Raw genomic sequence first — 57,671 nt, forward strand, 5'->3', positions numbered from 1 at the left:
ATCGAGGACATTCAGAAATTTGCAGACCAGGCTTTATATGAAGCGAAAAAACGGGGGAGGAGCCAGCATATTTTCTATTCATCCCTGCAGTCTGAGAACCAGCATAGCTATTAGCTATGCTGGTTCTTACATCAGGCTGCCTTCTTCTTCACAGATATAAGATTTTTCTGTTTTATAAAAGATTTAACATAGCGGTCAAGTCCTATGCGTCCGGCGTTTGTTCCACCTAATATAATCAAGCTGCCTATTATTAGCATTTCCGGATTTGAACTGATCGTACCGCTAAGTAAGAAAGCCATATTCATTAACATTCCGAAAAATGCACCCGTTTTAGTTAGTAACCCAATGAGCAGTGCCAGCCCTACCAGCAGTTCTCCCCACATCACAAGGAAAGTGAACAGCCCACTGTTTGGAAGAGCGAAAGTCTCTAAAAAAGCACCCCACCATGGTTGAACTATGGCATCTTCGCCTTGAGCCTTCCCGATTGCTCCCTGTAAATAACCACTCGTATCAAAACCACCAGTTATTTTTCCAAGACCTGAGGTAAACCAGGAATAACCTAAATAAATCCGTAACCCGAGTAAGATGATAGCGGCACTTACGTGTTCAGTAAACCATTGTTTGATCATTTTTTTTCCTCCTTATTATGTTCAATGTTTCACAATCTCTTTACATGTATATAATACCTTTAATCATGCATTTTGAATATCGATTGTTCAATGCTTCACAAACTGTTCGAAACTTTTTGTCTGTTTTATGAACAAGTTGAAATAAGGTTATGGTGTGATGCAGTGACTTTCCATAAAGGAACGTGCATGAGGTTTTAAAAAAATGTTATGATAAAATTATTAAAAGCTCAGGCTAACGATTGAAAGTTTTGGTAAAATTAATAAAGATATAAAGGGGGGCGGAATTATGGCGGAAATTATCATGTTTCTTGTATGTCTTGTTGTATTGTTTGCGTTAATCGGGTTTTGCATTTTTGACCGCGGGTAAGCGCTGTCGACATAAATTGATAGTATATATACACAGAAGATAAGAAGTGAGAGCTGTATAAAGCTTTCACTTTTTTTATGCTTATTGACACCTCTTCTTTACCTTTTTCGATTATAAAAGTGAAAGGAGGTGATAAACATGGCAGTAACATCCGACTTGATGAATTCGCAATTGCAACTCGTATTTGAAAACGGCGCTGATGATAAGGGAAACGTGAAGTTTCGCAGAAAGTCCTTCAATAACGTAAAAATGGAGGCGACTAAGGAGCAGCTTTACAATGTGGCTATCGCGTTAGCCGATCTTCAACAAAGCACCCTTTCTACAGTGGAGAGAAATGATAGTTCACTACTAGTAGATCTTTAAAATGAAAACAAATATAGAAAGGAGGCGTTATTATGAAGAAACTGGAGTTAAAGTTCTTGAATGAGGAAGGTAAAATCGTAACCATTTCTGTAGATCACCCAATTGAACCAGTGGTAGAACAAGAAATTGATGACGCAATGGATACAATTATCAACGAAAATTGCTTTTACTCAAGTGGAGGAGATTTAGTGGAGAAGAAAGAAGCCCGAATCGTAGAAAGAAATGTTACAAACATTGAATTATAGAATGCGGCCGCTGAGATAGCGGCCTTTTATTAGCAAGCTCCTCACTACACTATTTATAGGAGGAAGTGATGTTACGTGGAGAATTGGATGACTTTGATAACAGAACTTGGTTTTCCGATTGCGGTGACCTTTTATCTGCTTCACCGCATTGAAGGAAAATTGGATCTGCTCATAGAAACTCTTCACCAACTCCCGAATAAGGTGCATTAAAAGAGCGCTTTAACCTTTTTAAGGTTAAAGCGCATTTTAATTGGTCAGACTAATTTCATTAAAAGGATATATTATAAGTTCTGTACGACCAATGATCTCATCTTCGCTGACAAACCCTAACCCATTTCTACTATCTTTACTAATAGATCTGTTATCACCCATTACGAAATATCTTTCTTCAGGAACTTTGATCGGGCCAAAATCACGGGTGCCTGAAAGAGACTGATGGTCAAGATAATTTTGGTCTTGTACTTGGTCGTTGATATAAAGCTGGTTACTTCTGAATTCGATTGTGTCCCCAGGTTTTCCGATCACTCTTTTGACATAATTCTTTGCGGGCTTTTCAATAATGACGATGTCCCCATGAGTCGGTTCATCTAAGTAGTAAATGATTTTATTGAACATCACTCTTTCTCCACTTTCAAGGGTAGGATCCATACTAGCCCCTTCGACGATTGAGGTGGCAAAGAAAAAAGTTCTTAGTATAAAAGCGAGTGCAATGGCTATAGCTATCGCTTTTATCCATTCCATCCATTCATTTTTAGTTTCTTCGGACAATCTTAATCTTCCTCTCTAGCTGAGCCGTGTTAATCACTATACTCTATTTCATTTTACCACAGCATTTAAAAATACATGGATGGAAATGGTCAATGTCATAAAAATTTAATGATTCAATAACTCAAAGTGGATCAAGCTGTCTAAGTAACTGTTAAATATCTCTCCATCCTATCCATTCCCTTTTCCAAAGTTTGTTGACTATAAGCATAAGAAAGTCGCATATACCCTTCACCATATTCTGAGAAAGCACTACCCGGCACCAGGGCAACTCCAGCTTTTTCGACTAATTCTATAGCAGTATCAAACGTTGAGTTCTTACTTTCAGGAAATTTGACAAACATATAAAAAGCACCGTCAGGCTGAGCATACTCTAACCCCATTTTATCCAGTCTGCCCTTTACATATTCACGTCTGTTTTTATATTCTTTTTTCATAACGGCAGGGTCTTGAGTGCCATTTTCGAGAGCTTCCAGAGCTGCATATTGACTGACTGAGGATGCGCAGGAAACGTTATATTGGTGAACTTTGAGGATGTGCTTGGACAGCCAATCAGGAGCAAGAAGATAACCTAACCTGAAGCCAGTCATAGAAAACGATTTTGATACTCCATTCACAACGATGACCTGGTCTCTCATCCCTGGCATAGAAGCGATTGAAGTGTGGACTTGTTCATAAACGAGTTCACTGTAAATTTCATCAGATATCATAAAGATTTTATTTTCTTGAATGACTTCTGAGATTTCTCTTAGTTCCTGTTCGGACAAAGTTACTCCGGTAGGGTTTGATGGATAAGGAGTAATAACGCATTTAGTTTTTTCTGTTATGGCTTCTTTTAAATTTTCAGCTGTCAGCTTGAAATTCGATTGTTTAGTGTCCACATATTTTACAGTTGCACCAGCCAGCTTGACCAAAGGTTCATATCCAGGATAAATAGGGCCGGGTAGAATGACCTCATCCCCAGGTTCAATGATGGTGCGGAGTGTGATATCAATAGCTTGAGATGCTCCTACAGTCACAATCACTTCCTTCATCGGATCGTAGTCCAATTGATAGCGGTCTTTGGTGTATCGAGTGATTGCTTTCCTCAATTCAACGATACCTGCATTATGTGTATATGTAGTTTTGTCATCTTTAATCGCTTGAACAGCCGCTTCTTTAACGTGATCAGGTGTAGGAAAGTCAGGCTGGCCGATCGTCAGCGATACTACATCTTCATATTCTTCAATTAAATTAAAGAACTTCCGGATACCGGAAATTTCAATAGTGGATAAATTTTTATTTATTTCTGGCTTCATACAAAGAACCTCCATTTACAAGATGTTAACAAAATGTTCAAACAATTTTGATTTATCACTTATTTTTTCTGATACAATGAAAACGTATTAACTAGAGAGAAAGGAGTTTGATCATGAGACCAAACCGAATCTCATTTGAAGAGCTCGTAGATCAGAATAAAAAGCAGTTACTAGCTGATCAACAGGCATTAGACAAGATTGATGCCCAGGTTGATGAAAAAATGCTGAAAAATACGGATAAAAACAAAACGTTAAACTGATCATATCATACAGAAAAGGCAACCGCATTCGTGGTTGCTTTCTTTGTGGTTATGCTAAAAAATGGAATAGTAAGGAGGTGTGTCTTTTGAAAAATATTGGATTGGTATTAGAAGGCGGTGGCATGATGGGCAGCTATACTGCGGGCGTATTAGGTTTTTATTAGATGAAAACATTCATTTCCAATATGTAGTGGGAACATCTGCCGGTGCGTGAAATGGCAGTTCCTATGTAACAAGGCAAAGGGGATGGAATTAGACAGTCATGGTTGAATATGGTGATTACTCTGAATACATATCTAATAAAAAAATATTAACTCACAAACAATTATTCGGGATGGGTTTCATCTTTGATACATTGCCTAACCGACTTGTACCTGAGAGCCGCAAGTTCGCTTCCATTGATTGCTCCGAGCATACGCTACTTAGGTAAAGATTTAATGGATGGCGGAATTCCAAATCCCATCCCTCTTCAGCGATCCATAAATGAAGGGAATAAAAAACATGTAATCGTACTGCCCCGAAATGAGTATGTTAAACCTTCTATGAAATGGAATTGGATTTTTTGAAGAAAATTTAAGGATTATCCCTGGTTCACCCACGCTCTTAAATTTCGTCATTTTGTTTATAATGAAACACTTAAAGTGATTCGAGAATTGGAAAGAACAGACCAGGCATTCGTTTTTCGGCCGATAAGCAAGCTTCATGTCAGTAGAATTGAAAGAAACAGAGAGAAACTTCACAATCTCTATCAAAAAGGATATGAAGATTCACAACTAAAACGTGAAGAGCTGCTAAGGTTTCTAAGCAGCTGAAGGGAGCGTTCACGCATTGAGCGATCAAACGATTAGCAGTGAAATATACTATTCGCTTAAAGATCATCAGAACGAAGACCAAAAGAATCCGATGCAGAAATATATGAAAAACCAGTTCTGTTTTTTTGGAATCAAAACTCCAGAAAGGAATAAAATTTTCAAGGAGGTGTATAACCGTTACCCCAAGCTGACTTATGAAGAAATTGTAGAAGCTGCCTATCTGCTTTTTGAAAAAGATGAAAGGGAGTGTCAGTACGCTGCACTGTCTCTTCTAAGTAAAGCTTCCTTATCCCCTCCTGTTTCAAGTATTGCGGTATACAAAGATTTATTGTCTATAAAACCATGGTGGGACACAGTTGATATGATTTCTTCAAATCTTTGTGGAGATTATTTTCTGTATCATCGTGAAAATCTATGGCCAATCATCGAGAAATGGTCATTTTCTGAGAATATGTGGGTCAGAAGAGCATCTATCATTTCGCAACTACGTTTTAAACAACGAACTGATTATGAATTGCTTTTTCAAACGATAGATCAGTTGAAAGAAGAGAAAGAATTTTTTATTGAAAAAGCAATAGGTTGGGCTTTAAGGGAATACAGTAAAACAAATCCCAAGCTCGTAATTAACTTTATTCAAACTCAAAATTTAAGCTCCTTAAGTAAGAGAGAAGCTTTGAAATGGCTTAAGAATCAAGGAAGTTCAATAACCGTATAAAATGGAAGATGATTGTCTAGAATGAGGAAAAGTGACCAAAGGGGCGTGCTCTTATGATTAGTTTTTCCATTTTAGATTCTATTTTCCAATGGTTTGACAATGATTTATTACAGATATTCGGAATTGAAGCATGGCATGTTCTCTTTGGACTTGTTTTTTTACTTGTTATGAGCAGTATGTGGGTGATAAAGCCAGTTCTTGAGTGGGGGATCAGTAGAAATTGGATCACTTTCATGAGCTATGTATGCAGTTTACTCGTAGTTTTTTTGTTTCTTCAATTAGTTGATCGATATGCTATAGATGTAGATGGATCGCTGCTGCCTTCATATTTTTGGTCGATCAGTCTGCTTGCTATGAGTGCATTTGGAACTTTACTAGTTCTTGGCAGAAGCTTATCCAAACTTGCCAAAAAGTTTATGAAAAAATCTAAGAAAGCTGCTTAGTGCAGATTAAAATCAGACACAATGAGGGGGTAAATCAATAATTTGATCTAACAGGCTTAAAAAAAGGTAGAGGTTCACTTACTATACTTAAGTGAACCTCTACCTTTTTTGCTGATATTTAAATATTGAATGGCATATTATTAAGAAAGAATTAACTTTTAAATACCCGGACCAAACCGTGGAGGCTGTCCCAATAGTTTTAGAAGATTACCATAATTCTACTACTGTTTTATAAAGTTATATCTCAATTAAGGAGTCTTTGGTCAGTCTTTTTTTATAAAAGCTAAGCATAATTTCCTCTTTCACAAGTACTAAGAATGTGTAAATTATGGTAGAGTCTATATTGAGACTCACCTTGCAAAGGAGAAGGAATTATACATATGATTAAAAACGAAGGCATTTTACTTGAAAGTGGCACTAACGAACTAGAAGTTGTGGAATTTAGTGTTGGGGACAATCGATTTGGCATCAATGTCATTAAAGTTAAGGAAATTCTAAATCCAGCCCCAGTGACTCAGATCCCTCATTCTCACTCATCTGTTGAAGGGATTATAGAAATCAGAGGGGATGTAGTACCTGTAGTGGATATGGCCAGCGCTTTAGGTTTTGCCCCATCCGATCACCCTCATCAAGATAAATTCATACTTGCTGAATTCAATCAGACTAAAATCGTATTCCATGTTCATACTGTCACTCAAATACACAGAATATCCTGGGAAGACATTGAAAAGCCAGGAAGGATGTACCATGGGCTGGAAAAGCAAATTACCGGTATTATCAAAAAAGATGATGAAATGCTGCTTTTATTGGACTTTGAGAAAGTTGTAGCGGATATTACACCAGAAACGAGTATCCACAAAGAGCAAATGAAAGTTCTTGAGAAGAGGGAGCGGTCACATAAAAAAATATTGATTGCTGAGGATTCTGCATTATTAAGAGGTCTCTTACAAGAAACACTGAAAGAAGCGGGATACGTACATACCTTTCTATTTGAAAATGGAAAAGAAGCGTATGCCCATTTACTGAAGCAAGTAGAAAACGGAAAAAATATTTTAGATGAATATCAGCTTATTATTACGGATATTGAAATGCCGAGAATGGACGGCCACCATTTTACTAAACTGATCAAACAGCATGAAGAGCTGCAAGTATTGCCTGTAGTGATATTTTCTTCTCTGATTACAGCTGACCTCAAGCATAAAGGGGAGAAAGTCGGGGCAGATGCCCAGATATCAAAACCTGAAATTGTAGGGTTAATACGCACGATCGATAATGTTATTCAATAGGATATTAAATGGAATTACGTAGAAGCTTCAGGGTAGTATCTGAGGGAAATAACTTAATTGTTTATAATGTAAACTCCTTTCAATGTTCTGCAAAAGCAAGTTGTTTCTAAAGCAGCACTTACTCTTTTGTAATTTTCGTACATGGTTTGATATTCAAAATAACCTTTGCAAATATCTTTTAAGTAAAAAAGGCCTTGTTAAAGGCCTTTTTTATTCCTGATCTTTTCCCATTCTTTTAAATAAGTTATCGTGCCATTGGTACACTTGTTTCGAGATAACCTCAGGGCTGTTTCCATCTGGATGGGACTCTACAATCTTTTCTTTCTCTTGAGCTGTGAGGTGTTCATAGGAAGACCTCATTTCAGTAGTATATTCCATGTAACGCTTAAGATGATATAGAAAATCATCCATTGGATTCATAGTCATTTAATCAACCTCCTATACCTCTACTAACCTTTTTCCAATAATATGAAACATTTGAATAAATAAAAACAGCCAGTAAATCTGACTGCTTCACCTGCGTTTATGACGTTGGTTCCAAGGGGTGATGTTCTGTTGTCCTAACATAGTTGGAGACGTTTGATAAGAAGTAGGGGAAGGTGAGTGGTTCTTAGCATTCCAACCTAAGTAACTGTATAGAATTTTCTTTGCTCTGGAAAGGGAAAGTTTAGGTTTAGGGTTTCTGTAAGCTTGATCAATGTTACCTAAGTGTTCCAGCTGATCAAAATCTTTTTTCTCAGCGGGTACATGAAAATAATACCCGCCCACCTCAATAAGGAGAGTGGAATGTTGTTTACTGTATTTAGGGCGTTCTGAAAAATGTAAGCCGATTTTTTTTGCTTTATTTTCTTTCAGCAATTTTGAAATCGCTTCTTTTTTTATATCGTATAAATGTTTAGGCTGAGGTGCAGTTTTTGCGTGTCGATTTACAATGAATAATGATTCGGCAAGCTCTCGGTTAGAAAGTTGTACTCTATCCATAAATGTCCTCCTTTCTTGAATTATCTTCCATTTTAGTTGAGAATGTAAAATTTAGCAAAAAAAAGCTATTGAACTTTTTTTATATCTTCTACGATATTTTCCATTTCTCCTGCTTCCGTACCATTATACCGCTTAATTACATTTCCACTTGGATCAACTAAGAAGAAGCTGGTACCATGGGAGACTTGGTCTGTATTATCTAACTGGCTAAGGGGAGATTGGAACGATTTTATCGACAATTCTTTGACTTCTTGAAAAGAATATCCTGTGAGAAAGTGCCAGCTGTTTAAATCGGCATTGAACTGCTGAGCAAATTTTGTTAGCTTTTTCTGGCTATCATATTCAGGGTCTACTGAAAAGGAAACTAATTGGTTATCTAAAGACTCTTCCTTCAATTGCTGCTGTAACCTTGACATGTTGCTCGTCATTGGGGGACAAACTGTATCACATCTAGTGAAGATGAAATTAGCTACCCAGTATTGCCCTTCTAGATCATGCGGGAGCTTTATAGTGGAGCCATTTTGGTTATCCCCTTCGAATTCTTCGACACTTCGAGACATATTCTCATCGATAGGAGAACCGCAAGCAGTTAATAGTAGTATCAAAATGATTGAGTTAAAAAGTTTCATGGTAATCCCCCGTAGGCCTGGATATTTCTATTTTATCACTCATTTGCTTAAATAGAGCAGACTGTCCAAGACTGTCACACAAATGTTAAGTCTTTGATATTAAAGTAAATACCGAATATTCAGGTTTGCATAGAAACCTGTATGGCATTCGGGTTGTACCGATTCCACGGCTGATGTAAAGCGTCAAACGCTCGCTTATGCTATGTTTGCCATCTACGTACTTGTCGGCGTAAGGGGGAGTGACCATCGAGCCTAATAGAGGAATACGTATTTGTCCCCCATGGCTGTGGCCGGACAGCTGAATGTCTACAGGGTAATTTTTCACTGAGTCGGCTATATCTGGCTCATGCACTAATAAGATCGTATAGGCGTCAGCATCTAAGTCCCCGAGGGTACCTTCAAGATTTGGTGAACCTAGAATCACGTCGTCCAATCCAGCCAGATTAATTGTTCTGCCCTCACGCTCTATTTGCTTCACTTCATTTTTTAATAACGTAAACCCGCCCTTAGACATTACTGATTCTAGTTTTTCCGTGCCATAGCCCCCATGATCGTGGTTTCCATAAATCCAGTATTTACCGAGAGGAGCTTTCAATTGATTAAGTAAGGTGGGGATATCTGCACTGAAATCAAAACGCTGGGGTTCATCTATTAAGTCTCCGGTGAATAATATTACATCAGGTTTTTCGTTATTTATTTCTTGAATAAGCTTACGGAATTGGTCCAGAGAATAATGGAACCCTAAATGAATATCAGAAAATTGCACAATTTTTATTCGATGAAATGATGATGGTATTGCAGAATGCTCGAGCAGGTGAGACTGTTTCGTAAGCATAGCTGGTTCAATATAACGTGCATAGTAATATCCGCCGCCTGTTAAGCCAAGTACTCCTAGCCCGCCCGCCATCATTTTCTTTAAGAAACTTCTCCTTGTCAAAAGCACAGAGTTTCCCTCCATTTCTATATTTCGCAATTATACCACTTTTATATTTTATGAAATATAAAAATAAATTTTTAAAAATATTAAAAAATGAACAGGAATTCAGTTTTTTATCTGGAATTTAATATAGACGGAGGGATGTTAATGAATGGTCAAGTAATCATAGTTACCGGTGGAACGAGCGGAATGGGAATGTATATGGCTAAACGATTTTTAGAAGAAGGGGCAAAAGTAGCTATTACAGGAAGAAATATGGAGCGCCTTCAGCAAGCTAGAGAACAAATCACAAGCGGGGCCAAAGACGAGTTGTTGTTAATTGAAATGGATGTGAGAAATGTTGAAGATGTAGAGCGGATGGTGGAACAGACGGTTGAAACATTTGGTCGAATCGATCACCTTGTTAATAATGCCGCAGGAAATTTTATCTCGCCAGCTGAAAAGCTCTCACCGAATGGATGGAATTCTGTTATTGACATTGTATTAAATGGAACTTTCTATTGCAGCCAAGCGGTAGGAAAGTATTGGATTGAAAACAAGATTAAGGGATCCATATTAAATATGGTGGCTACATATGCTTGGAACGCAGGAGCTGGCGTCATTCATTCTGCTTCTGCAAAGGCGGGTGTTCTTGCGATGACAAGAACATTAGCTGTCGAGTGGGGTAAGCAATATGGTATAAGAGCAAACGCAATCGCCCCTGGGCCAATTGAACGGACTGGCGGAGCGGACAAATTGTTCGAATCTGAAAAAGCTGCACAGAGAACGTTAAACTCAGTACCGCTGGGCAGGCTTGGAACACCTGAAGAGATTGCAGGATTAGCCCGTTTTATTTTGTCAGATGAGGCTTCATACATGAACGGAGAAGTCGTCACATTAGATGGCGGACAATGGTTGAATCAATTTCCTTTTTAATCAAAAGAGGCCGCGCTTAAATTGCGCGGCCTCTTTTGATTTGCAGTTCCGGCGGTGCCGGATGCCTCCCCGCATAAATCGCTAGGGCTAAACTCATATATAATAGAGCTTACTATTAGATAATGTAAAAAAAGATGGTAAAGAAATGAAAGATAGAGCCTCCGAGGACAAATAAATGCCAAACCATATGGTGATACGTAAAGCTTCTCCATACATAGAAAATCGATCCGATAGAATAAAGTACTCCGCCTACAACCAGGTAGGTAATTCCGGCAGCTGGCACCTCCGCTGTCAAAGGTCCCCAAGCCAGGATAATCATCCACCCCATTAATACATAAAAAATGGTAGAAAGAAGTACGAAACGCTTTACAAAAAATACTTTGAACAATATTCCTAATATGGCCATACCCCAAATAATCGCGAACAAAGTCCATCCTAAAGTACCTCTTAGAGGAATCAGCAGCATTGGTGTATACGTGCCTGCGATAAATAGATAGATGGCTGAATGGTCGAAGATCTCGAACAAATCTTTGGCCTTACCTGGTGGAAAGCTGTGTACAAGAGTCGAGGACACAAATAGTAAAAGCATGGTCCCTCCATAAATACTAACAGAAACAATATGCCAAGCTGTGCCGTGCAAGCTAGCGAATACAATTAAGAGAACAAGCATAGCAAGACTTAATACTGCGCCAATGCCGTGAGTGATTGCATTTGCTATCTCTTCTCTTTTGGAGAAGGTGTGTGTCATCATTTTTTAAATCAGCCCCAAACTTCATTTGTTCTATTATAAGCCTTTTTTGTTACTTTATAAAGAAAGGATAGAAAACTGGTTTATCTTATGGATAATTATGGGTAATAAAAGGTGGAGTAAGTTTTTTGAAAGAGAGATAGAGGTGGAAGCCATTCGTTATAATTCTTAAAGTATGTTAGGATAACTATGTATGAGATTGATCGTTTCGAATTGCTCCTTCAGCGAAGAAGTAAAAGGAGTGTTAATGGACTATGATAAGTGTACAAAGCAATGACCTGAATTTCCCTCTAGTTGAAGAATTAATGATTCCGTCGGAGAAAGTGGCTCATGTTCAAGTAGGCAACCCCCTGGATCACGCACTCTTAGTTCTATTGAAAACTGGCTATTCTGCAGTACCTGTATTGGATGCTACCTTTAAATTTCAGGGAGTCGTCAGCAAGACGATGATTTTGGAAGAAACATTGGGTATCGAGCAGTTTGAGTTAGACAAATTGAATGATTTGACAGTTATAGAGGTTATGAAAAAAGATGTACCTTGCTTAAAAAAAGATCACTCAATGATTGATGCGTTATATAAGTTGATTGATCATCCGTTCATTTGTGTAACCAACGAGGATGGAGAGTTTGACGGAATTGTAACTCGAAGAACAATATTGAAGCAGTTCAGTAAACATTATCATGAAACATTGAAGAGAGCATAAATTGAAACGATATAAAATGAATATTATCTTAGAAATGGCGCCTATTGAAGGCGTCCTTTCTTTTGTGGTTGATTGAGGTGATGAATTTGAGGCGTGGTCTAGTGTTGGCGTCGATTATGCTGGCGATGTTTTTAGCAGCTATTGAGGCCACTATAGTTTCTACTGCAATGCCCAGTATAGTAGCCGAGCTTGGAGGATTCAGCCTGTACAGTTGGGTATTTTCTGCTTACTTGCTTACTAATGCTTCTACCGTGCTGCTGTTTGGGAGATTAGCCGATGTTTTTGGCCGTAAGCCCATTTTTATGGCGGGAATCAGTTTATTCTTAATTGGATCAACTATGGCTGCTCTCTCAGGTCATATGGTGACCTTGATTATAGCCAGGTTCGTTCAAGGGCTGGGAGCAGGTGCCCTGATGCCTATAGCCACAACCATCGTAGGAGACATCTATACAAAGGAAGAACGAGCAAAGATCCAGGGGTATCTCTCAAGTGTGTGGGGGATTTCCGCTGTAACCGGACCTTTGCTGGGGGGATTCTTTGTAGATATCTTAAGTTGGCATTATGTGTTTTGGATGAATATTCCTTTAGGCATTTTTTCGCTGTTAGGGATACTGGTTTTCTTTAAAGAGGATGCTGAAAAGGAAAGACATTCTGTGGATGTGAAAGGGCCACTATTAATTATGATATCTATCAGCGCCCTCATGGTAGTATTGGTAGAAGGAGGCGTAGGGTTATCTTGGATTTCTATTGAGATCATAGGATTGGTCATTCTCTTCATCGCTGGGTTCTTAGGCTTTTGGTATCTTGAAAAAAAAGCGAAGTCACCGATGCTGCCTTTGTCTTTGTGGAAAAACCCTTCAATAAGATACGCTAATTTAACATCGTTAGTCACAGGGATGGTTCTTATCGGCGTTTCTAGTTACCTTCCAGCCTTCGTGCAAGGAGTTATGGAGAAGTCTGCTACGGTGGCTGGTTTTACCTTGACGACGATGTCGATTGGCTGGCCGATCGCTGCAACGGTTGCAGGGCGGCTGATTTTAACAATTGGTTTTAGAGTTACATCTATATGTGGGGGGATTTCCCTCATTATAGGAGCTGTGATTTTTTCTCTCCTATCTCCTGAAAAGGGGCCATTATTTGCTGCTGCTGGTTCTCTGTTCATCGGAATTGGTATGGGGTTATCCACTACATCTTTTATAGTTTCGATTCAAAATTCTGTAGATTGGAAAACCAGAGGGATTGCAACTGCTTCAAACATGTTCATGAGAACGCTAGGGAGCGCAATTGGTGCTGCAGTATTAGGTGGTGTTCTCAATTCAAGAATACAGACTACCCTTGAAAGAGAAGGAATAGATAGGGAGTTCACGATAGATTCCACGAACCTGCTTTTAAATGAAACTTCCAGATCGGAACTTAGTGAACCAGTGCTGCAAGTGTTAAGAGAGGGGCTGACAAGTGGATTGCATCTTGTTTACTTAAGCTTATTGGTGTTAACTATAGTTAGTTTGCTGCTCATTTTATGTCTTCCTAAGGAAACGAAAACTTAAAATTCTTGTCACGTATTCAGTGCTTTGATAAAGTAAAGAATGAAATAGTAAACAAATAGAGGAGGATACATATGAAACAAATGGATGCACATGAGATTATCTCATTTATTTCAAATAGCGAAAAATCTACACCCGTAAAAGTTTATATCAAAGGAAAAGGTCTTTCTGATATAGATTTTGGCAGTGAGGTACAAGATTTTATTACTGGAGAATCCGGAGTGATTTTCGGAGAATGGAAAGCTGTACAGCCGCTGCTCGAAAAACACAGCGATCAAATCGATGATTATGTCCTGGAAAATGACCGTAGAAATTCAGCCATTCCACTTTTAGATTTGAAAAAAGTAAATGCACGCATTGAGCCTGGAGCCATTATTCGCGACCAAGTTGAAATTGGTGATGGAGCAGTCATTATGCTTGGAGCGAGTATTAATATCGGATCAGTCATCGGTGAAGGTACTATGATTGATATGAATGTTGTGCTTGGAGGTAGAGCTACAGTCGGTAAGAACTGTCATATCGGTGCCGGAGCTGTTCTCGCAGGGGTTATTGAGCCGCCATCTGCCAATCCGGTTGTTATTGAGGATGGCGTGGTCGTTGGAGCCAATGCAGTAATTTTAGAAGGTGTTAACGTTGGAGAAGGTGCAGTAGTTGCAGCTGGAGCAATTGTAACTGAAGATGTTCCTGCTAACACGCTCGTAGCTGGTACTCCTGCCAGGGTCATTAAAGAAATCGATGATCAGACGAAGTCTAAGACTGAGATCATGCAAGCTTTACGAAAATTGAATGATTAATAATCCTAAAGACCTTGCTTAATTCGCAAGGTCTTTATTTAAAGTGAGGGTGAATAATGAGAGAGGATCAACTAATCAAGATACGCAGAGAGCTTCATCAAATTCCGGAGTTAGGATTTAAGGAATTTGAAACTCAAAAATATTTACTTAATATCATCGATAATTTTCCGCAGGATTATTTGACAGTCGAAAAATGGGAAACAGGAATTTTTGTCAAAGTTAAGGGAAATGATCCTGAAAAAACAGTCGGCTATCGTGCAGACATCGATGGGTTACCGTTAGAGGAATCTACAGGGCTGACATTCTCATCTAAACATAAAGGCAGGATGCATGCGTGCGGACACGATTTCCATATGACCGTAGCATTAGCTGCTCTTGAAAATTTAGCGCAGGACCCACCCAAAAACAATATAGTTTTTATGTTCCAGCCAGCTGAAGAAGGGCCGGGAGGGGCCGAACCTATGCTGCAATCGAATGCAATGCAGCGATTTAAGCCTGATGTTATTTTCGCCCTTCACATTGCGCCTGATTTACCTGTCGGAACAGTTTCCACTAGAGCCGGTTTATTGTTTGCGAATACTAGTGAGCTGTTTATCGACCTCAAAGGTAAAGGTGGACATGCAGCTTATCCTCATCAAACAAGAGATATGGTAGTAGCTGCCAGCTTTCTTGTCAGTAATCTTCAGCAGATTGTAGCAAGAAGAGTAGATCCTCTCGATAGCGCAGTTATTACAATAGGCAAAATCACAGGTGGTACTGTGCAAAATATTATCGCTGAGGAAGCCAGACTTGAAGGTACCATCCGCACGATGTCTCCTCAAGCAATGATTGAAGTTAAAAAGGAAATTGAGAAGATGGTAAAGGGTGCTGAAATTTCGAATGACTGCAGCATCTCTATCGACTACGGTTCAAACTATTATCAAGTAGAAAATGATGCTGACTATGTACAGGCTTTTACTGAAATCGTCAGTCAAACCGGGTATATTTATGAAGAAGCAGCTCCAGCAATGACCGGAGAAGATTTTGGGTATATGCTAAAAGAGATTCCAGGATTTATGTTCTGGCTCGGAGTGAACTCAGAAGCAGGCCTCCACCATTCTAAATTAACTCCTGATGAAAAGGCGCTCGAGGTCGGAAAAACGATTGTAGTTGAAGGGTTAAGAAAATTATAAGCAATCAATATTAATCAGACGTTCAACTGACAGGCCTTTTCAGAATGATTTCATTAATCAATAAAAAGGAGTTAGTGACTCACGTTATAGTAATGGGGTCCTGGAAATGGTGATACTCCTGTGGGAATGGATAAACTGAATAGACAGCTTAGAGCCGTCATTCCCTTAAAAAAGCAAGCCATTTCCAAGCCCGCATTTCCCCAAGCAAAAAATGAAACCGTACTTCAAGCTAAGTGAGTTTAGTGGTATGTGAGAGTTATTCATGTACTACACGTGTGGTTCATTTTTCTCATTACAGTGATATAATCATTTTCCCCTCGCACTCTAGTATGAATTTTAAAAACTATACAACCATACTCAAACATCATTTTTAAACGCCTACAACAGGTTTAAGGAAATTTTATTATTATGTACTATGTTTTAAGTGTACTTGGTACATAATAGTAAATATCCCATTAAACACTTAAGAACAGAAAGGGAGTTTTTAATATGAATAACCTGACGAAAATGAATATATTAAAGCCAGCTGAAGAGATATTTGAAGCAATCGTTGACCCAGTAAAGATTGGGAATTTCTGGTTCAGTTCAAGTTCTGAAAGGTGGGAAGAAGGAAAAACCATTACATTAACTTACGAGGAGTATAATGCCGCGGGAGATATTACCGTAAAAGAACTCGAAAAAAATAAAAGAATTGTATTTGAGTGGGCTGGAGATCATATCGTAACCATAACTTTTGTGGAATCAGAGAATAACAGTACAATCATAGAAATTAACGAAGAAGGGTTTAAGGAAGAAAGTGAGAATTTGATAGGTGACTTAGTAGATAACAAAGAGGGTTGGGTTTATATGCTGACTTGTTTAAAAGGATATATGGAGCATGGTGTCAATTTGAGAGCTTCCTTAGTTAAGTAACTTTTACTGTAGTAAATATAATATATAAAGGGTCTGCCCAGATGCTGGACAGACCCTTTTCTCAGCTTTCTTTTTTTTCAATATAAACTTGATGAGGAAATGGTATTTCGATTCCAGCTTCATCTAAGGCCTCTTTCATCGCTTTCCTAAGATCCCGCTCTACTCCCCACTGCTCCATATTTTCAGTTTTGCCTAAAATACGGATTACAATGTCTGAACTGCCAAGACTTTGTACACCAAGTACATCTGGCCCTTCTTTAAAACGTGGATCCATTGCAAATTCATCTGCAACTTTCTTAAGAACGTCTAATGCATGATCGATATTCTCATCATAAGAGATGCCGATATCCACGAGAGCCCGCATGTTTCCTCGAGAATGATTACTTACACCTGCAATATTCCTGTTTGGAATGAAATTAAGAGTACCATCAAAACTTCTGATTTTTGTTGTTCGGATGCCTACTTCTTCTACAATTCCATCATAACCACCTGCTGTTACATAATCATCTACTTCGATTTGTCTTTCTAAAAGCAGGAAGAAACCTGTCACTATATCGGATACGAGCCCTTGAGCACCAAAACCTATAGCTAAACCAATGATACCAGCTCCGGCAAGAAGTGGACCGATGTCGATATTTACAGCGCCTAACAGCATAATAATTAAAATAAAAAGAAGGATATAAGAAAATACATTCACAGATAATTTTTCTAATGTTTTCGTACGGCTCTCAGTCAGTTTTCTCTGTTTCCCCATTTTATATATTGCTGCACTGATGGCCTTTTTTCCTACAGGGCCTAGAATAGCGAAAGCAATAAGGATGACAAGGATTTTCAAGCCTCCAGTAATTAACCATTCAACAAGTATCGTCGGGTTAAAATCAAACCCTTCTTCAAATAAATTCATAGACAAGCTCCTCTCCGGCAAAATGTTTCATGATTATCATAGCGGAAATAGGAGGGTATTTTCAATAAATACCTTGTATTATGTCTGTTTATGTCGCAATTACGTGCATATAAATTTACATTCTAAATAGAATCATGTTTAATGGATAATAGTGTTGTGTATATTAAGTAGTGGGTTCGAAAGATTGTAAATAACTCTAGATTAAATTAATTTTTATTAAACATTGACTACAATCTCATATCTCGTTATACTATGGCTTGAGATTGATAATCATTGTTGAATAATGTAGTAAAACATATGGAGGGATTCTAAATGGCAGAACGTATGGTAGCAAAACAAGCACCACGCTTCGAGATGGACGCAGTACTTTCTAACAAAGAATTTGGTAAGGTTTCACTCGAAGAAAATATGAAAAATGACAAGTGGACAGTACTATTTTTCTATCCAATGGATTTCACATTCGTATGTCCGACTGAAATCACTTCCCTTTCAGATCGTTTCGACGAGTTCGAAGATCTTGACGCTGAAGTGATCGGGGTATCAACAGATACGATTCATACGCACTTGGCTTGGATTAACACTGGCCGCGATGAAAATGGCCTTGGAGATCTTGAATACGCTCTTGCAGCAGATACAAATCACCAGGTAGCAAAAGACTACGGTGTTCTTGTAGAAGATGAAGGTGTAGCTCTTCGTGGTTTATTCATCATCAGCCCAGAAGGCGAACTGCAATATCAGGTCGTTAACCACAACAATATCGGCCGTGACGTTGATGAAACACTTCGTGTTCTTCAAGCACTACAAACTGGCGGACTTTGCCCGGCAAACTGGAAGCCAGGTCAAGAAACTCTTTAATTCAATATTTTAACTGGTCTAACCGCTGTGTTAGACCTTTTTTTCCATTACTTCTCATGAATAAGGAGGAATTACTGTGAAATTAAGAACACCAATGCCAGAACTTCCTGAAGCTACTAAGTGGTATAATAGTGACGCTCTCACAAAAGAAGATCTTGTAGGTTCTAAACCGACGCTGATCCATTTCTGGTCCGTCAGCTGCGGTCTATGCAAGGAAGCTATGCCGAACGTAAACGAGTTCAGAGATGAATACAGTGACGACTTGAATGTGATTGCTGTCCATATGCCTCGTTCAGAGAAGGATTTGGATTTAAATCAAATCAAAGAAGTTGCTGATGAGCATGGGATTACTCAACCTATTTATGTAGATAATGATCACGCTTTGACTGATGCTTTTGAAAATCAATATGTACCTGCTTACTATGTGTTTGATGAAGAAGGCAATCTGCGTCATTTCCAAGCAGGCGGCGGTGGCATGAAAATGCTTCGTAAACGTGTGAACCGCGTTTTAGGCGTAAATCAAAAATAAATACGAAACAGCCTCATTTTGAGGCTGTTTTTTTTTGTAAATTAACTTTGTAAAAATTATTTTTTCCTGAATTTTAAAAATATTGGTCAAATAGGTGGAAAAATATTTCGATACCCGATATATTAATACATACGGAAAAGTTAAGGGAGGGACAAAAATGGATGTATTTAAGAAATTGAAACCGTTTTATTGGCCGTTTAAGTCATTCTTCATCTGGTCTTTGTTTTCATTAATATTCGTGACTGCGATCACGTTAGTTTACCCGATCATTTTGAAAGTTACGATAGATGATGTGGTTATGAAGGAAAGGTATAATTTGATCCCTTATATTTGCTCTGTTTTTATCTTATTAATGATCGTAAAGGGATTCGCTACATATTTTCATCAGTATCTAGGGGAATATTTCGGTATCAAATCAGTATATGTATTGCGGGATGAGCTTTACAAGAAGCTGCAGAGACTGCCGTTCCGTTATTACGATAACGCAAAAACTGGCGATATCATGTCCCGACTTACTGCAGATGTAGAGGGGTTCCGTTTCTTCTTATCGATGGGATTCTCAGAGTTGATAAGAATTGTTTTGTTGATCGTCATCAGTTTAAGTGTGATGTTTTATTTTTCAGTACCTCTGGCTCTCGTCACAATGGCAGCGATGCCTTTCTTAGGTATTGTAGTGTACAAATTCGATCGTAAAGTACACCCTGCTTTTCGTAAGATTAGAAAATCGTTTGGTAAGCTGAACACGAGAGTTCAGGAAAATATAAGCGGCATGAACACGGTAAAATCTCTCTCCAGAGAAGACTTTGAAGTAGGACGTTTTCTTGATAGAAGCACTCATTATCGTGATAATTACGTAAATACTTCAAATATATGGGCGAAGTATTTTCCTTTAATGGAGTTTATAGGTAACGTTTGTGTAGTAGCTCTTCTTGCTTTTGGTGGGTATTTAGTTATAAATGGTTCTCTTCTTCTTGGTGAGCTTGTCGCGTTCTTTAGCCTCGTATGGTATATTCTCGGCCCGTTGATGAATTTAGGGTTTATCATTAATTTATTTTCCCAATCCAAAGCTTCTGGTGAACGCCTCCTGGAAATTTTAGAAGCACATGAAGATATTCAGGAAAAAGAAGGTGCGGTCATTCAGGACCGTCTAAAAGGTCATGTTACTTTCGAAAATGTTACACTGACTTATTCACAAGATGATGATTCTGCATTGAAAGAAATCAATTTCGATGCCCCTCCTGGTAAAACTATCGGACTGATAGGCTCAACGGGTTCAGGTAAAACGAGTATCACTCAATTGATCACCAGATTCTATGAGCCGGAAAAAGGAAAGGTTCTTATTGATCACAGGCCGGTAGGTGACTATGGACTGAAAACTTTGCGCAAAAATATTGGATTTGTTTTGCAGGAGTCGTTTCTTTTTTCTACGACGATTCAAGAGAACATTTCATACGGGAACCCTGATGCTACTCTCGAAGATGTGAAGGCAGCGGCTAAGAGGGCCCAGGCTCATGAGTTTATCATGGATATGCCTGACGGATATAACACACTTTTAGGTGAGCGCGGTATGGGCTTATCCGGTGGTCAGAAACAGAGGATTGCCATTGCAAGAGCTATATTAATCGATCCGGCGATCTTAGTCCTCGATGATGCTACTTCAGCAGTAGATATGGAAACTGAATTTAAAATACAAAAGGCATTAAAAGAAGTAATGGAAGGAAGAACAACATTTATTATCGCTCATCGTATATCATCTTTAAAACATGCTGATGAAATATTGGTACTTGAAGATGGAGAGGTAGTAGAACGAGGTGTTCACGATGAATTATTAGTAAATGGCGGACCCTATCAAAGAATTTACGATATACAGTATCAAGACAAAGAAGCTATCTTAAATTCAACAAACATGTTATGAATAGGAGGGATGATCGATGGCTAGGAAACCGAAGCACGTCCCTGAAACGACTAAACACTTGGACCGTTTTAAATATACACAGGATCAGGCCATAGAGAAGCCTTTCAACTGGGCTCAAATGACTAGGTTATTGCGTTACGTGAAACCTTATTGGAAAAAGCTTCTTCCTATTTCTATTATCGCAATGCTCATAGCGACCATCGTTCGATTGATAGTACCTATTCTTATAGGGAGAGTAGCGATCGATGTCGCTATTGCTGACGGAAATACAAATTTATTAATCCAGCTTGTGGTAGGAATCGCGATTATGTATTTATTGAGTTATATAGCTAATATGCTGAGGATCAAATATGTCAATATCCTCGGACAGAATGTCATTTACGATTTAAGAGAACATTTATTTTCTCATGTGCAGAAACTTTCCCATAAGTTTTTTGACAATCGATCAGCCGGATCGATTTTAGTCCGGATCATGAACGATATTAATTCTCTCCAAGAGCTTTTTACAAATGGTATCATCAACTTGCTCATGGATATCGTTATGCTTACGGGAATTATTGTCATCCTATTTGCTCTTAGTCCTAAGCTTGCTTTGGCCATTCTAGTCATCATGCCGTTGATGTTTTATATTTCTACCAAGCTTCGCAGAAATATAAGACGCTCTTGGCAGGATGTGAGAATCCAGCAATCTAAGTTGAATTCTCATTTGAATGAAAGCCTGCAGGGAGTAAGAATCACTCAATCTTTTTCTCAGGAACGTGAAAACAGCGAGTATTTTGACGGGGTTAATTCGGAAAATTTTGAAGCGTGGAACGTAGCTACGCGAAAAAGTGCTATGTTTCGTCCGTTTGTAGAAATGAGTAATGCAGTAGGTACCGTAATATTAGTGGCTTACGGAGCATTTCTTATCCTGCAGGGTGATATTACGAGTGGTACATTTGTTACGTTTGCTTTCTTCATAGGTATGTTCTGGGAGCCGATTTCAAGACTTGGACAAATGTATAATCAATTGTTAATGGCGATGGCTGCTTCTGAGCGGATTTTTGAGTTCCTGGATGAGAAACCGAATGTGAAAGAATTGGAAAATGCAAAGGAAATCAAGGATATGAAAGGGAACATTAATTTTAACAATGTACAGTTCGCTTATGATGAAAAACGTATAGCACTTCATGATATCAACCTTGAAATGAAACAAGGTGAAACCGTTGCGTTGGTAGGACATACAGGTTCGGGTAAATCAACAATCGCAAATTTAATCAGTCGCTTTTACGACCCCACAAAAGGCAGTGTGAAAATTGACGGAGTGGATTTGAAAGAAGCAACGCTTGCCAGTGTAAGGCAGCAAATCAGCGTTGTCCTTCAGGATACATTCATTTTCTCAGGGACAATTATGGAAAACATTAGGTTTGGACGGCCAGACGCTTCAGATGAAGAAGTGATAGAAGCAGCAAAAGTGGTAGGCGCAGATGAGTTTATACAACGCTTAAACTCTGGTTATGAAACGGAAGTAGAGGAGAGAGGGAGTATTCTATCTGCAGGAGAACGTCAGCTGCTCTCCTTCGCAAGGGCTTTACTAGCTGATCCTCGTATTTTGATTCTGGATGAAGCAACGGCTAGTATTGATACGGAAACGGAAATGAAAATCCAGGAGGCTTTAGGGCTTTTATTGGAGGGAAGGACTGCTATTATCATTGCCCACCGGCTTTCAACGATCAGGGAAGCTGATACAATATACGTACTAGAGAATGGGCGAATTTTAGAATATGGATCTCATAGTGAATTAATGGAGAAAAAAGGAGAATATTTCGAATTAGTAAAAGCCCAATTTCAAATGTTAGATGCTATTTAATAAAAAATGCCGCTCTTTGCGGCATTTTTTTTTCTTTTTGTGGTATGGACTTATATTAGTATGTCATCTGAACAAAATTGTGGACTCCGTTTGAAGGGCATTGTACAATGAATCATATAAGTAGATTGTGAAGTTTGTCACAAAATCGTCATTCATAGCTGCAATATAGAAGGTTGTGACGTTTTATAATAGTAAAGTGGTTTTCTTTATACAGAAAGGTCTGTTACATCTAAATTTTGATTTATTCAAAATATTATTGTCTGATCTGGGAGAACGGTTTAGTTGCCATAGTTAAGAGGTAATAGGGGGGCGGGTTATTCCTGCGACCTGTTCATACTTACTAAATCGTTATGACTGTTATTCGTTACAACTGTAATATTATAGAAAAACTCTCGTATGAGAAAACTCAACCACGTTTAACATAGCTAATCGTAAAAGGGGGATATTATTATGTTTTTTGAAGATAGCGTCATGATGAGCCGATTACTCACCTCTTTGACTTTAATATTTCATGTTATATTTGCCACAGTAGGTGTCGGTATACCTATAATGATATCAATTGCTGAGTTCATAGGAATTAAAAAAAATGACCGTCATTTGCAATTACTTGCTCGCAGGTGGACGAGGGGGATGACTGTCACCATTGCGGTCGGTGTTGTTACAGGAACAGCGATTGGACTTCAGCTTTCATTATTATGGCCGAATTTTATGCGGCTGGCTGGAAATGTCATTGCCCTGCCATTATTTATGGAAGTCTTTGCTTTCTTTTTTGAAGCCATCTTTCTAGGTATCTATCTTTATACGTGGGATCGTTTCAAAAAGCCTATTTATCACTGGCTTCTATCTATACCGATTATTATTGGATCGACTCTATCAGCGTTTTTTATTACGACAGTGAATTCATTTATGAACACACCTCGAGGTTTTGAAATGGATGGGGGTAATGTAACAAATATTAACCCTTTAGAAGCGATGTTCAACCCTGCTACACCTACAAAAGTGTTCCATGTTGTTGCTTCCGCGTATTTAACGTCTGCAGCTATACTTGCAACAATTGCAGCGATAATCATACTTTTCCGAAAAGGGTCTGAGTACCATACTAAAGCTTTGAAACTGACTGTTACAGCGACATTCATATTTGCGATAATGACTGCAATTGCAGGTGATTTATCTGCCAAGTTTTTAGCTGAACATCAGCCGGAAAAGTTAGCGGCAGGTGAGTGGCATTTTGAGACTGAGGCAGGCGCTGATCTCATATTATTCGGCTCATTGAATGAAGAAAATGAAGTGGAGAATGCGATTAGAATACCAAAAGCCTTAAGCTTTCTTGCCTATGGTGATTTTAATGCAGAGGTTGAAGGGCTTAATGAAACACCAGCCGACGAACAGCCTCCGTTATGGATACACTATATGTTTGATTTAATGGTGTCTATCGGGTTTTATATGCTTGGCATTTCTGCATTGTACCTTCTTTTCTGGAAGGTTAAGAAATGGAATGAGGAAAATAAATGGCTGTTATGGGCCATAGCAGCTGGCGGCCCGCTCTCTATGCTCGCTATAGAGTTTGGCTGGATCTTTGCAGAAGAAGGACGGCAGCCATGGATACTAAGAGGTATCATGACGGTGGCAGAAGGCGCGACTACTTCGGATCATGTCGGCCTTATGTTCATACTGTTTATTGGACTCTACACGGTTCTTGGTGCCGGCTGTTTAGTAGTATTACGTAAAATGTTCAAAGATCACCCAGCTGAAGCAGAATTTGAATCACGCTATCCGGAGGCAGCAGCTACAAAGGAGGTTGACGAGTAATGGGCTATGAGTATATCGGAATTACGGTCCTTTGGCTTTTCCTTTATGGATATTTAATCGTCGCCTCTATTGATTTTGGTGCAGGGTTCTTCGCTTATTATGCTAAAATCACGAAAAAAGATCATATTATAAATCAATTAATTTCAAGATATCTTTCTCCTGTATGGGAAGTAACGAACGTATTTTTTGTTTTTTTCTTTGTGGGGATTGTTGGGTTCTTTCCAGATTCAGCTTATTATTATGGACAAGCACTCCTAATCCCGGGGAGTATAGCAATTGTATTGATAGCTATTCGTGGTTCGTTCTACGCGTTTGAAAACTATGGATTTAAGAACAATCACCTCTACATGTTTCTCTATGGTGCAACCGGATTATTAATTCCTGCCTCATTATCGACGACACTTACGATTTCTGAAGGTGGGTTTATAGAAGAAACAGCAAATGGAGTTACCTTGTTATATGGGGAACTGTTTACGAGCCCCTATTCCTGGAGTGTAGTTTTCCTTGCAATTGTCTCCGTTTTATATATAAGCTCGATGTTTTTAACGTATTACGCTAATAGAGCTAATGACCATTCAGCGCTTGCCCTGGTAAGGAAGTACGCTCTTTTTTGGAGTTCACCAACAATTATTGCAAGTATGACTACATTCATCGCGTTAAGTCAGCATAATCCCGAACACTATCAAAAAGCTATTGATTTATGGTGGATGTTCGGACTATCGGTTGCATTTTTTATGATCGCTTTGTTCCTTGTCTATATCGGTAAATATTACGGTTGGGCATTTATAGCAGTCATGTTCCAATTCTTCTTTGCTTTCTTTGGATATGGCGCTTCTCATTTGCCTTATATTCTGCAGCCATATATAACAATCTCAAGTGGAGTGACGAATGAAACAATGGCAATTACCTTAATTACTGTGTTCATCGCAGGGTTACTGCTGCTTGTTCCATCATTAATCTTGTTAATGAGATTGTTTCTATTTGATGCTGAATACGTGAAAGGTAAAAAGTAGAGAGAAGAGTAAAATCTTTTCTCTGCTTTTTTTGTGTTACATTCATGAAACTGTGATAAAATATCTTTAGATTTTATTGATTTTTTTGGAGGCTATATTAATGAAGAGAGAGTTTGCAGTAATTGGACTTGGCCGCTTTGGGGGAAGTATCTGCAGAGAGTTAAGTCGTGAAGGCATGGAAGTCCTTGCTATAGATTTAGATGAAGACAAAGTCAACGAATATAGAGATATCGCAGCGCACGCCGTAATCGCTGATTCTACAGATGAAAACGTATTGAAAGAACTGGGGATTCGAAACATCGACCATGTTATTGTCGCTATTGGTGATAACATACAAGCTAGCATGCTTACAACGCTGATGCTTAAGGAACTAGGAATCAAAACAATTACAGTGAAAGCCCAAAATGATTATCATGAAAAAATCTTAAATAAAATAGGTGCAGACCACGTAGTACACCCTGAACGTGATATGGGGAAAAGAATTGCGCATAGCATCATTTCAAATAATATTCTTGATTATATTGAACTGTCTGATGATCACAGTGTCGTGGAAGTCAAAGCGGGAAGTAAAATGAGCGGACGCTCTTTAGTAGACTTGGATATCCGAGCTGAATATGGTTGCAACGTTGTAGCGATTAAACGTAAAAAAGAAGTGATCGTATCACCGATGGCTACTGAAGAGATATTAGAAAATGACATCTTGATCGTCATCGGAGCGGATAAAGACATCAGCCGTTTTGAAAAAAACCTGGTTATAGAAGATTGAGTAAAACTCTTTTCATAATAACTGGTTCCGTTCCTCATCGCAAAACACAATTTTCTGTCGAACTGTATAGGAAATTACTTCATAATTTGTAGAGGTTCTCATTCAAATAACAAAAGGCTCAGTCGTTTTTCGACTGAGCCTTTTAAAGTGGTGAAATTTAATTGTTCAACTAACGCTCCCTTTAGTGGAAAACTCAGTTTCGAGATGTTAGAGGTGTTTTCCGTTACGTTTGACAGCGTTTGGAGGTCCGGGAAATCACTCGCTTTCCGTGGGAGCGCGGTGAGCCTCCTCGAGCTTCGCTCTCCGGGGTCTCACCAAGCACTCTCTTCCCACAGGAGTCTCGTAATTTCCCGGAGCTCTTTGCGATGATTAGGGGGTACGGAAACACCGATTTCAGGATGTCAGATGCTGCGCTACAGTTATGATAAAAAATTGATATTGAGCGGTTTATCCCTATAAACAACCGCTCACCAAAAAACGAACATGGATAAAGAAGACGCACCTTCTTGCAAAAAGGGTTCATTTCTAGCTTACTTTCACGGAAATGAAAAGCCTATTGGATAGTTGGTTTTTCTAATACAAATGGTTGAATGAATCTGCATACGTTGGTACAAGAGAGTTTCTGCTTCTCATTTCTTAGTTCCGTCCCGTAATATAAGTTTGGGGTTTTAGGAATGTGCGAGGCTCCTACCTTTGAAAGCGGAAGCACTTCGTTCAGCGGCGTATGGACTGGACTGAGCTGGCGAAGATAAAAATAATTCAAAGAACGGTATAAGAGGGTTCGTTCATCTCCTATCGCTTGGGGTGGTTGGGAAGCTGCGAGACTCCCGTGGGAGAAGGATGTAGGCGAGATCCCACAGGGCTGCAAGCCCGAGGAAGCTCGCCACTTCCCCCACAGGAAAGCGAGTAGCTTCCCAACCACCCCTGACTCCCAATACGGCAACGAGCCCAGACTACCTCGAATTCAAGTCTTCCGCTATCCTGCCAGTTTGTTTAAGAACAATCTTACACAGTTTCTATAGTAATTTAACTATAAACTTTCATGTGCCTTTTCTGATTTCAAAAATTATTAAGTCGCTGTATGTTCATTTGTAGGTGGTCATGTACAACAAAAAAATATGTACAAGGAGTTATGTATCCTAAAATACACAATTTACTAAGCAACTTCAGTAGTAAGTCTTAACACTAACAGCCGTTAGAAATCTTTATACCAAGAGAAAATGATTAACAAATTAGCAAACAAATTGATAAACATTTAAGACTACATTTTCTAAGTGTGCGATTGGAAGCGGTACCATAGATTTTATAAGGGGTTCATTGTTTGCATACATATGAACAAAGAAAGAAAAATAGTAATTAGAAAGTTTACTTTCCTCATTTTAAGGATAGAAAAGGATATAGGTTCATAATAGAAAGGTTGATGAAGATGGCTGACAAAAGAACGGGACAAGTTCTCGTGGATTTATTAATAGATTGGGGAGTAGACCACGTATATGGTCTTCCAGGAGACTCCATAAATGAATTGATTGATGATCTTAGAAAAAGACAAGAAGAAATTAAATTCTTCCAGGTCAGACATGAAGAAACCGGTGCGCTTTCAGCTGCCTCCTATGCAAAGCTGACAGGCAAACTTGGCGTCTGCTTATCGATCGCAGGGCCTGGAGGGATCCACTTGCTGAATGGCTTATATGATGCCAAAAGCGACAGTGCACCGGTGCTGGCAATCGTCGGGCAGGTGAACAGTGAACAAGTCGGGACGGGAGCATTTCAGGAAATTGATTTGGTGAAAATGTTTGACGATGTAGCTGTTTATTGTGAACGGGCGCAAACGGAAAGTCAATTACCAGATTTACTGAATCAGGCTATAAGAGAAGCCTATACACATAAAGGTGTATCAGTTCTTGTTGTTCCAGATGATCTGTTCAGTAAAAAGCACCAGCAAGATGTATATTTAACTTCATCGGATTATTATCGACCGCAAATCAGCCCGAAAAGCAATCATATAGAAGAAGCTGTTAATCTTCTGGAAAAATCAGAAAAACCATTGATACTTGCTGGTCAGGGTGCTGCCAATGCGAAAGCCGAGCTGGTCACATTTGCTGAGAAACTCAAATCACCAATTATCTTAAGTTTATTAGGTAAAGGTGTGCTGCCCGACCATCACCCTTACTGTTTAGGGCAACACGGCCAGATAGGAACTAAACCTGCTTATCATGCCATGAAAGAATGTGATGCTTTAATATTGATCGGAACCCAGTTTCCGTACAGAGATTTCCTACCCGATAACGTACCTGCAGTTCAAATCGATAATCAGCCTGATCACTTAGGAAAGTATTATCCAATATCGGTTGGGTTGGCAGGAGATGCTAGAGAAACGTTAGAGCTTCTTACAGACCAAATAAAGGAAAATCAAAATGATGAATATCTTTTGAAATACCAAGAAAAAATGAAACGGTGGAGCATCGCTATGCAAGAAGAGAAAAGATCTAAAGAAGAACCTCTTCACGCTCCCCAGGTTATGTATCATTTAGAGGACGTCATGCAACCAAGTGCTATAGTTTCAGCTGATGTAGGCAACGTAACAGTATGGGTTTCACGTTATTTGCCGTTTGTTGATCAAAGCTTTCTTATTTCAGGCTGGCTTGCTACAATGGGGAGCGGTCTCCCGGGCGCCATTGCTGCCCAAATTGCTTACCCTGACCGTCAAGTTATCGGAATTAGTGGAGATGGCGGTTTTTCTATGGTTATGCAGGATTTTTCAACGGCCGTCAAATATCAATTGCCAATTAAAATGATCATTCTTAATAATAGTAAAATTGGAATGATAAAATATGAACAAGAACAAATGGGACACCTCAATTATAAAACAGATCTTGGGGAAATGGATTTTGCGAAGTTTGCTGAGTCCTGTGGAGGAGAAGGTTATCGTATAGATTCTTACGATGATTTATCTATAAAATTGAAACAAGCTTTTCTATCCGACAAACCAGCGATCATCGACGTTGTTATAGAGGATAAAGCTCCTTTACCTGGACACATCGATTATCAGTCAGCTGTTAACTTCTCGAAGTATATCGTCAAGAATTTCTTCGAAAGTGGGGACTTGGATATTCCAGATGTAAAAGAGTCCATTAAACGTTTGACATGATAATAATAAAGCAGAGTTAGACATGGAAAGATGTCTGATCACACTAATTCCACTTAGTCATTATTTCATCATGAGACTAAAATTATGGGTTATTTAACAACTTCTGATATCGTTTAAAAAACCAATAAAAATTTAATCAAACAAAAAATCTCGCTCATGTAAAATGAGCGAGATTTTTTATATTATACTTCCATTATGATTGGAAGAATCATTGGACGACGTTTTGTCTTTTCAAATAAGAAGGGAGCAATCGTATCTGTAATTTCATTCTTTATTTCAGACCACTGGGTCGTTTTACGCTGCATTACCTTGTTGACGTGCGTATTTACAAGCTTTTGAGCTTCTTTTATTAAGTCTTCCGATTCTCTCATGTACACAAACCCGCGAGAGATTATATCCGGACCGGAAGCGATTTTGAATTCCTTCATATTAATACTGACAACTACGATGACGAGACCTTCTTCAGAAAGTATGCGTCTGTCTCTCAGTACAATATTACCGATATCTCCAATACCGCTACCATCAACGTAAACAGATCCTGATGGTACCTTACCAGCAATCATAGCTTCATCTTTGCCCAAGGCAAGAACATCACCGTTATCCATCACGAAACAATTCTCTGGATCAAGACCACAATCTTCGCTTAGCTTAACGTGTTCTTTCAACATACGGTATTCTCCGTGAATCGGCATGAAATATTTAGGTTGAATCAAACGCAGCATTAATTTCATTTCTTCTTGGCTGCCGTGACCGGAAGTGTGAATATCGTTTAAAGGCCCGTGAATAACATCAGCCCCCGCACGGTAAAGCTTATTAATTGTACGACTTACACTGATCGTGTTACCAGGGATTGGGGAAGAGGAGAACACGACAGTATCTTTAGGCTGGATCTGAATTTGACGGTGAGTGCCGTTAGCAATTCTTGAAAGAGCCGCCATCGGTTCACCTTGTGAGCCTGTACATAAAATTGTTACTTCATGTGCAGGAAACTTATTGATTTGATTGGCTTCGATAAAAGTATCCTTAGGTGCATGGATATACCCTAGTTCTTGACCAATACGGATCGAATTCTCCATGCTTCTTCCGAATACAGCAACTTTACGGTTGTATTTAACCGCAGATTCTATTACTTGCTGAAGACGGTATATATTCGACGCGAATGTTGCGAATATAAGACGCCCATCAACTCTTGTGAAGATATCGGCTATATTTTGTCCGACCACTCGTTCTGACTTGGTAAATCCAGGAACTTCACTATTCGTGCTATCAGATAATAGTGCAAGTACTCCTTCTTTACCTATCTCTGCCATGCGAGCAAGGTCAGCTGGTTCTCCAACAGGGGTGAAATCGAATTTAAAATCTCCTGTATGAACAATGTTGCCAGGAGGTGTTTTTACAACGATTCCAAAAGAATCAGGGATACTGTGTGTAGTACGGAAGAAAGAAACCGATGTTTTACGGAATTTAATTACATCGTCTTCTTGGATTGTATGCATCTTCGTACTGCGGAGTAATCCGTGCTCATCCAACTTGTTTCTTAAAAGACCCGCAGCTAGTTTACCTGCATAAATGGGAATGTTAATTTCTCGAAGAAGATAAGGTATTCCACCTATATGATCTTCGTGACCATGCGTAATAAACAAACCCTTGATTTTATCTTCATTCTGAATAAGATACGTGTAATCAGGAATGACATAATCGATTCCGAGAAGTTCGTCTTCAGGGAATTTAATACCAGCATCAATGAGGATGATTTCGTCCTGGAATTGCACAGCGTATGTGTTTTTACCGATCTCACCTAAGCCGCCTAGTGCAAAGACAGCGGTTTGATCATTTTTTACAAACTTCATTCTTTATACATTCTCCAATTGGAAATCTTCGTTTTGTTTTTCATAATCCAAATGTTCCTCATTTAACACTTGAATAAATTCAATATTAAGCTCTTTTTCAATTAATTTCTGACGTACATCTCTCTCTGATTCCGCTTCAACGTACATAGCGTTCGTACGTTCGCGTACAGGAACTTCTTTCGACAGCTCCTGATATAAAACTTTAAATACCATTCATCAATCTCTCCTTACTAGATATAATTTCCATAAATTTTTCTAAATGTAATGATAGCACGTTTTAATTTAGTTAGTCATTAAAAAATAAAGGTGAAATTGTCATACTCCGCTATATGACAGTACTTTTTAAGCATAGCTCTTACGTTCCATGATTTTTTTCCAACGTTTTCGAAGCCTTCTTCTTAGACGCTTCATCATGTGCATCCATCTCCTTTCACCGATGAAGAAAGACACTAAAAACGCTAAACCGCCCAATCCCTGTTATCTATAGTATAATACGGATTGCGTAAGAAAGAAACATTTTGGTTCAATCAATTTGTTTTATCATTCGTAAAACTTCTCAAATATATCCTCTCATGCTAAAGTATAGCCAGCACATGTATACTTTATAAAATGGATGAGTAAACAGAGTTTGGAGGAAAAAATATTGGCTGAAAAAATTGCATTTTTTGATATTGATGGAACTCTACTTAATCATGATAAAGAGCTTCCGGTTTCTACGATTCAAGCGGTAAAAGACCTGCAGAACAATGGGGTGTTTTGTGCTATAGCTACTGGAAGAGCGCCATTTATGTATGAACAAATCAGGGAAACCCTTGGAATCGATTCCTACGTTAGTTTTAATGGACAATATGTAGTATTTGAAGGCGAACCGATTTATAAAAATCCGCTTTCCTACGAACATTTAGAAGAGCTTCATCAGGATGCCCACAAAAATAATCACCCGATGGTTTTTATGAATGAAAAGGGTATGAGAGCGACCACCGAGGAAGATCATTTTATTAAAGAAAGCTTAAGCTCCCTTCATTTTCAGTATCCTGCGGTCGATCACAAATTTTATCACCAAACTGAAATTTATCAATCCTTACTTTTTTGTGAGGGGAATGAAATAGACTATTACAGGGATCGCCATCAAAAATTCGATTATATACGCTGGCATGAACTTTCCTGCGACGTTTTACCTTCAGGAGGCTCTAAAGCGGAGGGTATTAAACAAATGATCAGAGCTGCGAACTTAGACCTGAAAGATACGTATGCGTTCGGTGATGGTTTAAATGATATAGAAATGTTAAGCGAAGTAGGTACAGGTGTGGCCATGGGTAATGCTGTAGACGCTGCTAAGCAAGTGAGCGATTATGTGACGGGCGACGTAGCAGAAGATGGTCTTGCCAAAGCAATTTATGAATTAAAATTGCTGTGATAACTGGAGGTTTCATTCTTCAGGCTAATCCTTATGAGAATAGATTGACTGGTAAGCTTCTAGAAGACAATAGCTTTAGGAGGTTCACCACCCTCTCGCATAAAGTGTGTTATTCTCAAAATTACAATTTTCCACATATCCAGTTGACAGCACAGCCGAAAGTCTTAAAGATGACTATTTAACAATTTTGACATTTCAACTAATGCTTAATTATAAAAAACAACTTAAATTACTCATAAAAAATCGCTCCACCCGTTGAAATGTTAGTGACTATACTTAACAAACAACGAATGGAGCGATTTTTATAAGTAACTCTCAGCAGCCTTAATATTCTTGGTAGTTTTTTCGCTTTAAAAGCTTTACGTACAGATTATTTTCATATCTTACCGATCAACTGGTTTTGCACCCTCAGGTTCCTTGAAAGGATTATCGGGATCGATGTGGTCGTAAAACATCACGCCATTTAAATGATCGATTTCATGTTGGAATACAATAGAGGCATAGTCCTTCAATCTCAGTTTCAGGTCGTTACCTTCCAAGTCAGTGCCTTTAACAGTGATGCGACGGTATCTTCCTACATAACCAGGTACTTCACGATCAACAGAAAGGCAGCCTTCTCCTGTCGATAGATATGTACGTTCTACGGAATGACTGACTATTTTAGGGTTGAAAATACCGTAACTGTATAATTTGTCATTGAGGTCAATAAAGTGTACAGCAAGCATCCGTTTATTCACATTGATCTGAGGAGCGGCAAGCCCTACACCAGGGCGTAAGCCATATCTGTCACAAACTTGTTCATCCTGGCTGTTTTTCAAGTATTCAAGCATCGCTTCTAACGTTTTAACATCTTGTTCAGAAGGTGGTAATTCTACTTCGTCCGTTACTTTTCTTAGGGCGGGGTGACCTTCACGAACGATATCTTCCATCGTAATCATCCTATGACATCCTTTCTATATATAAGCACACATTACACATTATTCTAACACATAAATGACTTCAAGTGATTTGTTGAACAAAAATTGCGTATGCTTAAACCGAGCCTTTTAATTTTTGTCAACTTACTTTAATATTAAAATAGCAATTTAATATATACATATAATTCTTACGCAAAAAAGGGGGAAAAGAAGTGGGGTATTTAAAAATTGTGACGTCTCTGTCTGCTGCGGCTTTTTTGATGGTAGGATGCTCTAACCAAACACCTGAAGAACAGATCCATGAACATTTAGAAGAAGCCGTTTCGCTTGAAGAGACTTTCCAGGAACAGCAGCAGCCTTTGCAAGAACTAGAAGCCGAAGAAAAAGAAATTTATAACGAGATTATTGAGATGGACGCAGAGCAGCTTGATGAGATTCAAGAACAATCCAACGAAGCTGCGGAAATTGTGCAAGAACGCAAGGAACTTATTGATACTGAAAAAGAGAGTATTGATGAAGCAAAAGAAGAATTTGACGAGATTGAATCTCCTGTAGAAGATTTAGAATCAGATGAAGCCCAGAAAGAAGCTAATCAATTGATTGAAACGATGGATAAGCGCTATGAAGCATATAACAGTTTAAACGAAGCTTATCAGGCAGCGCTTAGTTTGGACTCAGAGTTATATGAGATGATGCAGGACGAAGACCTTGCAAAAGATGATTTACAAGCAAAAGTTGATGAAATCAATGAAAGTTATAATGAAGTAATCGAAGCAAATGACGAATTTAATGAATTTACAAAAGAGTACAATGAACAAAAGAAATCTTTTTACGAATCAACTGATCTAGAGATTAATTATGATGAATCGTAAAAAAGCTCCTTTTGTTTCTTATTTCAGATTGAAGGTATGATGAGCCCTATAAAAGAGCCGACTTACTCATAGTCGGCTCTTTTATTTGCATCTGAGATTGAAAAAACGTAAAATTAATACAGGCTAATAATTTCATTAGTACAGAATTGGGAAATGACCTTTTAATTATAAGAGGCCCTTTACCGCTATAGGAACTAATCAATACAAAGTTTATTTAAATATGAGAGATTGACGACTCCTATAGATTAAGCTAAACTACAGTAGGGAAATGTATTGTACTAATTAAGAATTTACTGAAATTGTAACAGTTACACTTACAAATACTTCAATGATTAATAAATAACAGTTGAGGGTAAATTCTTAAGAGGTAATCGGTACAGTTTTTTTACAATTTTGGGAAGGCTAGAACTAGCATCCAATTTTAAAAGAAGAAAGGAAGAGGTGGATTACTTTGAAACGAGTTCTCGAGAATATCGAAAATCAGTTTGAAATGTTTCAAATCCTTAATGAAGAAGGCAAAATCGTCAATGAAGATGCTATGCCTGATCTTTCAGATGAAGAGCTTAAAGAAATAATGAAGCGTATGGTCTACACAAGAATTTTGGATCAACGTTCAATTGCACTAAATAGACAAGGACGCTTAGGGTTCTATGCTCCAACAGCAGGGCAGGAGGCTTCCCAGCTAGGTAGTCAGTTCGCTTTAGAAAAAGCTGACTTCATTTTGCCGGGATATCGTGATGTACCACAATTGATTTGGCACGGGCTTCCGTTGTATCAGGCGTTTCTTTTCTCGCGTGGTCACTTTAAAGGGAATCAAATGCCGGAGGGTGTTAATGCAGTAAGCCCTCAAATCATCATTGGTGCTCAAATTACACAAGCTGCCGGCGTCGGACTAGGTTTTAAAAAGCGTAAAGAAGACGCTGTAGCGATTACTTATACAGGTGATGGCGGTGCCTCTCAAGGTGACTTCTATGAAGGAATTAACTTTGCAGGTGCATTTGGCGCCCAATCCATTTTTGTCGTTCAAAATAACCGTTTTGCTATTTCTGTTCCAGTAGAGAAGCAGTCTGCTGCTCAAACAATTGCTCAAAAAGCAGTTGCTGCTGGTATCGAAGGCATCCAAGTAGATGGTATGGACGTGCTTGCAGTATATGCAGCGACTAAGGAAGCTCGTCAACGCGCTGTAGACGGTGAAGGACCTACATTGATTGAAACACTCACTTATCGTTATGGACCTCACACTATGGCTGGTGATGACCCTACACGTTATCGTACGGAAGATATGGATAATGAATGGGAAAAGCAGGACCCAATTGTTCGCTTCCGCACATTCCTTGAATCTAAAGATCTCTGGTCTGAAGAGGAAGAAAACGAATTGATTGAAAAAGCTAAAGAAGAAATAAAAGCTGCAGTTAAAGAAGCAGATAATACACCAAAACAAAAAGTAACTGATCTTATAGAGAACATGTACGAAGAACTTCCTTCCAACCTTCAAGAGCAAATGGAAGAATATAAGGAAAAGGAGTCGAAGTAAATCATGGCACAAATGACAATGATTCAAGCCATCACAGACGCGATGCGCACTGAACTTAAGAATGACGAAAACGTGCTCGTATTTGGTGAAGATGTTGGCCAGAACGGCGGCGTATTCCGTGCAACAGAAGGTCTTCAAGATGAATTCGGAGAAGAGCGTGTATTTGACACCCCTCTTGCTGAATCCGGAATCGGTGGTTTGTCCATCGGGCTTGCACTAACTGATTTCCGTCCTGTACCTGAAATCCAATTCTTTGGGTTTGTATACGAAACTATGGACGCAATCAGCGGACAGATGGCTCGCTATCGTTACCGTACAGGTAACACTCGCAGCATGCCTATTACAATCCGTTCTCCTTTTGGCGGCGGTGTTCACACTCCTGAACTTCACGCGGACAGCCTGGAAGGTCTTATGGCACAGCAGCCAGGACTTAAAGTCGTTATTCCTTCCAATCCTTATGATGCTAAAGGACTTCTTATCCAGTCGATTCGTGACAATGACCCGGTCATTTTCTTAGAACACATGAAGCTTTACCGTTCATTCCGTGAAGAGGTCCCTGAAGAGGAATATACTATTGAACTAGGGAAAGCAGAAGTGAAGCGTGAAGGATCAGACGTGACTTTAATTGCTTATGGTGCTATGGTGCACTCTTGCCTGAAAGCGGCTGAAGAACTTGAACAGGACGGAATAAGTGCAGAAGTAATCGACTTGCGCACAGTAAGCCCGGTCGATTATGAAACAATTCTCGCTTCTGTTGAAAAAACTAATCGTGCGGTTATGGTTCAAGAAGCACAGAAGCAAGCGGGTATCGCGGCTAGTGTCGTTTCTGAGATCCAGGAGAAAGCGATCCTTCATCTTGAAGCGCCAGTACTACGTGTAGCAGCACCGGACACAGTATATGCGTTCACACAAGCTGAAGAAATATGGCTTCCTAACCATAAAGATATTGTTGAAAAAGCTAATAAAGTAATGAATTTTTAAATCCTAATTACAGGAGGTAATTATCGTGGCGTTCGAATTCAAACTCCCTGATATCGGTGAAGGTATCCATGAAGGTGAAATCGCAAAGTGGTTTGTTAAACCTGGTGATGAAGTAAAAGAAGATGATGTACTTTGTGAAGTACAAAATGATAAAGCAGTCGTAGAAATTCCTTCTCAAGTGGATGGTACTGTCAAAGACATTCACGTTGATGAAGGTGAAACGACAACAGTGGGTACAGTAATTATCACTATTGATGATGGTTCTGAAGATGCCCCGGAAGAATCAGCTGAAGATTCCAAAGAAGAGCCGAAAGAAGAAAAGCAGGAAGAAGCAAAAAGTGAGTCTAAAGATGAAAAACCTGCAGCAGACTCTGAGGAAGATGCAGAGGATGATGATAAGCGTGTCATCGCTATGCCTTCAGTTAGGAAGTATGCCCGTGATAACGAAATTGACATCCGAAAAGTTCAAGGCTCAGGCAAAAACGGCCGTGTCCTAAAAGAAGATGTCGATCAATTCTTGAGCGGAGATCAAGCTTCAGCAACTTCCGAGCAAACTACTGAGGACGCTGGTGAAGAAAAAGCAACTGAAGAAACTTCTTCACAATCTGCACCTGCAGCAGGAGAAGCATATCCAGAAACTCGCGAGAAAATGAGCGGAATCCGCAAAGCAATTGCTAAAGCGATGGTTAATTCCAAGCACACTGCTCCTCATGTTACGCTTATGGATGAAGTGGATGTTTCTGAATTGGTTTCCCACCGTAAGAAATTTAAAGCAGTTGCGGCTGAGCAAGATATCAAATTGACTTATCTTCCTTATGTAGTGAAAGCACTTGTTTCGACTCTGAAGAAATATCCAGTATTAAATACATCTTTAGATGACAATACGGATGAAATTATTCAGAAACACTACTATAATATTGGTATTGCGGCTGATACAGATAAAGGCTTACTTGTACCGGTAGTAAAAGATGCTGATCGTAAATCCATCTTCTCTATCTCAAGTGAAGTAAATGAACTAGCTGTAAAAGCTCGCGATGGTAAATTAGGGTCTGATGATATGAAAGGCGCTTCTACAACAATAACTAACATTGGGTCTGCTGGCGGACAGTGGTTCACTCCAGTAATCAATCACCCAGAAGTTGCGATTCTTGGTATCGGCCGTATCGCTGAAAAACCAGTAGTTCGTGATGGTGAAATAGTTGTAGCTCCAGTTCTTGCAATTTCATTAAGCTTTGACCACCGTATGATTGACGGTGCAACAGCTCAACATGCAATGAATAACATCAAGCGTTTACTGAACGATCCACAACTAATTATGATGGAGGCGTAAAGTATGGTAGTAGGAGATTTTCCAATTGAGTTAGACACATTAGTAGTAGGTGCAGGACCCGGCGGCTATGTAGCTGCTATCCGTGCTGCACAAACTGGTCAAAAGGTTACAATTGTTGATAAAGGAAATCTTGGAGGAGTATGTCTTAACGTAGGCTGTGTACCTTCCAAAGCCCTTATTCAAGCAGGTCACCGTTTTGAGCATGCAAAAGGTTCTGAAGACATGGGAATCAAGTCTGAAAAAACGACTGTTGATTTTTCCAAGGTACAAGAGTGGAAAGGATCAGTTGTAGATAAACTTACTGGCGGTGTTGAAGGACTTCTTAAAGGAAATAAAGTTGACATTGTTAAGGGTGAAGTTTATTTCGTAGATAAAAACACTGTTCGTGTAATGGATGACAAAAATTCTCAAACTTACACGTTCAATAACTGTATTATTGCGACAGGTTCCCGCCCTATCGAAATTCCTGATTTCAAATTCTCTGACCGTGTCATCGATTCTACGGGTGCTTTAGCTTTACAAGAAGTACCTAAGAAGATGGTTGTCATTGGAGGAGGCTATATCGGTACAGAGCTTGGTACTGCGTATGCTAACTTCGATACAGAGGTTACCATCCTTGAAGGAATGAAGGATATCCTAGGAGGATTTGAAAAACAAATGTCTTCTCTAGTCAAACGCCGATTGAAGAAGAAAGGTGTGGACGTCGTTACAAACGCGATGGCCAAAGGAGTAGAGGAAACAAAAGATGGTGTTACAGTTAAGTATGAAGTTAAAGGCGAAGAGAAAACAATTGACGCTGACTACGTATTAGTAACTGTAGGGCGCCGTCCGAACACGGATGAAATCGGTCTTGAAGAGTTAGGCATCGAGATGAGTGATAAAGGTGTTATTAAAACGGACAAACAGTGTCGTACAAGCGTAGATAACATCTTTGCGATTGGTGACATCGTCGATGGCCCTCCATTGGCTCACAAAGCTTCTTATGAAGGAAAGATCGCTGCTGAAGTTATTTCAGGCGAGAAATCTGAAGTCGATTATCTCGGTATCCCTGCGGTAGTCTTCTCAGATCCAGAGCTTGCTACAGTCGGGTATACTGAACAGGAAGCTAAAGATGCAGGATACGAAGTGAATGCTTCAAAATTCCCATTCGGAGCTAACGGTCGTGCCCTATCTCTTAACGATAGTGACGGTTTCTTGAAATTGATCACTCGTAAAGATGATGGTCTTGTTATCGGTGCGCAAATTGCTGGACCGAATGCTAGTGATATGATTGCTGAACTTGGTTTAGCTATTGAATCTGGAATGACAGCAGAAGATCTAGCTTTAACAATCCACGCACACCCAACATTAGGTGAGATTACGATGGAAGCTGCTGAAGTAGCTATGGGACAGCCTATTCATATCGTAAAATAATCATGAATTTCATTAAAAACTCCTAAGCCGGAAAGGGCTTAGGAGTTTTTGTTATTGGATAGAGCGACTGTATTATCTAAAGTGCTTTTTATTTCGCTAGGATCACTATTGTTTCCACTAATTGATTGAATGAGTTCCCCATCCTTATAAATAACAAGAGCTGGCAGTTGGTCTGCAGAAATGTTAATATCTTCAGAACTTAGTGTAGTTTCTTTAAATGACAGGAACCCATCATCTTCTTGAGCAGTTTTCCAGTTTAAAAGGGCAGACATGTAATCATTAGCCTGCTCCTGATCATCAGGGTGGCTGTATAAGTTAATTTTATATCCGGAAGGCTCAGCGCTTATTAGTTTAATTGTTTCATCATTTGCTTCGCAGCTTGAGAGCGTACATGCTAATAAGCCAGTTATAAGTATAGTCATGAAAGTTTTCAGCATACTTTTCACTCCTTCTTCACAATTAAGAGTGTATCAGACAGAAGTTCAAAAACATCTGTTGTTATATAACTGTCATGAAGATGATAAATCTATGTTTTGTGTTTAATAAGATTGTTATAAAGACTTTTTTATGTAAAAAAAGAGGTTCTAAGCCAATTGTTGGGGAGGATCAAATCTCCTACTCCTTATCCTACTTGAAATCCTTTACAATTTTTAAAATGAAGATGTAGTAATACTTCCAATTGAAGGTGGTCGTACCTTAGCTTATCGCTTAATTCCAGTCCTTCTGTGAGGTTGGTAGCGTTGTAAGATGGAATTTCTCTGTAAGAATCGTTTATCTCAACCGCAAACATAGCGGCGCTTCTTATATTAATGGTAAGACGCGCGCTCAAATAGCTTGAGGTGCTGCACCCTTTGAAGGCGGTAATCGTACACTCACATCATCTTCAAACCGGGCATGTCTGGTTTTGTTTGGGAACCTTGACTAAAATGCGGAAAAAACCCTCCACTTGTTCCAATTGAGTGGCCGCTGCATCTTCTAATCACGGTAATGACATGTTAAAATGCCCATTCACACAGCTTCCTCACACACTTTGTTCTAGACAATCCAAGTGTGGTAGAAAGAGGAGCTTGTGTGTATTTTATATTTAAATTTTCTAAGACCCTAACAAACATTTTAGAGCCAAAAAAAGAGGACTTCCGTATAGGAAGTCCTCCTTTTATTATTTTGCACTATTCTTCTTTTTAATCCCGACTTTTTTTCCTTCATTTTGAAATTCTTTAAATAGGGAGATACACATTAGGATTAATAAGACTGTAAAAGGTAATGAGGTTATTATTGAAACAGTTTGTAATGCAGTTAAACCGCCCGTAGCCAGCAGGATAGAAGCAGTACCTGCTTGCACAACACCCCATATAAACTTAACTTTAATATCAGGATTCAAGCTGCCGTTCGTCGTCTGCATTCCTAGAACGAATGTAGCCGAGTCTGCAGAAGTAATAAAGAAAGTACTGATCAGCAGTAATGCAATGACTGACATTACGCCACCTAATGGTACGTGCTGTAACGCTGAGAAGAGAGCGACTTCTTCTCCTATATCACTTACATCACCATAAATGTCTTGTCCATGGAAGAACTCAAGGTTAATAGCCGTTCCGCCGAATACAGAGAACCATAGGCAGCCAAATATTGTAGGGACTAAGAGTACTCCAAGAATAAATTCACGAATCGTACGTCCTTTTGAAACGCGGGCAATAAAAGTACCTACGAAAGGCGACCATGAGATCCACCAGGCCCAATAGAAGATTGTCCAGTCTCCGACCCACGTGCTGTCTTCTGAGAATGGTGTCATTCTAAAGCTCATGTATGGTAAATCCCTAACATATGAGCCGAAGGTAGAAGTGAAATAATCCATAATAAAGTTAGTTGGACCTGCAAATAGCAGGAAGAACATGAGCAATAAGGCTAAGACGATGTTTGTATTACTCAAATATTTAATTCCTTTATTTAATCCAGTCATTGCGGAAGTCATAAAGAGTATAGTTACGGCCGCGATAATAATGAATTGGAGTGTTACTGTGTTTTCAATTCCATCAAACTGAAAGGCTAGGCCGCCAGCAATCTGCAGTGCGCCAAAACCTAATGAAGTGGCTACTCCGAAGATCGTGGCGAACACTGCAATAAAATCTACTGTCGTACCAATTGGTCCTTTGACCCTCTTTTCACCGATCAATGGCACGAGAACGGCACTAATAACCCCGGGAGCTCCTTTTCTGAATTTAAAATAAGCTAACGCCAAAGCGACTACTGCATAAATCCCCCAAGGATGTAATCCCCAGTGAAAAAAGCTGTATTTCATCGCTTCTTGTGCGGCAGTTTGACTTTCGGCTTCAGTATCTAGGCCGGGTGGTGCATTAAAGTGAGAAATCGGTTCTCCGGCTCCCCAGAATACCAGGCCGATCCCCATTCCAGCACTGAACAACATGGCGAACCACGTAATGTATGGATACTCAGGTTCATCTTCTTCTTTACCGAGTTTAAGCTTTCCGTATTTAGAAAATACTAAATAAATGGCAAATATGAGGAATCCTGTTGCAGAAAGTAAGTAGAACCATCCGAATTTATCTGTTATAAAACCCTGGATGCTTGTAGTTACTTCCGAGATATTCGAGTCGGGCCATGCGCCCCAAGCAATAAATAGACCTGCTACTAATAGTGAGATATAAAAGACTTTTGAAACTTGTTGCATATCAAACATCCTTTCCATTGAATTTACGAGAAATTGTAAGAGAATCCAATGCATGAAATTCCTGGTTGATCTTTAAATAATAGTTGTTCCATAGTGTCATCTCAATTCTTAAAAGTACTAATGAGCAATCAAGAAAATTATGCATGTGAATAACTTACAAAAGGTTAAAATAAAATAAGTCCCGCAACTTATCTTACCCGTATGTTCACATTAAATTGTAACTTCTTAGAGGTCTGACTTTTTTGTTGGCTGCTCAAAACTTTTCAAGAATCCATGTTTAAAATGGGGAGAACTTAAACATAGATGAAAATTGAGCTGAGTGGAGGAGAATATCATAAGATAACTTTTAAGAATTGAGATGATAGTACCAATCAGTATATTACCCAACATCCAAGTGAACGAAACAAAAAAGCTGTCGAAGAATGTTGAAAACAACAAAGGAATTGGAATCCACTATTCTTCCAACTACTAAAGACATAAGAAAAAGCCCAATTTTTTTGGGCTTTCATAAAGAATAAAACGAATATCGAATTGTGTCAACTTCCTATGTTCCATTCAGAAATAACAGACAATTAATTATGAATCAAAAGTCTCATTTATTTATTTTTCAAAAACTTTAAATGACTATAGTGAAAAGTGATAATTAAATAGCCTATAATATGAATATACAGATATAGTAAATAGGGGGGCAAATATGAAATATTGGGTTTTAGTGGTTATTTCGTTATGTTTACTGGCTGCTTGCGGTGATGAGGAAGCAATGAAGCAAGAAGAGGAGTCTAATGGTGACAGCAAGTCAGTTACCGTGGAAAAAGAAGTAGAGGAACCGTCAGAAGACTCTTCAGCTAAGGAAGAAGAGAAAGAAAAGAAGGAAGACGCAGCAGGGGAAGAGGACGGTAGTGTAGAACCCCAATACATAATGAACAACATTTGGACGTTTGAGCCAATTGAAGATGCAAAGGAAGATGTTGTATTATTAACGTTTGACGACGCTCCTGACCAGTTTGGGCTGGAAATGGCGAAAAAATTAAAAGAATATAATGCTCCTGCGATATTTTTCGTGAACGGTCATTTTATCAACACTCCTGAAAAAGAAGAAATCTTGAAGAAAATTTACGATATGGGATTTGCAATTGGCAACCATACGATGTCACATCCTTCTTTGCAAGATATTTCAGTAGAAGAACAAAAAAGTGAAATTGTGGGTTTAAATGATCAGATTGAAGAGATAACAGGGGAACGTCCTGAATTTTTCAGAGCTCCATTTGGTCAAAACACAGAGTATACAGAACAATTAGCGAAAGATGAAGGTATGCTGTTAATGAACTGGACATATGGCTATGACTGGGAAGCAGAATATCAGGATGCTGAAAGTTTAGCGGATATCATGGTCAATACAGAGTTGTTAGTCCCTGGAGCTAATTTATTAATGCACGACAGGGAATGGACCGCTGAAGCTATCCCTCAAATCATTGAAGGATTTGAGGAAAAAGGTTATGGTTTCATTGATCCTTCTAGGATAATGCTGGATGAAAAAAAAGAACGGTGAGCAGTGCTCATCGTTCTTTTTTTTGTTATAAGCGAATATACATGTAATGGTGACTTATTAGTATGGCACATTTTAAAAAAAGTTATACTAAAGGGCTTGAAATTTTAAATGTGTCATATTAAAATAAGAATTACGTTGAAAGCGATTTCAAATACTTACTAAGGTGGGATAATGAAAATGGGAACAATTATTTGCCAAGATTGTCAAAAAGTAATCGAGCATTACGAGAATGAAAAAGTATCGACTATTTACAGCAAATGTCCATCCTGTAACCAGCCAAGTAAATAAATTTGAAAAAATGAAGGGGCGTCATCCAAATTTGGATGACGCCCCTTAACGTTTGATTTCTTTATTTAAATGCACGATGTTCTTTAATGACCCGTATAGTTTCTAAAGTGTCGTCTTCGGGACCCTGTACCGGAAGTCCGGCGGCTACATTTTCATGGATATAGTTAATGTTTTCGGCAGTGATTATTTCTCCGGGGATAAAGATAGGAATCCCTGGCGGATAAACCATTATAAACTCTGCACTGATTCTGCCTACCGAGGATTTAAAGGGGACGGTTTCGGTTTCAGAGTAGAATGCTTCTCTAGGTGTCAGGGCTAACAAAGGAATTTCCGGAACGTACACTTTTGTCTCCTGGATAGCCTCTCTGCTTCCTAATGTATTGGACAAATCCTTCAAAGCATTTATTAGTAAGTCGATTTCTTTTTCCGAGTCACCTGGCGTGACGATGCACAGTATATTGTATAAATCGGACAATTCCACTTCTATATGATGATTGTTTCTAAGCCAAACTTCAGCATCGTATCCAGTAATACCCAGGCTTTTCACAGATACAATCAATTTCGTAGGGTCATAATCGTAAGTTGCTGAACTTCCTAAGATTTCTTCACCTGCACAGTAAAGTCGAGGAAGCTTATTGATATGGTCTCTTGCATAATCCGCTAGCTGTATGGTTGACTCTAATAAATCTTTTCCATATATCGCGAGGTTTCTTCTTGCCGTATCAAGAGAAGCGAGCAGAATGTATGAGGTGGAGGTTGTTGTCAGCATAGAAAGGACGGATTGTACTTTCTCATGAGACACTAGACCTTCTTTTAAATTAAGTACAGAGCTCTGAGTAAGCGCTCCTCCTAATTTATGCACGCTCGTTGCCGCAAGGTCTGCTCCGGCCTGCATAGCAGAAGCGGGCAGCCTATCATGGAAATGTATATGCACGCCATGAGCTTCATCCACGAGTACGGGCATGTCATAATCGTGAGCGATTTGAACGATTTGGGTCAAATCTGCTGTTACGCCAAAGTAAGTGGGATTAATGACGAGTACAGCTTTCGCATCAGGATGAGCCTGGCAGGCTTTTTTTACAGACTCAGGAGTAATGCCATGAGATATTCCTAAAGAGTCGTCTAGTTCAGGGTGAATGAAAATAGGAATGGCTCCAGAAAAAATGATCGCTGTCGTTACAGATTTGTGAACATTTCTAGGAACAATTATTTTATCTCCTGGATGACATACACTCATTACCATCGTCATGATTGCTCCAGAGGTGCCTTGTATGGAAAAGAAAGTATAGTCGGCTCCATAAGCCTCGGCCGCAAGCTGTTGTGCCTCTTTGATCATTCCGTGTGGGTGGTGGAGGTCATCAAGCGGTTGAATATTTATTAAATCAATGGATAATGCCTGTGTCCCTATAAATTCTGAGAATTCATTATCCATTCCTTTTCCTTGTTTATGACCGGGTATATGAAATTGAATGGGGTCATTCGAAACGTGTTTCTTAAGTCCAGTAAATAATGGGGTTTGATTTTGGTCCATATTGTAACACCTCTTAATCATCGTAAAAGCAAGTGAATTATAGCAAAGTTATCAGGTATTGGCTAGTTTTATAAAGTGCAGCACTTCGTGGTAAAATGATTACATGAGGAGGTTTTTCCATGAAATGGTCAACTCGGATAACAGACCTGTTACACATCCAATATCCAATCGTCCAGGGAGGTTTAGCTCATTTGGCATATTCTGAGTTAGCTTCCGCAGTTTCTAATGCTGGTGGACTAGGTCAGATTACTGCTATGAGTATGGATGATGAAAAACAGCTGGAAGCGGAAATACATAAAATGAAATTGTTGACTCCTAATCCTTTCGGAGTTAATTTTGCAATAGGACAGCATGGTAGACCTTTCAAGTCTATGGTCCAGACGGCTATCGATGCAGAAGTCCCTGTCATTTCGGTTACGGGAGGCAACCCCCAGCCGATTCTGGAAATGGTTCAGGGTAAAGGAATAAAAACTTTAGTTCTTGTGGCGGCAAAGCGGCAGGCTATCAAAGCTGAAGCTTTAGGTGCTGACGCGGTTATGGTTGTAGGACAAGAAGGCGGCGGCCATATAGGCAGAGAGGATGTCGGAACAATGGTACTGACCCCTCAAGTAGTCGAAGCGGTAAATATACCTGTAATAGCTTCAGGAGGAATTGCGGACGGTAAAGGCTTGATGGCTGCTTTAGCTTTGGGTGCGGAAGGAATTGAGATGGGTACACGATTTATTGCTACGAAAGAATGTGTGCACGCACATGATCTCTATAAACAATCTCTTATTGAAGCTGACGAAAACTCCACGGTTGTGATCAAACGTTCTCTTGGGGCTCCTGCCAGAGCTCTTAAAAATGATTGGACGGATCAGATAGTAAGTTTCGAGAGCACAAAATCTGGATATGAAAAACTTAAGCCGTTTATTAGTGGTGATACAAATAGAAAGTATATTTATGAAGGAAAAGAGAAGGAAGGATTTGCTTGGGCTGGGCAAGTAACAGCAAGAATACACGATGTACCATCTGTAAAGGAGCTATTTGAGCGTGTCTTATATGAAGCTGAGAGCATCCGCTCTAAATGGAAATAATAAAAAAGGTGGAAAACGATGAGTTATAATTACCCGATCGACGAAGTTTTTTGGTCAAAAGAAGAAATTATAGATGTTGTTAACTTTTATTCGTTAGTAGAGAAAGCGTATGAAGATAGTGTAAAAAAAGAAGATTTGCTTATAGCATACACTAGATTCAAACAAATAGTTCCCTCTAAAAGCGAAGAAAAACAATTGGGGACGAAATTTGAGAAAGAGTCTGGGTATTCGTTTTATCGTACGGTGAAGCAAGCGAAAGAATCCCGATCAGGTCAGCTTATCAGATTGAAAAAATAAGAGTCGTCTCTTAAGACGACTCTTATTTCGTATATTGATATAGCGGTTGGAGAGTTTGAAAAGTGGTGCGGCAGAAATCTAAGAATTTTTCAGGGTCTTTAATAATATCATCCTCTCGGGAAATAGTACGGCCGCAAAGAATTTCAGCTTTTTTGACATCTTTGAGCCTTTTCAGCATCTTCTCCAATTTTTCTTCATCTACTTCCGAATGAGGGATGGCATCAGGTTTCGTATGGTCGATAGACCATACGAAATCGTTAGGCACTAGAGATAGGACTTCTTTTTTATTATTTAGCAAAGTATGTGCATATTCTTCTTTGATTGGACTTTCATATATTACGGCAAACCAAATGAATACATGAGATTCCCACATGCCAATTTGAAAATGAGGGAGCTTTTTATATCCTCTTTTATTTGAAGCAAGAGCAGCCCACGTATCATTTGGTGGATTCGTTTTTCTTCTTAAATGCTTTGCTACATGAACGAACATTTCATCTCCAGTCATTGCTGTAAGATCTGGTTCCAGCTCAGTAGCGATAGATTCTAATTTCGGTGAAATCTTCTCTCTAAGTGCTTCCATTCTATTTTCGAGCCCAGGAATAGTGAAAACGTCAAAATCTTCTTGTGTAAACCCCTTAAACTCACCCATTAACTCAACTCCTATCTTTACTAATGCTATGTTGTCATTTGTTATAAATCACCTTAGAAAATAAGTTCTTTTACGACAGCCAAAGTGTCGTCAATGTCGTCTCTACTGCCATCGTGATGAGAGTTTATTGATCTTTTTTGTTCGTTGGAGTTTGTAAAGCCTTATCTCCTGCATAGAGCAAATAAAGAATGAACATTTATATTTTTCCAAGCGTGAAAACGTTAAAGAGAAATCGACAATAAAACTCAACAGTTCTAAACTATAAAAAATTTTACCACAACAAATCACTTTCCTTAAGTAATGTGTTTGAAAGGTTTTATAAGTGAGAAAATAGGTTATAAACTAGTAATCTTATTGAAACTTTAGAAGCTTACGGTCATATATATAATTAAGGAAGGAAAAAGGGAGGAAAGAACAGTGAAACATGTAATGGAGGCATTACGAAAAAGAGAAGCTGAAGAAAGGCTCCCCGTAATCCGCATGGAAATCGACTATGAATTAGTAGCCCTGCATGACGCTATGATAGTTGGGGACAAGGAGCAAATTGAAGTATGCAAAACTCGTCTAAAGGATCTTCATAAGCAACTCTTGGAATGGTCTGAGTAAAGAAGAGCAACCTTAAGAGGTGCTCTTTTTTTATCGGAATTGAATTATATTTGATATAATTAACAGATAATCTTTTGCGAAGGAGTAATTTTTGTTTATGGATAATACTGAACGAACATTAATTTTTAATAGAGCTAAAGCATTTGTACATGAAGCGGGTGAACGTATCAGGAAGAAAATTGATGATCCGAGAACAATCGAAACCAAATCTAATCGTAATGATCTTGTCACTGAAATGGATCAAAACACTGAAAAGTTCTTTGCTGAGAAAATCAAGGAAGAATTTCCAGAGCATCTTTTATTTGGGGAAGAAGGTTTTGGAGACGATATAAAAGATTTAACAGGAACGGTTTGGATTGTAGATCCTATTGACGGAACGATGAATTTTGTGCATCAGAAAAGAAATTTTGCGATTTCGGTTGGTATATACACAGACGGAATAGGAGAAGTTGGAATTATTTATGACGTGATGCAAGATGTTATGTATACTGCTTTACGTGAGGGAGGGGCTTATAAGAACGGAGAGAAGTTAGCTGAACTAACCTATAAAAAACCTATTGAAGAGTCTATTATTGCGTTAAACACGACTTGGCTGCTTCCAGAAAACCCTCACATCGACCATATAGGAGTAGGTAATTTAGTGAAGACAATCCGAAGCACAAGATCCTATGGTTCTGCGGCTCTTGAATTGGTTTATGTAGCTGAAGGAGTTTTGGATGGTTATTTAACGATGAGTTTAATGCCTTGGGATATTGCAGCCGGCCGAATCATCATTGAAGAAGTGGGAGGCATCGTTACAACTGCAGACGGGCTCGAGCTGGACATGCTAAACCGAACGAGTATGATGGCTAGCCACCCCCAAATACATTCAGGCGTCATAGAGGAATTTGTCACATTAAAAAAATAACCCATTAAAATTCGCAGCTTCATAGTTAGTAGTTTATCGTTTGTGGAGAAACATACAAAATAACATACTAATCAGCAGACCAAGTCGCATGTTTGGTCTGCTGTTTTTTGCTACAACGATTATGGATACCATCATTCGAATGAGTATACAAAGTCGAATCATAGCAATAAAAGGATAATAACTGTTGTTAACGCGCTAATGTCTATGTTGATTATTACAGACATCGTATGGAAATGTGATTTTATGCTTAAATAATTGTGGAGTCTGTCAAGGATTGTTCTTAAACTATATGGCAGGATACTTTAATACTCAGTTTCGAGATAAACAGGGTTCGTGGCTGTAATGAGAGTCAGGGGTGGTTGGGAAGCTACTCGCTTTCCTGTGGGGGAAGTGGCGAGCTTCCTCGGGCTTTTCAGCCCTGTGGGATCTCGCCTACATCCTTCTCCCACGGGAGTCTCCCAGCTTCCCAACCACCCCCGTGCGAAATGGAATGAACGAACCCTCCTGGCACTGGAAAAGACTTCTGATCTCTCAACAAAGCTGCGTATTCCGAGCTCTAGCGATTAGCGACTAACGATTTTTGTAAGTCAAGATCGAGTCACTATGGTCTTCTTGTTTCCTTTATCTCTGGCAGCTCATTCCAGTTCATACGCCGCTGGACGAAGCGCTTTCGCATTTAAAAAGGAGCATCGCAGTTCTCATTCCTCCCTGCGAAGTAAGCGATAAAAAACGCTTTTACTCAGAAGAAGTGTTTTTCATCCCTCTGTTCTTTCGGATTAAGAGCTTTATAGCAAGGTTTTGCAGCCTGAGACACTTGGACCGAGAAACTGCGTACTAACAGAATTGTTTGCTTTTGTTGAAGCGGTTTCGAGATACTTATATGGCAAAGGGGCGGAGGGAAACGGTGAGACTCCTGGGGGAGGAGCGGGACAGGTGAGACCCCGGAGAGCGAAGCTCGAGGAGGCTCAGCGCCCGCCCCCCGGAAAGCGATCCGTTTCCCGGAGCCCCTAGATTCTCATTATGTCTCGAAACTGAGTCTTCCACTAAAGGGAGCTATAGTTTAACTAGATATTTTAACAAACAAAAGCGCTTGGATTTTAATATCCAAGCGTTTTGTATTTTACACTGCTATTTTTAGTCTAAACAAACTTCGTTTTAGCAGGATAATTAAGTGTTTTTTACATTTTTCTCAAAAGTATCAGAACTAACTAATTGGAGGGGTTTTTTTATGTGTTTGTGTATATTGTGTCGTATTTGTATAAAACTACCTCTATAAATACAGGAATGGGTCAGGAGTGTAAATGAAATGGTTTTGAGAAAAATCACAATGGCTTCTTTACTTTTCGCTCTATTAATATTACCAGTACCAAATATGGAGGACCAGGGAAAGGTTCACGCTTTCAGTGATCAAGTCATCCAGCATGGGGCAGTTGGACAAGATGTTATAGAATTGCAAGCTCGACTGAAACATTTGGGTTTTTACAGTAAAAAGGTTGATGGAGTTTTCGGCTGGAGTACCTATTGGGCTGTGCGGAATTTTCAATATGAATTCGGAATGGAAATTGATGGATTAGTCGGTCAGCAGGTTAAAAACAAATTAGTAAAAGCATCGAAGGGGTATGAGCAGGCATTACCGAAAAACGAAGGCAGTAACGAGCAGAGTGCTCCTTCTGAACCTACAGCAGTCAATGTTCCGGGAGGTTATTCTCAAAACGATATTAAATTGATGGCTAATGCAGTTTATGGCGAAGCGCGAGGAGAACCTTATGAAGGGCAAGTGGCTGTAGCAGCGGTCATCTTGAATCGTTTAGAAAGCGCCACTTTTCCAAACTCGGTTTCAGGAGTTATTTTTGAACCACTGGCATTTACAGCAGTAGCTGATGGGCAAATTTGGCTTACACCGAACGATAAGGCAGAGGAAGCAGTTCTTGATGCTATCAATGGATGGGACCCTTCAGGGAATGCCACATACTATTTTAACCCGAACACGGCAACTTCAAGCTGGATCTGGTCCAGACCACAAATCAAGCGAATAGGGAAACATATTTTTTGTAAATAGGAGGTAAAGTTATGTTTCGTTGGATTACGATTTCATTATTGACTATAACAGTAATCGGGCTTGGAGCATTTGGCTATAAAGAACATCAGGAAAAGACAGCTGTTCTTCTCCAGGCAGAAAACAGCTATCAACGAGCTTTCCATGAATTGACATCTGATGTCGATACGTTACACGATAAAATCGGTGCGACTTTGGCCATGAATTCTAGAAAACAGCTGTCTCCTCAATTGGCTGAAATCTGGAGAATAACTTCCGAAGCCAGCTCTGATGTAGGTCAGTTACCGCTGACGCTCCTTCCATTTAATAAAACGGAACAATTCTTATATGATATAGGAGACTTTGCCTATAATACGGCGATCCGTGATTTAGATGATGAGCCGCTGACAGAAAAAGAAGTTGCAGGACTTGAAGAACTTTACAAGCAATCGGGAGATATCCGTAACGAATTACGTAAAGTTCAAAATGTTGTACTGAAAGATAATTTGAGGTGGATGGATGTTGAATTAGCTCTCGCGACTAAGGATGAGACAGCAGACAACACAATCATTAATGGGTTTAAAACGGTTGAGAAATCAATGGACGGGTTTCAACAGACCAACATGGAAACCGGGATGTCCTCGAGCCCTGAAAAACAGGATTTCTCTCATTTGGGGGGAGAAAAAATCTCGGAAAAAGAAGCCATCAATATTGCTAAAGAATGGTTTGGGGATGTCGATGATTCAAAATTCACCGTTACTCAATCGGGAAAAGGCGCTGATGTTCCTACCGTTACCGCTTCTTACAATGAAGATGGAAAAAATGGTTACATGGACATGTCGAGACAAGGCGGGTATCCTTTTATGATCATGATCAATCGTGATATAAAGGAAGCTGAGATAGGTTTATCAGAGGCCGCTTCTAAAGCCGAAAGTTACGTGAATAAGCTGAATTTAGACAATATGCAGCTCGTTGAAAGCAGTCAGTACGATAAGGTTGGGGTGTTCCGGTTCGTTTATGTGAAAGATGATATTCGCTACTATCCTAATTCAGTTCAAGTCAAGGTGGCATTAGACAATGGAGATTTACTAGGACTTGAAGCGATCGAATATTTCAGTCATCCAGATGACAATGTGAATAAAGAGCCAGGTTTGTCAGAAACAGAGGCCAAGGAAATGGTCAATCCTGGACTTGAAATACAAGATAACCATTTAGCAGTCATTGAAGATGAAGGGGGAGAACCTACTCTTTGTTTTGAATTTTTAACGACTAAAGGTGATGAAACATACCGTATTTTCATCAATGCCGATAACGGTAACGAAGAAAAAGTGGAAACGATGCGGACAAGTGAACAGAAATTTGATGCTTAAGCATATATTAAAGCTGCCTGAAAGGGCAGCTTTTTATCATTCTTTTGAACTATCCACTACCATTATTAAGTAATTTTTGAGATAATGTATTTGATGCTAAAGTCTCATAAATGAAAAGAGGATGGATATGCTGAAAGTAGGTACTTCCCTAACTTTAGAATTGAATAAAAGCGGTCAAGAGAAAATAGAACGCTTCAAGTGTAAGCTGGTAGATTTCACCCAAGATTATGTGTACATAGATTATCCAGTAAAAATAGATACCCAAAAAACGGCTTTTTTCTTTGAAGGAACTCCATTCAATGCAAGCTTCGTTGGAGAAAATGAGGCTGTTTACTGGTTTAAAACAGAAGTTGCAGCCAGGAGAAAGATGAATATTCCTGTGCTAGTACTTACTTTTCCAGGAAATAAGGAATTGATTAAAATACAAAGAAGACAATATGTTCGTATCGACACAACTATCGACATAGCTGTCAAAGAAAAGGAAAATCCTGATAAACACTTCACAACGATCAGTAGAGATTTGAGTGGAGGAGGGGTATCTGTTCTTCTTCCTTCCGGTCACTCCATGGCGCAAGGAACATTAGTTAACTTAACATTGGTACTTGCATTGAATTCTGGTGAACACCATTATGTGGACGTTACAGGAGCGGTTGTCCGGACGGATGAGACTAAAGTACAACAGAGGGAGACAACTTCTATTAAGTTTGTGGATATTCAAGAAAAGCATCGACAAATCATCATCCGATATTGCTTTGAACAGCAGATGCTTCTAAGGAAAAGTAAACAGCAATAGTATTTATATGGATTTCAAGCTGCAATTTATGTTATTCTTTACGAGTATAACTAATGTTAATTGAGGTACATAAGCACGTTGAATAACGTATAAACAAAGCGCGCTTTCTATCCAGGTGGTGCGTTTTCGTGTGTAGTACTGCATTAAAATGGAGGAAGAACCTAATGACACGTGATCTAGCAGTAGCGATTGACGGCCCCGCAGCAGCAGGTAAGAGTACTGTCGCTAAGAGAGTGGCTGAAAAATTATCTTATATATATGTGGACACAGGTGCCATGTATCGTGCGTTGACTTTTAAAGCGATTGAAAACAGCGTAGACCTTGAAAATGAAGATCTACTTTCAGATTTATTGAAACATACAAAAATTGAACTTGTTCAAGAACATGATGGACAACATGTATTTTTAGATGACAAAGATGTAACTAACGAAATACGTACGAATGAAGTAACTTCAAACGTTTCATATGTCGCTAAACATGCAAGAGTACGAAAAATCATGGTTGAGCGCCAGCAGAAACTTGTAGAGAAACGTGGAATCGTGATGGACGGGAGAGACATCGGAACCCATGTCATACCGGATGCCGAAGTGAAGATATTCATGATTGCTTCCGTAAAGGAAAGAGCGGAACGCAGACATAAAGAAAATGTAGACAAAGGATTTCACTCTGATATTGAGGAATTGATGGAAGATATTAGAAAAAGGGATGAGATCGATTCGAAAAGGACGGCCTCTCCTCTCGTGAAAGCTGAAGATGCCGTTGAGCTTGATACCACTTCACTTACCATTGAAGAAGTTGTCGATCAAATCATTGCTATCGTAAATCAAAAACAAATGGGAGGTGATGAGAATGGATTTATATAAAGTCGGTAAAGCGCTGTGCTCTGTCATTTTTTATCCACTCTATCGAATTAAAGTAGTAGGGAAAGAAAACATTCCGAAAACGGGTCCTGTGATCATCTGTTCCAACCACATTTCTAATGTCGATCCCCCGGTGGTGGGTATCACAAACAGCCGGAACATTTACTTTTTAGCAAAAGAAGAATTGTTTAAAAACAAGGTTATTGGGGGAATTCTTAAAAGAGTACACGCTTTTCCGATAAAGCGTGGAATGAGAGACCGTAACGCATTGAGAAAAGGATTGGATATTCTTAATGAAAACCACGCCTTAGGTCTGTTTCCTGAGGGCAGCAGGCAGAAGAATGGCGAGATCGGAAGAGGATTAGCGGGAATAGGGTTCTTTGCCTTGCGCTCACAGGCCGCTGTAGTTCCATGTGCGATTATCGGTCCTTATCGCAAGTTTAAGCCTCTGAAGGTAGCCTATGGGAAGCCTATCGACATCCAGTCTTATCGTGATGAGAAGGCTTCTGCTCAAGTGGTGACAGATTACATTATGGAAGAAATCAGACAATTGCATAAAATCCATAGTGAAAAAGGTTAAACACTTGACAAACCGCTATAAATATTAGAAGTTAGACAAAAGGGCATTTCTGTAATTAGGTTGTGTCGGAAATTGAAGGAGGTAGCTTGGTATGGATGAAATGAACCATGAAGTATCAGGGATGAAAGAATTTTCTGCAGGGGATATCGTGACTGGTAAAGTCGTGAAAATCGAAGAAAAACAAGTCCTTGTAGATGTTGGATATAAAGTTGAAGGCATTGTACCTATTAGTGAATTATCCAGTCTGCATGTAGAAAAAGCTTCCGACGTGGTAAATGAAGGTGACGAACTTACTCTGCAAGTCAAAAAAGTCGAAGATGATGAAATCGTATTATCGAAGCGAGCTGTAGACGCTGACCAGGCGTGGCAGGATCTTGAAGCTAAGTTTGAAAGCGGTGAAATTTTCGAAGCAGAAGTTAAAGATGTGGTCAAGGGCGGACTGGTAGTTGATATCGGTTTGCGCGGTTTCATTCCAGCTTCCTTAGTTGAAACTTATTACGTAGAGGATTTCGAGGAGTACAAAGGTAAAAGCCTCAGCCTGAAAGTAGTAGAATTAGACCGTGACCAAAACCGTGTCATCCTTTCCCACAGAGCTGTAGTTGAAGCGGAAGAATCAACGAAGAAACAAGAGGTTCTTCAATCGCTTGAGGAAGGACAGGTTATTGAAGGTACTGTGCAGCGTCTTACAGATTTCGGTGCTTTCGTAAACCTTGGCGGAATCGATGGTCTTGTGCATATTTCCCAGCTTTCTCACGAGCACGTAGAGAAGGCTTCTGATGTAGTGGAAGAAGGACAGACGATCAATGTAAAGGTGCTCTCAGTCGACCGTGATAACGAGAGAATCTCATTATCTCTTAAGGCTACACAGCCTGGACCGTGGCATGATCTCTCCAGCAGAGTGAAGAGCGGCGAAGTGGTTGAAGGTACTGTAAGACGTCTTGTCAGTTTCGGAGCATTTGTAGAAGTGTTCCCTGGTGTAGAAGGTCTCGTTCACATTTCTCAAATTTCCAACCGTCACATTGGAACTCCTGGTGAGGTTCTGGAAGAAGGAGAAACCGTCAGTGTGAAAATTCTTGATGTTGACGAAAATGCTAAAAGGCTTTCATTGAGTATGAAAGAATTGGAGCGTGATCAAGCTCGTGAAGAAGTGAAGCAATACGAAAAGAAGGAAGACGACAACTCTGGCTTTTCATTGAGTGATATGATCGGTGACCAGTTAGATAAATATAAGAAGTAATAGGCGGTGATGGGTTTGTCCCGATCTGAGAGAAAGCTCGATCATATCCGTCATGCCCTCGGTCATGAACGCGATGTCTACAACCATTTTGATGACATCGACATCGTTCATCAAAGTTTGACAGAGTTAAATTTTGACCAACTTCATTTAAGAACGAACTTAGGAGAACTTCAATTAAGTTCTCCTATTTTTGTAAATGCAATGACTGGCGGTGGAGGGCAGCGGACTTTAGAAATCAATAAAAACCTTGCAAAAGCTGCAGCGGAGTCCGGAATCGGTATGGCTGTGGGTTCTCAAATGGCGGCGATAAGAGATCCTCATGAACGGCCAAGTTATGAAATTGTTCGTAAAGAGAATCCGGAAGGCATTGTTTTTGCAAATGTCGGCAGTGAAGCTGATTATGAGCAGGCTCAAATGGCTATTGATATGATCCGGGCTGATGCACTGCAAATTCATGTAAATACGTTGCAGGAGTTGATTATGCCTGAGGGCGATCGAGACTTCAGAGAACGACTTCATAATATCGAATCCATCTGTCGTAAAGTTGAAGTTCCAGTGATCGTTAAAGAAGTAGGATATGGCATGTCAAAGGAAACTATAAAACAACTTTATGATTTAGGGGTAAGTTATATGGATGTGGGCGGTAGAGGCGGTACGAATTTTTCTAAAGTGGAAAATATGCGCCGTGAAAAGCCCTTTGCTTCATTTGATAATTGGGGAATACCTACTCCGATTTCACTTCTTGAATCGCGTGAGTTGGTTGAACAATTAAACATTCATATCATAGGGTCAGGCGGCATCCGCAACGGATTAGACGGCGCTAAAGCTATAGCCCTTGGCGCAAATTGTTTTGGTATGGCAGGAAGTCTGTTGAGAGTTCTTGTAGAGAAAGGGTATGAGGAATTAGCAAGCGAGATTCAGCACATACACAAAGAAATAAAAATGGTCATGATGCTGACAAATAGTCAAAGTGTTTCTGAATTGCGGAAAAAGCCTTTCGTCGTACACGGAGAATCAAAAACTTGGCTGGACCAAAGAGCTGATCAATAAGATGAGCTCTATTTTTATTTGCGGATTTAAATTAAGTGATGCTCAACCAGGCTTCCTGTTTAAGAAAAAGATCATTCAGCCATAATGAATGATAAGGGAGAGATACTATGGCTGGTACTTACTATTGGTTTGCTTGGGCGGCTTTTATCATGAGCTTTTTCTTTTTGAATTCTCGTTCCGTTTATAAAGATGGTTTGATTATTTTTTTATTGATTCAAATGATTTCGTTCACTTTTCTTATGAAGCCGTACGAAAATATGACTATGTTCCTCTGCTTGGAAGCTTGTTTCGGTATTTATTTTTGGTCAGAAAGAAAGCAATCTGTTATAGGGCACTTATGGGCTGTCCTATTCGTTGTTTTATGGTCTCTGATCCATATTCTACTGCTGACAAATCCGGTATGGTATCTATTTCCTGGAGCGACTGCAGGCCTTGTTCTCCTGATGTATATCATACATGTGTTTCACGTTTCTTTAAATCGACAAATTGGACTCTGGATTTTAATGAATACACTAGGAATTCTTTTAGTGAATAGC

Annotated in this window: 58 protein-coding genes and 1 pseudogene (2 of these 59 cut by a window edge); 43 read left to right on the forward strand and 16 right to left on the reverse strand. The window is 39.3% G+C overall.

The window, feature by feature from the left end:
* A protein-coding gene (locus LF817_RS04650) for a sensor domain-containing protein (protein WP_253934612.1) crosses the window boundary here: on the forward strand, nt 1-114 show its final stretch. It extends 1,581 nt beyond the left edge of the window; only the last 114 of its 1,695 coding nucleotides appear in the window; the start codon falls outside the window, past its left edge; its stop codon occupies nt 112-114.
* A gap of 17 nt (nt 115-131) precedes the next feature.
* Here the strand turns inward: LF817_RS04650 and LF817_RS04655 are convergent, their stop codons facing one another.
* A complete protein-coding gene (locus tag LF817_RS04655) occupies nt 132-629 on the reverse strand; it encodes a DoxX family protein (RefSeq protein WP_253934613.1) in 498 nt (165 codons plus the stop codon).
* A gap of 505 nt (nt 630-1,134) precedes the next feature.
* Here LF817_RS04655 and LF817_RS04660 point away from each other — a divergent pair.
* The 3 genes from LF817_RS04660 (at nt 1,135) to LF817_RS04670 (ending at nt 1,814) form a co-directional block, all read left to right on the forward strand.
* Nucleotides 1,135-1,359, forward strand: coding sequence for a DUF1659 domain-containing protein (locus tag LF817_RS04660; protein WP_253934614.1), 225 nt, complete (start codon nt 1,135-1,137; stop codon nt 1,357-1,359).
* Nucleotides 1,360-1,391: 32 nt separating this feature from the next.
* On the forward strand, nt 1,392-1,604 hold the full coding sequence (locus tag LF817_RS04665; RefSeq protein WP_253934615.1) for a DUF2922 domain-containing protein: 213 nt from the start codon (nt 1,392-1,394) through the stop codon (nt 1,602-1,604).
* Nucleotides 1,605-1,691: 87 nt separating this feature from the next.
* Nucleotides 1,692-1,814 carry a YvrJ family protein gene (locus LF817_RS04670; RefSeq protein ID WP_256558196.1) on the forward strand — a complete coding sequence of 41 codons (123 nt, stop codon included), beginning with the start codon at nt 1,692-1,694 and terminating at the stop codon, nt 1,812-1,814.
* Between the two features lie 36 nt (nt 1,815-1,850).
* Here the strand turns inward: LF817_RS04670 and lepB are convergent, their stop codons facing one another.
* Together lepB and LF817_RS04680 are read right to left on the reverse strand one after the other, a co-directional pair.
* On the reverse strand, nt 1,851-2,372 hold the full coding sequence (gene lepB / locus LF817_RS04675; RefSeq protein WP_253934617.1) for a signal peptidase I: 522 nt from the start codon (nt 2,370-2,372) through the stop codon (nt 1,851-1,853).
* A 140-nt stretch (nt 2,373-2,512) separates the two neighbouring features.
* Nucleotides 2,513-3,667: an aminotransferase A gene (locus LF817_RS04680; protein WP_253934618.1), complete on the reverse strand. Its 1,155-nt coding sequence runs from the start codon at nt 3,665-3,667 to the stop codon at nt 2,513-2,515.
* Nucleotides 3,668-3,780: 113 nt separating this feature from the next.
* On the opposite strand from LF817_RS04680, the gene LF817_RS04685 reads away from it, so the two are divergent.
* From LF817_RS04685 to LF817_RS04700, 5 genes and pseudogenes are all read left to right on the forward strand, one after another.
* Nucleotides 3,781-3,927: an FbpB family small basic protein gene (locus LF817_RS04685; protein WP_253934619.1), complete on the forward strand. Its 147-nt coding sequence runs from the start codon at nt 3,781-3,783 to the stop codon at nt 3,925-3,927.
* Between the two features lie 593 nt (nt 3,928-4,520).
* Nucleotides 4,521-4,739, forward strand: a pseudogene (locus LF817_RS20370) (DUF6363 domain-containing protein); the annotation flags it as partial.
* Nucleotides 4,740-4,755: 16 nt separating this feature from the next.
* Nucleotides 4,756-5,454, forward strand: a complete 699-nt coding sequence (locus LF817_RS04690; protein WP_256558191.1) for a DNA alkylation repair protein — start codon at nt 4,756-4,758, stop codon at nt 5,452-5,454.
* A gap of 53 nt (nt 5,455-5,507) precedes the next feature.
* Complete coding sequence (locus LF817_RS04695; protein WP_253934621.1) at nt 5,508-5,897, forward strand: hypothetical protein; 390 nt, start codon at nt 5,508-5,510, stop codon at nt 5,895-5,897.
* 380 nt (nt 5,898-6,277) lie between these two features.
* Nucleotides 6,278-7,183 carry a chemotaxis protein gene (locus LF817_RS04700; RefSeq protein WP_253934622.1) on the forward strand — a complete coding sequence of 302 codons (906 nt, stop codon included), beginning with the start codon at nt 6,278-6,280 and terminating at the stop codon, nt 7,181-7,183.
* A 210-nt stretch (nt 7,184-7,393) separates the two neighbouring features.
* Here LF817_RS04700 and LF817_RS04705 read toward each other — a convergent pair whose 3' ends face one another.
* The 4 genes from LF817_RS04705 to LF817_RS04720 all read right to left on the reverse strand — a co-directional run bounded on the left by LF817_RS04705 (nt 7,394) and on the right by LF817_RS04720 (nt 9,736).
* Nucleotides 7,394-7,609 carry a hypothetical protein gene (locus LF817_RS04705; RefSeq protein ID WP_253934623.1) on the reverse strand — a complete coding sequence of 72 codons (216 nt, stop codon included), beginning with the start codon at nt 7,607-7,609 and terminating at the stop codon, nt 7,394-7,396.
* A gap of 87 nt (nt 7,610-7,696) precedes the next feature.
* A complete protein-coding gene (locus LF817_RS04710) occupies nt 7,697-8,164 on the reverse strand; it encodes a YkyB family protein (protein ID WP_253934624.1) in 468 nt (155 codons plus the stop codon).
* 65 nt (nt 8,165-8,229) lie between these two features.
* The gene (locus tag LF817_RS04715; protein ID WP_253934625.1) at nt 8,230-8,793 is read right to left on the reverse strand and encodes an SCO family protein; all 564 of its coding nucleotides are present in this window, start codon (nt 8,791-8,793) and stop codon (nt 8,230-8,232) included.
* An 85-nt stretch (nt 8,794-8,878) separates the two neighbouring features.
* A complete protein-coding gene (locus LF817_RS04720; protein WP_371924998.1) occupies nt 8,879-9,736 on the reverse strand; it encodes a metallophosphoesterase in 858 nt (285 codons plus the stop codon).
* A gap of 141 nt (nt 9,737-9,877) precedes the next feature.
* On the opposite strand from LF817_RS04720, the gene fadH reads away from it, so the two are divergent.
* Nucleotides 9,878-10,645, forward strand: coding sequence for a 2,4-dienoyl-CoA reductase (gene fadH / locus LF817_RS04725; protein WP_253934626.1), 768 nt, complete (start codon nt 9,878-9,880; stop codon nt 10,643-10,645).
* A 115-nt stretch (nt 10,646-10,760) separates the two neighbouring features.
* On the opposite strand, the gene trhA is transcribed toward fadH, so the two are convergent.
* A complete protein-coding gene (trhA, locus tag LF817_RS04730) occupies nt 10,761-11,396 on the reverse strand; it encodes a PAQR family membrane homeostasis protein TrhA (protein WP_253934627.1) in 636 nt (211 codons plus the stop codon).
* 251 nt (nt 11,397-11,647) lie between these two features.
* Here trhA and cbpB point away from each other — a divergent pair, with 251 nt between their 5' ends.
* The 5 genes from cbpB (at nt 11,648) to LF817_RS04755 (ending at nt 16,519) form a co-directional block, all read left to right on the forward strand.
* A complete protein-coding gene (cbpB, locus tag LF817_RS04735) occupies nt 11,648-12,097 on the forward strand; it encodes a cyclic-di-AMP-binding protein CbpB (RefSeq protein WP_253934628.1) in 450 nt (149 codons plus the stop codon).
* A gap of 80 nt (nt 12,098-12,177) precedes the next feature.
* On the forward strand, nt 12,178-13,644 hold the full coding sequence (locus tag LF817_RS04740) for an MDR family MFS transporter (protein ID WP_253934809.1): 1,467 nt from the start codon (nt 12,178-12,180) through the stop codon (nt 13,642-13,644).
* Nucleotides 13,645-13,715: 71 nt separating this feature from the next.
* Complete coding sequence (dapD, locus tag LF817_RS04745) at nt 13,716-14,435, forward strand: 2,3,4,5-tetrahydropyridine-2,6-dicarboxylate N-acetyltransferase (RefSeq protein ID WP_253934629.1); 720 nt, start codon at nt 13,716-13,718, stop codon at nt 14,433-14,435.
* A 56-nt stretch (nt 14,436-14,491) separates the two neighbouring features.
* The gene (locus LF817_RS04750; protein ID WP_253934630.1) at nt 14,492-15,607 is read left to right on the forward strand and encodes an N-acetyldiaminopimelate deacetylase; all 1,116 of its coding nucleotides are present in this window, start codon (nt 14,492-14,494) and stop codon (nt 15,605-15,607) included.
* Between the two features lie 489 nt (nt 15,608-16,096).
* Nucleotides 16,097-16,519, forward strand: a complete 423-nt coding sequence (locus tag LF817_RS04755; RefSeq protein ID WP_253934631.1) for an SRPBCC family protein — start codon at nt 16,097-16,099, stop codon at nt 16,517-16,519.
* Nucleotides 16,520-16,580: 61 nt separating this feature from the next.
* Here the strand turns inward: LF817_RS04755 and LF817_RS04760 are convergent, their stop codons facing one another.
* On the reverse strand, nt 16,581-17,423 hold the full coding sequence (locus tag LF817_RS04760; protein WP_253934632.1) for a mechanosensitive ion channel family protein: 843 nt from the start codon (nt 17,421-17,423) through the stop codon (nt 16,581-16,583).
* Nucleotides 17,424-17,735: 312 nt separating this feature from the next.
* Between LF817_RS04760 and LF817_RS04765 the strand changes: the two genes are divergently transcribed.
* The 8 genes from LF817_RS04765 to LF817_RS04800 all read left to right on the forward strand — a co-directional run bounded on the left by LF817_RS04765 (nt 17,736) and on the right by LF817_RS04800 (nt 29,307).
* Complete coding sequence (locus LF817_RS04765; RefSeq protein ID WP_253934633.1) at nt 17,736-18,278, forward strand: peroxiredoxin; 543 nt, start codon at nt 17,736-17,738, stop codon at nt 18,276-18,278.
* Between the two features lie 76 nt (nt 18,279-18,354).
* Complete coding sequence (locus LF817_RS04770) at nt 18,355-18,807, forward strand: redoxin domain-containing protein (protein ID WP_253934634.1); 453 nt, start codon at nt 18,355-18,357, stop codon at nt 18,805-18,807.
* 157 nt (nt 18,808-18,964) lie between these two features.
* Entirely contained in the window at nt 18,965-20,722 is a 1,758-nt protein-coding gene (locus LF817_RS04775; protein ID WP_253934635.1) for an ABC transporter ATP-binding protein, read from the forward strand.
* 16 nt (nt 20,723-20,738) lie between these two features.
* On the forward strand, nt 20,739-22,571 hold the full coding sequence (locus LF817_RS04780) for an ABC transporter ATP-binding protein (RefSeq protein WP_253934636.1): 1,833 nt from the start codon (nt 20,739-20,741) through the stop codon (nt 22,569-22,571).
* A gap of 450 nt (nt 22,572-23,021) precedes the next feature.
* Complete coding sequence (locus LF817_RS04785; RefSeq protein ID WP_253934637.1) at nt 23,022-24,380, forward strand: cytochrome ubiquinol oxidase subunit I; 1,359 nt, start codon at nt 23,022-23,024, stop codon at nt 24,378-24,380.
* Nucleotides 24,380-25,393 (forward strand): cytochrome d ubiquinol oxidase subunit II, encoded by a 1,014-nt coding sequence (locus LF817_RS04790; protein ID WP_253934638.1) that lies wholly within the window; start codon nt 24,380-24,382, stop codon nt 25,391-25,393. Before LF817_RS04785 ends, LF817_RS04790 begins: the two co-directional genes overlap by 1 nt.
* Nucleotides 25,394-25,493: 100 nt before the next feature.
* On the forward strand, nt 25,494-26,159 hold the full coding sequence (locus tag LF817_RS04795; protein WP_253934639.1) for a potassium channel family protein: 666 nt from the start codon (nt 25,494-25,496) through the stop codon (nt 26,157-26,159).
* Nucleotides 26,160-27,585: 1,426 nt separating this feature from the next.
* The gene (locus LF817_RS04800) at nt 27,586-29,307 is read left to right on the forward strand and encodes a pyruvate oxidase (protein ID WP_253934640.1); all 1,722 of its coding nucleotides are present in this window, start codon (nt 27,586-27,588) and stop codon (nt 29,305-29,307) included.
* A gap of 182 nt (nt 29,308-29,489) precedes the next feature.
* On the opposite strand, the gene rnjA is transcribed toward LF817_RS04800, so the two are convergent.
* Nucleotides 29,490-31,157, reverse strand: a complete 1,668-nt coding sequence (gene rnjA / locus LF817_RS04805) for a ribonuclease J1 (protein WP_253934641.1) — start codon at nt 31,155-31,157, stop codon at nt 29,490-29,492.
* 3 nt (nt 31,158-31,160) lie between these two features.
* The gene (locus LF817_RS04810) at nt 31,161-31,370 is read right to left on the reverse strand and encodes a DNA-dependent RNA polymerase subunit epsilon (RefSeq protein ID WP_253934642.1); all 210 of its coding nucleotides are present in this window, start codon (nt 31,368-31,370) and stop codon (nt 31,161-31,163) included.
* A gap of 400 nt (nt 31,371-31,770) precedes the next feature.
* Here LF817_RS04810 and LF817_RS04815 point away from each other — a divergent pair, with 400 nt between their 5' ends.
* Nucleotides 31,771-32,574 carry a Cof-type HAD-IIB family hydrolase gene (locus LF817_RS04815; protein ID WP_253934643.1) on the forward strand — a complete coding sequence of 268 codons (804 nt, stop codon included), beginning with the start codon at nt 31,771-31,773 and terminating at the stop codon, nt 32,572-32,574.
* 383 nt (nt 32,575-32,957) lie between these two features.
* Here LF817_RS04815 and def read toward each other — a convergent pair whose 3' ends face one another.
* Nucleotides 32,958-33,512 carry a peptide deformylase gene (gene def, locus LF817_RS04820; protein WP_253934644.1) on the reverse strand — a complete coding sequence of 185 codons (555 nt, stop codon included), beginning with the start codon at nt 33,510-33,512 and terminating at the stop codon, nt 32,958-32,960.
* A gap of 191 nt (nt 33,513-33,703) precedes the next feature.
* Between def and LF817_RS04825 the strand changes: the two genes are divergently transcribed.
* The 5 genes from LF817_RS04825 to lpdA all read left to right on the forward strand — a co-directional run bounded on the left by LF817_RS04825 (nt 33,704) and on the right by lpdA (nt 39,621).
* A complete protein-coding gene (locus LF817_RS04825; protein ID WP_253934645.1) occupies nt 33,704-34,363 on the forward strand; it encodes a YkyA family protein in 660 nt (219 codons plus the stop codon).
* 451 nt (nt 34,364-34,814) lie between these two features.
* Entirely contained in the window at nt 34,815-35,897 is a 1,083-nt protein-coding gene (pdhA, locus tag LF817_RS04830; protein ID WP_289217257.1) for a pyruvate dehydrogenase (acetyl-transferring) E1 component subunit alpha, read from the forward strand.
* 3 nt (nt 35,898-35,900) lie between these two features.
* Nucleotides 35,901-36,878: an alpha-ketoacid dehydrogenase subunit beta gene (locus LF817_RS04835; RefSeq protein ID WP_253934646.1), complete on the forward strand. Its 978-nt coding sequence runs from the start codon at nt 35,901-35,903 to the stop codon at nt 36,876-36,878.
* Nucleotides 36,879-36,903: 25 nt separating this feature from the next.
* The gene (locus LF817_RS04840) at nt 36,904-38,208 is read left to right on the forward strand and encodes a dihydrolipoamide acetyltransferase family protein (RefSeq protein WP_253934647.1); all 1,305 of its coding nucleotides are present in this window, start codon (nt 36,904-36,906) and stop codon (nt 38,206-38,208) included.
* Between the two features lie 3 nt (nt 38,209-38,211).
* The gene (lpdA, locus tag LF817_RS04845; protein WP_253934648.1) at nt 38,212-39,621 is read left to right on the forward strand and encodes a dihydrolipoyl dehydrogenase; all 1,410 of its coding nucleotides are present in this window, start codon (nt 38,212-38,214) and stop codon (nt 39,619-39,621) included.
* Nucleotides 39,622-39,659: 38 nt separating this feature from the next.
* Here lpdA and LF817_RS04850 read toward each other — a convergent pair whose 3' ends face one another.
* Both LF817_RS04850 and LF817_RS04855 read right to left on the reverse strand, forming a co-directional pair.
* Entirely contained in the window at nt 39,660-40,058 is a 399-nt protein-coding gene (locus LF817_RS04850; RefSeq protein ID WP_253934649.1) for a hypothetical protein, read from the reverse strand.
* Between the two features lie 722 nt (nt 40,059-40,780).
* The gene (locus LF817_RS04855) at nt 40,781-42,307 is read right to left on the reverse strand and encodes a glycine betaine uptake BCCT transporter (RefSeq protein WP_253934650.1); all 1,527 of its coding nucleotides are present in this window, start codon (nt 42,305-42,307) and stop codon (nt 40,781-40,783) included.
* Nucleotides 42,308-43,001: 694 nt separating this feature from the next.
* Here LF817_RS04855 and LF817_RS04860 point away from each other — a divergent pair.
* Nucleotides 43,002-43,856 carry a polysaccharide deacetylase family protein gene (locus LF817_RS04860; protein ID WP_253934651.1) on the forward strand — a complete coding sequence of 285 codons (855 nt, stop codon included), beginning with the start codon at nt 43,002-43,004 and terminating at the stop codon, nt 43,854-43,856.
* Nucleotides 43,857-44,033: 177 nt separating this feature from the next.
* Nucleotides 44,034-44,144: a GapA-binding peptide SR1P gene (locus tag LF817_RS04865; RefSeq protein ID WP_253934811.1), complete on the forward strand. Its 111-nt coding sequence runs from the start codon at nt 44,034-44,036 to the stop codon at nt 44,142-44,144.
* A 61-nt stretch (nt 44,145-44,205) separates the two neighbouring features.
* Here the strand turns inward: LF817_RS04865 and LF817_RS04870 are convergent, their stop codons facing one another.
* Nucleotides 44,206-45,675 carry an aminotransferase class I/II-fold pyridoxal phosphate-dependent enzyme gene (locus tag LF817_RS04870; protein ID WP_253934652.1) on the reverse strand — a complete coding sequence of 490 codons (1,470 nt, stop codon included), beginning with the start codon at nt 45,673-45,675 and terminating at the stop codon, nt 44,206-44,208.
* 119 nt (nt 45,676-45,794) lie between these two features.
* Here LF817_RS04870 and LF817_RS04875 point away from each other — a divergent pair, with 119 nt between their 5' ends.
* Complete coding sequence (locus LF817_RS04875; protein ID WP_253934653.1) at nt 45,795-46,751, forward strand: NAD(P)H-dependent flavin oxidoreductase; 957 nt, start codon at nt 45,795-45,797, stop codon at nt 46,749-46,751.
* 18 nt (nt 46,752-46,769) lie between these two features.
* Nucleotides 46,770-47,048 carry a UPF0223 family protein gene (locus tag LF817_RS04880; RefSeq protein ID WP_253934654.1) on the forward strand — a complete coding sequence of 93 codons (279 nt, stop codon included), beginning with the start codon at nt 46,770-46,772 and terminating at the stop codon, nt 47,046-47,048.
* Nucleotides 47,049-47,070: 22 nt separating this feature from the next.
* Here LF817_RS04880 and LF817_RS04885 read toward each other — a convergent pair whose 3' ends face one another.
* Nucleotides 47,071-47,697: a YktB family protein gene (locus tag LF817_RS04885; protein ID WP_253934655.1), complete on the reverse strand. Its 627-nt coding sequence runs from the start codon at nt 47,695-47,697 to the stop codon at nt 47,071-47,073.
* 417 nt (nt 47,698-48,114) lie between these two features.
* Between LF817_RS04885 and LF817_RS04890 the strand changes: the two genes are divergently transcribed.
* The 10 genes from LF817_RS04890 to LF817_RS04935 form a co-directional block, all read left to right on the forward strand.
* Nucleotides 48,115-48,303, forward strand: a complete 189-nt coding sequence (locus LF817_RS04890) for a hypothetical protein (protein ID WP_253934656.1) — start codon at nt 48,115-48,117, stop codon at nt 48,301-48,303.
* A 97-nt stretch (nt 48,304-48,400) separates the two neighbouring features.
* Nucleotides 48,401-49,210 carry an inositol monophosphatase family protein gene (locus LF817_RS04895; RefSeq protein ID WP_253934657.1) on the forward strand — a complete coding sequence of 270 codons (810 nt, stop codon included), beginning with the start codon at nt 48,401-48,403 and terminating at the stop codon, nt 49,208-49,210.
* A 1,306-nt stretch (nt 49,211-50,516) separates the two neighbouring features.
* Nucleotides 50,517-51,269, forward strand: coding sequence for a spore cortex-lytic enzyme (gene sleB, locus LF817_RS04900; protein WP_253934658.1), 753 nt, complete (start codon nt 50,517-50,519; stop codon nt 51,267-51,269).
* Between the two features lie 11 nt (nt 51,270-51,280).
* The gene (gene ypeB, locus LF817_RS04905) at nt 51,281-52,615 is read left to right on the forward strand and encodes a germination protein YpeB (protein WP_253934659.1); all 1,335 of its coding nucleotides are present in this window, start codon (nt 51,281-51,283) and stop codon (nt 52,613-52,615) included.
* 127 nt (nt 52,616-52,742) lie between these two features.
* Nucleotides 52,743-53,408, forward strand: a complete 666-nt coding sequence (locus LF817_RS04910) for a flagellar brake protein (RefSeq protein ID WP_253934660.1) — start codon at nt 52,743-52,745, stop codon at nt 53,406-53,408.
* Between the two features lie 164 nt (nt 53,409-53,572).
* Nucleotides 53,573-54,271: a (d)CMP kinase gene (gene cmk / locus LF817_RS04915; RefSeq protein ID WP_253934661.1), complete on the forward strand. Its 699-nt coding sequence runs from the start codon at nt 53,573-53,575 to the stop codon at nt 54,269-54,271.
* Nucleotides 54,258-54,848 (forward strand): lysophospholipid acyltransferase family protein, encoded by a 591-nt coding sequence (locus LF817_RS04920; RefSeq protein ID WP_253934662.1) that lies wholly within the window; start codon nt 54,258-54,260, stop codon nt 54,846-54,848. Before cmk ends, LF817_RS04920 begins: the two co-directional genes overlap by 14 nt.
* Before the next feature lie 100 nt (nt 54,849-54,948).
* Nucleotides 54,949-56,085: a 30S ribosomal protein S1 gene (gene rpsA, locus LF817_RS04925; protein ID WP_253934812.1), complete on the forward strand. Its 1,137-nt coding sequence runs from the start codon at nt 54,949-54,951 to the stop codon at nt 56,083-56,085.
* Nucleotides 56,086-56,094: 9 nt separating this feature from the next.
* Complete coding sequence (fni, locus tag LF817_RS04930; RefSeq protein WP_371925001.1) at nt 56,095-57,135, forward strand: type 2 isopentenyl-diphosphate Delta-isomerase; 1,041 nt, start codon at nt 56,095-56,097, stop codon at nt 57,133-57,135.
* Between the two features lie 107 nt (nt 57,136-57,242).
* Nucleotides 57,243-57,671: the 5' portion of a YphA family membrane protein gene (locus LF817_RS04935; protein WP_253934664.1), read on the forward strand. It continues 168 nt past the right edge of the window; the window shows 429 of its 597 coding nt (coding positions 1-429); its start codon is at nt 57,243-57,245; its stop codon lies beyond the right edge, outside the window.

Source organism: Halobacillus sp. A1 (genome assembly GCF_024189295.1).
GTDB lineage: Bacteria > Bacillota > Bacilli > Bacillales > Halobacillaceae > Halobacillus_A.

Bases quoted from the DNA above. Each gene is read 5' to 3' on its own strand.
- LF817_RS04695 (WP_253934621.1), top strand. From the start codon at position 5,508: ATGATTAGTTTTTCCATTTTAGATTCTATTTTCCAATGGTTTGACAAT.
- LF817_RS04865 (WP_253934811.1), top strand. From the start codon at position 44,034: ATGGGAACAATTATTTGCCAAGATTGTCAAAAAGTAATCGAGCATTAC.
- def (WP_253934644.1), bottom strand. From the start codon at position 33,512: ATGATTACGATGGAAGATATCGTTCGTGAAGGTCACCCCGCCCTAAGA.
- LF817_RS04680 (WP_253934618.1), bottom strand. From the start codon at position 3,667: ATGAAGCCAGAAATAAATAAAAATTTATCCACTATTGAAATTTCCGGT.
- sleB (WP_253934658.1), top strand. From the start codon at position 50,517: ATGGTTTTGAGAAAAATCACAATGGCTTCTTTACTTTTCGCTCTATTA.
- LF817_RS04795 (WP_253934639.1), top strand. From the start codon at position 25,494: ATGAAGAGAGAGTTTGCAGTAATTGGACTTGGCCGCTTTGGGGGAAGT.
- fadH (WP_253934626.1), top strand. From the start codon at position 9,878: ATGAATGGTCAAGTAATCATAGTTACCGGTGGAACGAGCGGAATGGGA.
- LF817_RS04860 (WP_253934651.1), top strand. From the start codon at position 43,002: ATGAAATATTGGGTTTTAGTGGTTATTTCGTTATGTTTACTGGCTGCT.
- LF817_RS04785 (WP_253934637.1), top strand. From the start codon at position 23,022: ATGTTTTTTGAAGATAGCGTCATGATGAGCCGATTACTCACCTCTTTG.
- LF817_RS04800 (WP_253934640.1), top strand. From the start codon at position 27,586: ATGGCTGACAAAAGAACGGGACAAGTTCTCGTGGATTTATTAATAGAT.
- LF817_RS04870 (WP_253934652.1), bottom strand. From the start codon at position 45,675: ATGGACCAAAATCAAACCCCATTATTTACTGGACTTAAGAAACACGTT.
- trhA (WP_253934627.1), bottom strand. From the start codon at position 11,396: ATGATGACACACACCTTCTCCAAAAGAGAAGAGATAGCAAATGCAATC.
- cmk (WP_253934661.1), top strand. From the start codon at position 53,573: ATGACACGTGATCTAGCAGTAGCGATTGACGGCCCCGCAGCAGCAGGT.
- LF817_RS04765 (WP_253934633.1), top strand. From the start codon at position 17,736: ATGGCAGAACGTATGGTAGCAAAACAAGCACCACGCTTCGAGATGGAC.
- rpsA (WP_253934812.1), top strand. From the start codon at position 54,949: ATGAACCATGAAGTATCAGGGATGAAAGAATTTTCTGCAGGGGATATC.
- LF817_RS04790 (WP_253934638.1), top strand. From the start codon at position 24,380: ATGGGCTATGAGTATATCGGAATTACGGTCCTTTGGCTTTTCCTTTAT.
- LF817_RS04670 (WP_256558196.1), top strand. From the start codon at position 1,692: ATGACTTTGATAACAGAACTTGGTTTTCCGATTGCGGTGACCTTTTAT.
- LF817_RS04810 (WP_253934642.1), bottom strand. From the start codon at position 31,370: ATGGTATTTAAAGTTTTATATCAGGAGCTGTCGAAAGAAGTTCCTGTA.
- LF817_RS04780 (WP_253934636.1), top strand. From the start codon at position 20,739: ATGGCTAGGAAACCGAAGCACGTCCCTGAAACGACTAAACACTTGGAC.
- LF817_RS04815 (WP_253934643.1), top strand. From the start codon at position 31,771: ATGAGTAAACAGAGTTTGGAGGAAAAAATATTGGCTGAAAAAATTGCA.
- rnjA (WP_253934641.1), bottom strand. From the start codon at position 31,157: ATGAAGTTTGTAAAAAATGATCAAACCGCTGTCTTTGCACTAGGCGGC.
- dapD (WP_253934629.1), top strand. From the start codon at position 13,716: ATGAAACAAATGGATGCACATGAGATTATCTCATTTATTTCAAATAGC.
- fni (WP_371925001.1), top strand. From the start codon at position 56,095: ATGGGTTTGTCCCGATCTGAGAGAAAGCTCGATCATATCCGTCATGCC.
- LF817_RS04665 (WP_253934615.1), top strand. From the start codon at position 1,392: ATGAAGAAACTGGAGTTAAAGTTCTTGAATGAGGAAGGTAAAATCGTA.
- LF817_RS04685 (WP_253934619.1), top strand. From the start codon at position 3,781: ATGAGACCAAACCGAATCTCATTTGAAGAGCTCGTAGATCAGAATAAA.
- LF817_RS04835 (WP_253934646.1), top strand. From the start codon at position 35,901: ATGGCACAAATGACAATGATTCAAGCCATCACAGACGCGATGCGCACT.
- LF817_RS04895 (WP_253934657.1), top strand. From the start codon at position 48,401: ATGGATAATACTGAACGAACATTAATTTTTAATAGAGCTAAAGCATTT.
- LF817_RS04850 (WP_253934649.1), bottom strand. From the start codon at position 40,058: ATGCTGAAAACTTTCATGACTATACTTATAACTGGCTTATTAGCATGT.
- LF817_RS04875 (WP_253934653.1), top strand. From the start codon at position 45,795: ATGAAATGGTCAACTCGGATAACAGACCTGTTACACATCCAATATCCA.
- LF817_RS04760 (WP_253934632.1), bottom strand. From the start codon at position 17,423: ATGAATTTATTTGAAGAAGGGTTTGATTTTAACCCGACGATACTTGTT.
- LF817_RS04855 (WP_253934650.1), bottom strand. From the start codon at position 42,307: ATGCAACAAGTTTCAAAAGTCTTTTATATCTCACTATTAGTAGCAGGT.
- LF817_RS04705 (WP_253934623.1), bottom strand. From the start codon at position 7,609: ATGACTATGAATCCAATGGATGATTTTCTATATCATCTTAAGCGTTAC.
- LF817_RS04740 (WP_253934809.1), top strand. From the start codon at position 12,178: ATGAATTTGAGGCGTGGTCTAGTGTTGGCGTCGATTATGCTGGCGATG.
- LF817_RS04750 (WP_253934630.1), top strand. From the start codon at position 14,492: ATGAGAGAGGATCAACTAATCAAGATACGCAGAGAGCTTCATCAAATT.
- LF817_RS04885 (WP_253934655.1), bottom strand. From the start codon at position 47,697: ATGGGTGAGTTTAAGGGGTTTACACAAGAAGATTTTGACGTTTTCACT.
- LF817_RS04655 (WP_253934613.1), bottom strand. From the start codon at position 629: ATGATCAAACAATGGTTTACTGAACACGTAAGTGCCGCTATCATCTTA.
- LF817_RS04910 (WP_253934660.1), top strand. From the start codon at position 52,743: ATGCTGAAAGTAGGTACTTCCCTAACTTTAGAATTGAATAAAAGCGGT.
- LF817_RS04660 (WP_253934614.1), top strand. From the start codon at position 1,135: ATGGCAGTAACATCCGACTTGATGAATTCGCAATTGCAACTCGTATTT.
- cbpB (WP_253934628.1), top strand. From the start codon at position 11,648: ATGATAAGTGTACAAAGCAATGACCTGAATTTCCCTCTAGTTGAAGAA.
- ypeB (WP_253934659.1), top strand. From the start codon at position 51,281: ATGTTTCGTTGGATTACGATTTCATTATTGACTATAACAGTAATCGGG.
- LF817_RS04710 (WP_253934624.1), bottom strand. From the start codon at position 8,164: ATGGATAGAGTACAACTTTCTAACCGAGAGCTTGCCGAATCATTATTC.
- lpdA (WP_253934648.1), top strand. From the start codon at position 38,212: ATGGTAGTAGGAGATTTTCCAATTGAGTTAGACACATTAGTAGTAGGT.
- LF817_RS04700 (WP_253934622.1), top strand. From the start codon at position 6,278: ATGATTAAAAACGAAGGCATTTTACTTGAAAGTGGCACTAACGAACTA.
- LF817_RS04880 (WP_253934654.1), top strand. From the start codon at position 46,770: ATGAGTTATAATTACCCGATCGACGAAGTTTTTTGGTCAAAAGAAGAA.
- LF817_RS04920 (WP_253934662.1), top strand. From the start codon at position 54,258: ATGGATTTATATAAAGTCGGTAAAGCGCTGTGCTCTGTCATTTTTTAT.
- LF817_RS04775 (WP_253934635.1), top strand. From the start codon at position 18,965: ATGGATGTATTTAAGAAATTGAAACCGTTTTATTGGCCGTTTAAGTCA.
- LF817_RS04755 (WP_253934631.1), top strand. From the start codon at position 16,097: ATGAATAACCTGACGAAAATGAATATATTAAAGCCAGCTGAAGAGATA.
- LF817_RS04715 (WP_253934625.1), bottom strand. From the start codon at position 8,793: ATGAAACTTTTTAACTCAATCATTTTGATACTACTATTAACTGCTTGC.